Genomic DNA, 47,057 nt, shown 5'->3' with positions numbered 1-47,057 from the left:
TCGACAAGTATTAAAAAAAACGAAATCAAGCCATGGTTAAATGAATCTTGGTGTATTCCTCCCCAAAAAAATTCTGAGTTCGTTTGCTGTATGGAGGAGGTTTTAGATGTTTACACTCGTCCCTATGACTCGGATTACCCCGTAGTTTGTTTGGATGAAACCAGCAAACTATCCTCATGCCCAAAGGATTACTGTGGTGCAAGATAACTTGAATACTCATGTCAAAAGTGCTGTCTATGAAGCTTTCGAGCCAGAAGAAGCTAAACGCATTTTAGATAGATTAGATTTTCACTATACTCCTAAACATGGCAGTTGGCTGAATATCGCTGAAATTGAATTGTCAGTTTTATCGGGTCAATGTCTCGACCAACGAATTGCTGACCAAGAGAAGTTGAAGCTGGCAGTAGATGCCTGGGAAGCTGAACGGAACCGGGTAGAGCCCACTAGGGAGAACACTCCCATGGGAACAAAGCCAATTGAAATTACTCCCATGGGGACTACACCAATAGATACGATTCCCAGAGGAGCAATTCCGATTGCAAAAACTTGAGGCTTGTGGTGGTGAGAAGAGATTTTGGACATGGGACACTGAAGCTGATAACATTTGGCTCTTGATTCTGGCAAAGCGGCAAACCCTTGTCAAAAGACAGGCTGTCAAACTGAGTTTCCTCAGCTTTTCCCCGATCTACTTATCCTAGTTGTGAAGAAAGATGTCAGCTATGCTACAATTAGGCTTGACGTGCCAAACCCTTGATCTACCAAGGCTCAATACAGGCATCTACCCAAACGCGATCGCCTAAAAAGCCACCCAGTTAACCGTTAAGTTGACGCGAACGACTGATGTGTGTCCTTGACCAACGGCTCGGGTTGATTTATAGAAAAAACTAATCGTATCGAATAGAAATTCCAATCGTTAAAGCGAATCGCTAGGTCAAAGCTCCCTTAAACTTGACCTTAAGGAGATGTACGAATAACCGGGGAATCCGCATCTACAACTCTTGATCTCCAGAAACAATAGAAACAGAGATGAGGAGTTCCAATAATAAAGCCCCAGCTATAAAATGCTAAATTTCTTACCGCCAACCCCAAGCACCGGGAGTCAGGCTTCCGATCCTTTTTTCACGCTCTCGTTGGATATGCTGTGCGTGTTGGGGAAAGATGGTCGTTTTCAGCAACTTAATCCCCGATGGGAGGAAATACTAGGCTTTACTAATCAGGAACTGTTAGCGCAACCTTGGCTGGATTTGATTCATCCACACGATCAACGATTAACGATCGCGAAGCTAGAAACCCTTACCCATAATCCGACAGCATCAATCCGGTTTAGAAATCGCTGTCGTTGTGCGGATGGGTCTTACAAATCGCTATTGTGGAATGCTTCCATCCACCCCGAAAACCAATTGATTTACGCCGTGGTGCGTGATCAAACCAAATGTAAGCAATCCAAGGAAGCTTTACGAGAGAGTGAAGAGCGCTTCCGCTGTCTAGTGGAAAATGTTAAAGACTATGCCATTTATATGCTAGACCCAGAGGGACGGGTCATCAGTTGGAATCAAGGGGCTGAACGGATTAATGGGTATCGAGAAGACGAGATTCTCGGTGAATCCGTGTCTCGATTTTATTTACCCGAAGATGTTCAGGCAGGTAAACTAGAGCAAGCCCTAAAAATCGCGGCAGAAAACGGTCGGTTTGAGGACGAAAGTTACCGAGTTCGTCACGATGGATCAAAGTTTTGGGCAAATGCAGTGATTACAGCCCTGTACGACAAGAAAGGGCGATTGCGCGGATTTACGAAAGTCGTCCGCGATATCACTGAACGCAAACTGGCACAAGAAGCACTACAAAATGCTCATGATGACTTAGAAAGACGAGTTACCGAACGCACGGCTGAACTGGTACAGGTTAATCAGCGACTCAGACGGGAAATTAAGGAACGTAAGCAAGTCGAACATCAACTGCGGCGATCGCAAACCCAGTTGGAACAACAGACTCAGCAACTGCAAGACGCCCTGCAAAAGCTTAAACATACTCAAGCTCAACTCGTCCACTCGGAAAAAATGTCGAGTTTAGGGCAATTAGTGGCTGGGGTGGCTCACGAAATTAACAACCCGGTTAACTTTATCTATGGGAACCTGAATTACGCCGAGCAATACTTTCAGGATATATTAGAGTTACTCGAACTTTATCAGGAATCCAGTCCCCAACCCTCAGCCAAAGTTCAAGAGCATATCGAGCTAATCGATCTCAATTTTATTGCCACGGATCTGCCAAAATTACTGCATTCGATGAAAGTAGGGGCAGATCGGATCTATCACATCGTGCGATCGCTGCGGAACTTCTCCCATCTGGATCGTGCTGAGAAAACCTCGGTGGATATTCATGAAGGCATTAATAATACCCTGTTGATTCTGCAAAGCCGCATCAAAGGCAAAGCAAAGCAAAGCGCAATTACCGTTGTCAAAAACTATGGTGACTTACCCTTGATCGAGTGCTATGCAGGACAATTGAACCAAGTGTTCATGAATATTCTGTGTAACGCACTTGATGCCTTAGAAGAAGGGTTAGACAAAGGCGCATTGGGCGAGAGCACTTCATCCAAAAATCCCATGATTGAGGTTGGTACGCAGGTGATCAACGAAAACTGGATTGCTATTCGGATTGCCGATAATGGCATGGGTATTCCCGATTCCGTTAAGCAGCGACTGTTTGACCCCTTCTTTACGACCAAACCTGTTGGCAAGGGTACGGGATTAGGCTTATCTATTAGTTATCAGATCGTGGTGGAAAAGCATGGCGGACATCTCAAGTGCTTTTCGTCACCAGGTCAGGGAACAGAGTTTGTGATTGAAATCCCCATTGAACCTAATCTAGAGCAGTACTGTTGTTCAAAGGTCTATCAAAAGCAGGTAGATTCAAATGTTCGATCATCTCAATCGTCAATTTCTAATTCCTTAAATCGCATGGCATTCAATTAAGGGCATTATGAATTGTCAGGGAACAGTGAGCAATAACAAATGACAAATGACAAATTACAAATGACGATTTACTTAGATGAGCTTAAATTCTTTGAGTGCAGGCAAAAAGTTTCGGTTTTCATGACTAGGGCGCGTCAGTTTAATTAGGGCAAAGCGCTGGGTGGGAGTTAAAGCTTCCCACTGTTCAGGCATGAGGGAAACGCCAAATTCTTGGGCTTTCGTTTGCACATTCTCAGGAATTATTGTCGCATCCATCCAGGCTGGATTAGGATCGATAGGCAGTTCTGAGGCAGGTTTCCCGGTATAATTCGTCACTAATTTTTGTAAATACTGCTGATAGGCTTGGCTTTCTTGGGCTGTGGTTGTGGGCATTTCCACTAACGTCTGACGTTCTTGCTGGGTGAATTGATGCCAGTGGGCTAATTTAAGTTTGACGCCACAGGTGTCTAATTTCATTCGTACCTGCATAGGGATGCAGCGTAAGGAATCGACGAAATCTTGCTCAAATTGGAAGAAGTGAGTCATAGTTTAAATCACAATTATGTAAGGAAATGGTCACTGTTTAAGCTGACATGAGATGACATAAGACAAATTCAATGAGGTTTTTTTGCTGTAGTGTGGCGGATAATCCAGTAACTGATCGAGAGTGATAGAATAGCCAAGGCTAAACCAATAATTTCAATGCCCTCGGTTTTTTCAAGATTGAGAATGATAATTTTACGGGCAACGGCAATTAGGGAGGTGACGATAACAAGTTCAACTTGAACAACATGCTTCCGCAGATAAGCAGTAATATTTTCCAGAATTTCCAGAGCAATTAGAATATTTAAGAATAGCCCAAAAATTTCAAACAAGCTTTCATTAAAAAAACCGAATGGTTCAACCATCAGTTGTTTGGAGAGAACGATAACCAGATCGAACATTGCCACCAAGATGACGGCAATCATTACCACAGACAAAATCTTGGAGACAATGCCCTCAACCTTTTCAATCGCACCCAGAAATGTGTTGTCCCTACAAGAATTTTTGAATAGAAGGAGTAATTTTTTCAATCGTTGCATCTTTCTATAGGAGTCACCCTGCCACAACGATACTATCATTGATAGGATAGTACAAGCATGATTTTACTTACAGCGCTTTCCTCTGCTATGAGGTACATTGTCGATCCCCCTAAATCCCCGTGCAAAAAAAGCGAAGCATCCTCTGGTTTCCCCATGCAAAAAAAGCGAAGCATCCTTTGGCTTCCCCCTTTTGAAGGGGGACGGGAGGGGGATCTATAAGGGGGACGGAAGGGGGACTTTGATCTACTGTACTTTATTACAGCGCAAAGCGCTGTATCTCCTCAGAAAGGGGGGACTAGGAAAGTACAGTTGCTAGGCGAGACTTAGCGGCTAAACTCATACAGCAAGAGTATATTCCTCACCTTTTACCCTGAACAGATTTGTCTGTCATCTGTTCAGGATTCATGATTAAGGGAAAAACAACGTTTCAAGAAGAAAACTCTGGGGGACTCTCAATGACCAAAATATTTTTCAGCTAAAGTTCTTTCAATTTTGATTCTAAATCAAAGGGCTGTCCATAATCCCAAATTTTCATATCTAAACGGTGATTTGATATAGTGATTTCCAAGTCAACGGGAGTCGATTGAGATAAGCCTTTGTGGGCGTGACGAACAACATTGGTAAATGCCTCAACTAGAGCTATTTGACCTAATTGCCAAACCTGTTGAGGAATGGGTAAATACTGAAGCTGTCCATACCACTCTAAAATTTGCTCTACGGAATTTAGGTCGCTATTGACGGTAAGCCTCAGGTTTCGATAACGCGACTTCGTCCGGTTTCTGCGATAGGAATTGACCAACGTCAAAATCAGACGTTGACAGAAACAAACTAACCGAGCAAATAAATTCTTTTGGTGGCATTTCGGGAGTCTTTTAACAGGTTCTTGGTCATAGGCTTTGCTGATGAACAAACAATTTTTATGGTCTCGGGTGCGAATATACCTGATCTCATCGGCTATCTGGGAAATAATCTTGATGCCCATTCCGCCTTCAGGGAGTTGCTCTAGGGTATTTGGCATTTGCATTTGCATAAGAAAAGTCCCCTCATGGAAAGAAACTAATTTTTAGTATCCACGATTTTAAGGTCGTGCATTGTGATAGGTAGATTGACCGTAACGTGATAATTTCCGTTGGTCTGGGTAATTGATTGCACTCCCTAAATGTAACTTGAATCACACTAATACGGTTAATGCAATCAAATTCGTTACTTTATCTCTATGAAAAATTTTTAGTCCCATCGATGACTAAAACGATTATCCAGCCTAGCTTTTGGACTCAGGGCTGGAGGGTAGAAGTGACAGACCCATTTAAATTTCCCTTGACCGCCTTGCCTGTTTGGTTTAGAGGTGTTTGCAGGCGGTCGGTATGATGCAGCAGTAACTTCTAGGGGAAAGGTAGCGTAGTGACCTTTATATATTCTAAATGATCAATGCGATCGCGCCTAGTATAGCACTACGCATTAAGGTTAGGACAATACAATTGGGTGAAAAGGCAACAGGCAACAGGCAACAGGCAACAGGGGAATGTCCTAACGTATCCCCGTAGGGCTATAAGTCATTGGACTCAATTCAAGTTGACCATGAGGAAACAGGGAACAGTAAGAGTTTGAGGTATAGTTACAAAACTTAATAGTGTTGGGCTGATTTCCACCAACTTACTGAATTGGTCGGTTGCGACAAGGCGGGTAAGCTGGGGTAGAGATTTCTAAACTTTTCTTTGCCGAGCTACGGCGCATGGTATAGCATAACGGAGAATGCGCTAAGACAATAGAGAACAATGGAAAACCCTGCCTCCCTTCATGTGGCGGTCACTGATGAAGCATTGGCAACCTCCGAACCCAAGTCCCCCGGCAGTTCCAGCTTATTTATACCAAAACTCGACCGGAAAAAGCCCCTGAGTGCGGCTTGGATTCCCTTTATCTTCTTAAGCATGGCGCTGTTCATTGTTAGCCTAGCCAGTCCCGTTTTAGCGTTGCGGAAAGGAAATAGTGGCGCTGAGGTGACCAATCTTCAGAAAACACTGCAAGCTGAGGGGTACTTTAATGGATCAATTACCGGGTACTATGGACCCTTAACCGAAGCCGCTGTTATCCAGTTTCAACAAGCCCACGGACTTAGCCCGGATGGTATCGTGGGGGCGAATACCACCGCCACATTAGAGTCTGACTCCGCCGCAGCAACGGATGCGAGTCTTGATACACCTCTAGAGTTTGAGTCACCCATACCAGAACCGGAGAAACCCGCCGTATCTGCCCGACCCAATTTTATTCTCCAACGGGGCGATCGCAATTCTCAAGTCACCTCTCTCCAGCGCAATTTACAAGTGGCGGGCTATTTCACGGGACCGATTACCGGGTACTATGGTTCAACGACCCAAGACGCCGTGATTCAACTGCAAAAAGCCCAAGGATTAACCGTAGATGGGATTGCCGGACCCAAAACCCGTGCAGCATTGGAATCAAGTCCAGTTGCATCCGCCTCACAAACTGCCCCCTCAACGGAAGCGACAGAGGATAGAATGGGATTCGCCAATCCTGGTTTAGTTCTCAAGCGCGGAAGTCGCAATTCCGATGTCACAGCGCTACAGAGAACATTACAAGCACAGGGGTATTATGACGGTCCGATTACAGGGTATTACGGCAACTTAACCGAAACTGCCGTGATTCAATATCAAAAAGCTAAGGGATTAACCGTAGATGGGATGGTGGGGGCTAACACCAAAGCGGCATTAGAATTGCCCTCTGCTACGACAACAGAGTCCCCAATTGAGTCTTCGACTGAGGAGTTGAATCAATCTACATCAGAGGAAAATGCTGACGAGAATACCTTTCATCAGGACTCATTCATCCAACCTGAGGAAAATTACGACCCGATTCCTTTGAATCAAGATTCGTTCTCGACACCGACAGAAAATTCCGACAATAGTCCCTTTAACCAGAACAGCTTTATTGACGAAGACAGCGAAAAAAAAAAGAACGATGAACAACGTCAGTCCAGCCAGATGACGCTCAAGCACACCATTTCTGGCAAAATTTCCCCCAAATCTATTGTGCATTCCGGTCGGGGTCTATTTTTTGCCCAGAATATGATGTACAGCCATACGATTACGGTGTATGACCGCCAGTATAATTTGGTCAAAACCATTGCCGATGCTGTCAATTTGCAGAAATATGGGCATTCTAAGGGGAATGGAACCTATAAAGGATCTCCTGTAGAAGCTGCTTTTTCCGATAATGGAAAATATGCCTGGGTGTCCAATTACCAGATGTATGGTTCAGGATTTAATAATCCAGGAAGTGACAAATGCAATCCTTCCAAAAAAACAGACAATAGTTTTTTATATCGCATCAGTACCGATAGTTTAGCGATTGACCAAGTGATTGAAGTTGGGTCTGTGCCTAAATTTGTCGCCACTAGCCCCGATAATCGATTTGCCCTAGTCAGTAATTGGTGTAGTTGGGATTTAAGTGTTGTCGATATTCAGCAAAATCAGGAAGTGCGGCGGATTAAATTAGGTCGCTACCCCCGTGGGATTGCGGTTGATGCGGCGTCCCAAAAAGCGTATGTGGCGGTGATGGGGTCTTATGATATTGCAGTTGTCGATTTAAATGATTTTTCCCTGGACTGGATCAAAAATATTGGAAATTCGCCACGTCATTTAAGTATTGATCCAGGTGGTCAGTATCTCTACGCCACGTTAAATGGGGAAGGAACGGTGGCTAAAATTGATTTATTGACAGGTAAGGTTTTACGAAAAGTTGTCACTGGAAATGCCCCCCGCAGCATGGATATATCCGATGATGGTGAATTTCTGTATGTGGTGAATTATCACTCGAATACCATGAGTAAAGTGCGTACCCGTGATATGTCAATTCAGCAAACGGTGAATACGAATGCGAATCCGATTGGAGTTACGTATGATCCAGAAACGAATCAGGTTTGGGTGGCGTGTTATTCGGGGACAATTATGGTGTTTCAAGACTAAAGATGTTGGATAGTGTAAGTGAATCGGGGGGAACAATGTAGAGACATACCAGGGTGTCTCTGGAAGCTGGGGGAGATGAGGGCGGGTTTTGAACAAACGTTATCAATAGCGAAAAAAAGTCCCTAAACCCGCCCCTACAGATTCACGCGCCATGCCCTCGAGAATCGCGAAGGGTCAAAACTCTACCTTCCCCTAACCAGTGAGTAATTATCAACATGGAAATTTATCAGCGCCACTCGTGGACTTTGACAGTTGAGGAAGCGACGGCGATTCAGAACCAACTCAGTGGTGAAATTATTACCTCGGATCAGTTGGGTGAGGTAAAGTATGTCGCGGGTGTGGATGTTGGTTTTGAGGACAATTCTGCGGTTTCCCGCGCCGCCGTTGCGGTTTTGAGTTTTCCGGAATTGCAACTGATCGAACAAGCGATCGCGCGTCGCCCAACCAACTTTCCTTATATTCCAGGGTTTCTCTCGTTTCGGGAAGTTCCTGTGGTACTGGATGCCCTATCTCAGATTAAGATAACTCCAGATCTAATTTTGTGTGATGGTCAGGGAATTGCCCATCCCCGGCGCTTTGGTTTGGCTTGTCATTTAGGATTATTGATTACAGTTCCCACGATTGGGGTAGCGAAGTCGCGATTAATTGGTCAGCATGAGGAATTACCCCCAGAGAAAGGCAATTGGCAACCCTTGCGACATCGGGGAGAGGTAATTGGCGCAGTTGTGCGATCGCGGACTGGGGTGAAGCCTCTATATGTGTCTCCGGGTCATCGGATCAGCTTACCTACGGCGATCGATTATGTCCTGCGCTGCACTCCGAAATATCGATTACCGGAAACAACTCGTTGGGCTGATAAACTAGCCTCAAACCGGATCAGTTAACTCCATTTTGATCAGGACAAGATAGAGGAAAGACGATTGTCAGCTAGCTAACTTCTTCAAAAATATCTAGGCGTAGGCGCACAGGTTTCTCATAAGGATTCTCTGCCCAAATTTTTTGAATCGGTGTAGCGGGATCGACGTTAATTGTTTGTGGCTTTCCTGGGGTACAGTTATAAGTTTTCATACAATCACCACAGCGAATCGGCTTTTCTCCGCGCTGAACATAAATAATCAGTCGGGTTGCGGGTGAATCAAGCTGAATCGATTGTCGCGATCCCCCACCTAAAACATTGAGAAAGTACGATTTTAACGGTGACTTGCTCAGTTGCTGAACTTCAACGCCATTCTGAGCAAGTGTTGGCAAATTTTCAGCTTGAGCAGGAGAGAAGCAACAAATCGAGAATAATAACGTTAGGCTCAAAAGTATTATTTTCATTTGTTTAGTCCAAAAAAGCAACAATGGGCAAGCGCAAACAGGTTGCTGATCATTTATAAATATTAAGAGTATAGGTTTGCACGATCAATCATGAATATGTCAAACTGAAATGTACCTCGATGCATCCAATCAATTACACGATTGAGGAATTAATACATGGCAGATGACCAAGTTGAAGCCCTAATTGATCAAATCTTCCAGCTAGGAGACGGCTCTTGGGAAAGGGTGCTTCATGCCCTAGCCACTCGTCTGAGAACCCGTTCTGTTGCAATGCAGGCGATTGGTGATCCAGAAAGTTCTCGGTTACTAGCAGCCGCTAAGTTACTGGAATTGGCAACTGAAGCGGATGAAGTGGTTAGCTTAGGGACAATAGAAGAAGATATATCGGATCAATAAGTCATTTCAGGAAGTATAGCAGTAGATACATCGATTAGGACTTTCCGAACTGTTGTAGAGACGTTGCATGCAACGTCTCTACCATAAAATGTGTCCTAACCGCTATGGCGAGCGCGTCTGGTACATTTCAAACTATTATCCAGTATCAGTCACTCTCAATCAGCTTTTCATCAGCTTCAATTAAGGCTTCCTGGAGTAAGGGGGAGAGGTTTTCAGTTAAACGTCCAGCGCGGATAAATTCAGCGTAGGTATCCGCCTCAATATCAACCATTCGCTCTTGCAGTTGTTCCATATCCAAGTCTTGTAACTGAGGATGATGATGGAGCAATTTGTCAAGCTCAGTTTGAATATTTTCGAGTTGACCATCAACCAGTTTGATCTGATACTGACAAAACTCTGAATTCATTTCGTTTTTCGTCGTTGCTGACTCTAAATAACCTTTGACTCGATTGAGTGCCACACGACGGGCGATTGCCTCAGAATATTTCTGACGCACAGGTTGATCACCAATTAAATTCAGTTTCTCCAGGAGGAATTGGGTGGTTAATCCCTCAACTAAAAGTGTAAACAGTACCACACCAAACACCGTCCCAATAATATCTTGTCGTCCCTCCAAAGTCACCGGAACACTTAAAGCCAGGGCGATGGAAACCGAACCCCGTAATCCTCCCCACCACAACACCGTTTGTTGTCGCCAACCTATATCAGACTTGACAACTGCATTACTAATCGTGGCTAAACCGTAAATTGAAATTATCCGGGTGAAGAGAACGGCACCAATGGCAACGCCAATTAAGCCAAGGTTTTGTCCCAGGCGAGGAAAATCAATTTGGTCACCAATGAGGAGAAAGACAATTGAGTTGACAAAAAATGCCAGAAAATCCCAGAATTCGGAGACAATTAAGCGGGTGCGGGGGTTCATGCCAATTCGGGAACCAAAGTTGCCCAGCACTAACCCCACAGTAACCACGCCAATTACGCCAGAACCGCCAAGTTCTTCGGTAATTAGGTAAGTGCCATAAGCAGAAACTAACGTCAGGGATTGTTCAACCAGGGGTAAATCAAAGCGTTGGGTGAGAAAGGAAATACCAAATCCAATTAAGCAACCGACACCGATACCAATTCCGACAAAAGTAAAGAATTGGGCGACGGTGGTGGATAGGGAAAATTCCTGCGTACCGAGGGGAATACCCACCAATAAAAGAAAGGCGACGACGGCGACACCATCATTAAATAAGCTTTCCCCCTCCATCAGGGTTTTCAGGCGTTTATCCGCCCCCAATTCTCGAAATAGGGCAATAACGGATACGGGGTCAGTCGCCGCCAGACTCGCGCCGACTAATAGTGCGATCGCCAGGGGTAATTCGGTAAATTGGGTAATGGTAAAGGCTATTCCCAGCACCGAAATTACCACTCCCACCACCGCAAACAGAATCACCGGGATTAAATCCCGCCGCAAATCCCGCCAACGGATATTCCAGGCGGCTTCAAACAGGAGGGGAGGCAGGAAAATCTCTAGAATCAGTTCTGGGGATAGGTTGACTAGACGCACATCGACAAAGGCTAAACCCAAGCCGACAATAACCAGAAGTAAGGTATAGGGGATTTTACGGAACAACGGAAAAATCCGGGAAACGGTGGCGACGCTGAGAGACACCGACAGCACCAAGAGAAATTGTTCCAGATTCTGCTCAATGGCAGCTTCGCTGATAGCGGATTCTACGGACATGAATAGAACTCCAAGGATACTGGCACTTTTGATATAACAGTACAACCTAGCGCAAGCAACACTATCTAGCGTAGGACTCTTTCCTCTCACCTATGCAATTGTAAGCAAAATTGAGGGAAAGTCACCCAGTTGACCATTAGCCTGATTGCTCTATTCCAAGCACAGCCGAAGCATTATGTCAAGATAAAGATAGACTTTCCGTAGAACGCAGCTTGGTATGAGGCGTGATTAGGAGCGATCAAGTTTTTAAGGCTGTGGGTGAATCCATTAATGTAATTGTGCAATACCGATGGGAAATGTTCAAGCCTTGAAAAATAATGACATTATCACCATTCACTCTCTAGCTCAGGCGAGTTAGCTTTTGGGTTCACTGGGTACAAAAAAGGCTCACGCCTAACAAATCTAAGGATTCATCGACAAGTTCTTGATCAGAAATCGTCAGTGTATCAACACTAATAATTTCGATGTCGTCTATGTGAGTAAAGAGAAATGATTGTGTGGGACTGATGGTAATATCACCATCGGCAATCATACCAACTGTAGCATTAGGTGTGGCATTACCCGTAATAGAAGGAGTCTCACCGTTACTACCATGGCGGATAGTAATCTCACCATTATTATCCCCACCTGCGCTGGAAATGTTGGCATCTTCGCCGTTAGCGTCTGTGAAGGTGTCAGTGACATGGAAGAATTGACTTGCGGTAATATTTATGTTATTTCCTTTGTCATTGTTACATCCTTGAGCATTAATATTTCCGCCCCTACCACGACTAAGATTCTGAGCGTTAATTGGACTAACGATAATATTGCCGCCATTAGTCAAAGTAATGGCTCCAGCATTCTGCTCGGCACTTGAATTAATATCACCTGTGCTTATGTTGTTATTCGCAGAAAGAGCGATCGCACCATCATTAATACTCATAAAGCTAGTGTTAAGGGTTCCAGCACTGGTGTCAAGATTGCCATCTAGATTAATCCTGACACTTCCGACTATTCCTGTTGGGTGCATGTCAACTTTGTAGGTTGGGTTGAGGAACGAAACCCAACGTATCCGGTTAGCTGGAATATGGCGTGCAAATCTGACATGCTCCCTTCCTATTTCTGTCGATACCGATATTTTACTACCGTTGATTAACTGTAAGTTTTCTAAGCCTTGTAAACGAATATCTTGGCTTTCACTGGATAGGTTAGAGGCTGATAGCGGCGAGTTCTCACTTAGGCTTAACTGTTGAGTATTTATCGTTACTTCCCCAAGTTTACCGCCTTCAGTGGCTGCAACGGAGAGGCGACTGTTGTTGAGAGATACTGACTCAACCGAATTTTCTCCTGCATTAATCCTGACACGTCCGGCTGTTCCTGTTCGGGTGGATGCTGATATTTCACTCGAAGTTGTACTGTCTTTAGCGGGGTTGATTTTATCGGTTTGAATGTTACCCTCTGTGTTGAGAGTCATTTCTCTAGAACGAGTCCCTAAGCTTGAGCTAAGGATTTCTTTACGGCTAGTAAATTGGTTACGGTTGGAAAGTATAGTGATTTGACCTGGATTAACAGTATCCTTGGTGGTTAGAACTGGGTTTTTAGAAGTAGCTTTGTGGCTTTTTGGCTGATTTCTAACTACAGTGCTGCTCGATTTCTGAGGATTAGATGCTTTAAGCTTTTCCGGTTTTGATATAACTTCCGGGGATAAATCTGGAGAGTTGAGGGCAATTTTATCTTTCGGAATGGAAGTCGAGATATCAGGCGCTGACTTAGTGTTCTGGGAGCATTCCTCTGTAGGGCTATTTTCCTGACAGGAGGAGATATCTTTTGAGATTAAAGGCTGGGACGAAATTTGGTCACTTAAGCGGGAATCCTTTTGCTGGGAAGGTTTAGGGGTGACTGTTTTATGATTATTTATGTGGGCGATTTGTCTAGGTTCTGCCGAGGGATGGCTATTCTTTGATAAAGAATAATTTTTTATCCCGTCTTGCTTGGTGTTTTTATTCTGGCTAAAATCATTGACATGAGATTTTAAATCCCTTACAAGATTTGTTATCAAAGGCATTATTTCTAAAACTATTTTATTGTTATTGTCTGCTTTTTCGTCTACGGTTGATCTACTTTGGCAATTAGATGACCTAAACATATTATTCTCAATCTGACAGGATTGCCACAAATAGGGGGAGCTAATTAACCCCAATAAAAACAGTAGAATTTCTCGATTAAATTTACTGAACTTAAGCTGTCTAAAGGGATTGATCCAGGAGGGTAGGTAAAGCCTACTCCAGCTAGCACAATAGGGTTCCCAATTTTGATGGGTTGTCGTGTACTTACATAATAGTTTATCTACCCTATCGTAAATGCTCTGCGGCTCCTCTTCTTGACTTAAATATGAAATTTTACTTTTAGTTTTGCAGTTCACAGGAGAAAGCACTGCAACATTCTCTTGGGGATGAGGGGGCTGGGGGGTTAGGTGTGATATCGATTTTTCTAGATGGTGTGAAACGTCAAAAAAGTCATCGGGTTCATTGTTTATTGATTGTTCATAGCTATCCTGTTGATTGCTTTCCTCAAGGGGTATGTAGAAAACATCCTTAGAGGACGGCATTTCTGGTGTCTCTGGCTCAGTTGCTGAGTGGGTGGTAGGATTGACAGGGAATTCAGCCCCACAGGAAAACTGCTGCTTTTCTAAACAGGCTAAAATGGTTTGTGTGTTTTCTGGTCGATGCTCTGACAAGGGGGTCATTAAGCGATCGATAAAATTAGCTAAATCCTGGGAAATTTGGGGGGCATGATCCCGCCACGAAATGAGCTGATTTTCCGGTGAGGGTTCAAATTCGGTGGGATGTCTACCTGTGAGTAGATGAACCAGGGTTCGCCCTAGGGCAAAAAAATCGGATTGGGGAGTGGCTGAACCTTCGATTTGTTCGGGTGCGGAATAGCCTTCGGAAATGACGCGAGTCATATCCTGGGGTTCCAAGGTGTCGGGTTGAGTGGGTGTGACTTCTTTAACGGTGCCAAAGTCAATTAATACCAGTTGCTCATTGGGGCGGAGCATAATGTTGGAGGGTTTAATGTCTCGATGAAAAAGCCCGTTTTGATGAACGTTGTCTATAATTTCTATAAGTTGGTGCAGCCAATCGATGGCAGAGGCTTCGGAAATGCGTCCATTTTCGGTTAACCATTGTTGTAAGTTTTGTCCTGGAATATGTTCCATGACGAGGCAATGCAAGGACATAAAACTGGATTTAGGGGCAAGACTAAAGTAGCCATCTGGCTCAACTTTGGGAATTCCAGGATGTCTGAGCCACATCAAAATGCGGGCTTCTCGTTTGAAGAGACGAATCCAGTCGGGATGGTTGTATTGGAGGATTTTGATAACTTTTCGGGTTCCCCAATTTTCCGGGGATGAGTCCCAATCTTCGACTTCAAAGAGTTCGGTATTGGCTGTTTTTTTTAAGTCGCGTAGGGGTTTGATCAGGCGATAGCGATTGTTAATCAGTAAGGGGGTGCCGCAAGCTTGACAATAGTCTAGCTCATTTGGGTTTTGCCGCTGTTGGCAATTCGGGTTAATACAGTAGATGCGAGAATTCAGGGTTTCAGTCATCGGTTTTTAGGTGATTAGTTTTTGGTCACTACTCTCACCCTCTGTTTCATTTTACATTTAATGGCAGGATTTGATTTTGGGAAGGGTGGAAGATGCACGCATTAAGCTGTTGCTGTATTTAGAGTGAAGGAAGGTAACGGGCAACAGGCAACGGGGAATACACAATTTAAATCCTTATCAGCGTATTCTCCAAATTTAGAAGGCAGATGTTAATCGAGAAATGTGGCAGTTAGAGAGCGGAGATTATGGAAGGAATAGCCAATGTCTAGGGGGGACTGTTCAGCTAAGTGCCATACCAGTTTATCCAGTTGTTCTGCCATTTTTTGGCGAGGTATAGCCGGGGGCTTAATCTGAGTTTTAATCGTTTCTATCAGGGGGGAATTTTGCACCTCTGGGGGGGTGAATTCTGAGAAACTGAATGGGGTTAGGGCATAATTTTTGACGAAGTGGATTTTTTCCAGGTTTCGGGTGCTGATTAAGCCACGGATTTCTATGCAAACTTGATGAATGAAACGGTTGGCAACATATTCTTTGACCACTACGGGTAGGGTGAAAATTGGTTTTCCTGCTTTGATTACCTTTTCAACCAGTGAGCGTCGCACCAGAGAGTCCACGATCTCGAACAGTTGCTGGGTGGGAATTGGTTGCCAAAAATAGTCCTGGAGTTGGGATAGGGACAGGAATTTTTGTTCAATAGCTAACCAGTACAAGGCTTCTTGTTCTAACGGTGATAAGCGGTGAAACTGTTCCTCTAGAAGTGCCTGAATTTGACCAAAGACAAAGGTTTTGCGACTTAAGAACTCTGAAACTCGACCTTGAAATAAGTCTTGAATCGTTGTTGCGGCTATTTTTAGGTTTAAGGGATTTCCTTGGTAGTGGTCAACGAGTTGACTCCATTGGTGGGAATCGGATAACTCTTTGGCTTGAAAGATATATTGGGCTTCGGCTAGGGACAATCCCTGGAGTGTGAGGGTGCGAATGGGTAGATTTTTCCCCGCCAAACAGTTAATATCTTCGGGTTTTTCGGGAGAGATAATCACGACACTGCTTTGATGGTAGGAGTTTCCCAGGCGTCTGAGGATTTCTCCATAGCCTTGGTAGTCTTGGTGATAACGCCCAGCCAGTTGACCGGATTGGAAAATTGCCTCGGTGTTGTCGAGTACAAGGAGACAGCGATGGGTTTGCAAGATGTGAAACAGGAGTGAGACTTGACTGCGGAAATCTTCTGGGAAATCATCGGGGGATGGGGAACAGAGGAATTGGAGTAGGTGGGTTAAGAAGGTTTGTACGGATAGGGGCTTGTGTAGCGATCGCCAGATGACATACTCAAAGTGGTGTTGTATCCGTTGGGCGAGTTTGACGCCGAGACTGGTTTTGCCAATTCCGCCTATACCGAGTAGCGCCACGAGGCGACAGTTGTCGTTGACAATCCATTGCTGTAATGTTTCCAGTTCCTGGGTGTGTCCGTAAAAAATGGAGACATCGGGGGCTTCTCCCCAATCATGGTGATTCCGGGGGGTGGGGTTGGGGTCAATGGTTGGTTTTGGACAGGTACTATTGGCGCAATCAACCAGGATATGATTGAGTTCGCCCGGTTCAATACCTAATCCCTGGGCTAATCTTTTCACGGTTTCTGGTCCGGGTTGGGTGGTTTTGCCGTTGCGAATTTTGCTGATATTGCCCTTATCTATTCCGGTGCGGCGTGCGAGTTCGTTAGTCGAGGGCAGTTGTTCACCTAGTCGTTCCTTCAGGGCGTTTTGGATACACGCCGCCCGCTGGTTGGCAAATTTTCCTGACATAGTGGTCGTTTTTGAATGTAAAGGTTGGGGTTAATGTTTCACTTTAGACGTTTATATCCTAAATGGGTTGCTGGTGACCGTTGCAATTTAGCAACGGTTGCAAGTGCAACGGGTTGACGAATGACAACTTCCCAAGAGCTGTTGAGTGGGTTTATAACTAATTCATCGGCTCACGGGTCATCAGTTGTAATTATCCAAAGAAGGCAATATGGCATTATACAAAGTCGAAAATCAATGGGGAGGAAATTCCGCTCCTTGGAATCCTGGGGGCAACTGGGTGATTGGCAGTCGCTCTAATCAAAATGTCGTCGCTATCAACGTTAAGTCTGACGATGGTGGACAAACCTTGAACGGAACCATGACTTACTCTGGTGAAGGTTCGATTGGCTTTCGGGCTACCAGAACCAGTGGAAATAATTACACTGTCGAAAATCAATGGGGAGGAAATTCTGCTCCTTGGAATCCTGGGGGTAACTGGGTGATTGGCAGTCGCTCTAATCAAAATGTCGTCGCTATCAACGTTAAGTCTGACGATGGTGGACAAACCTTGAACGGAACTATGACTTACTCTGGTGAAGGTTCGATTGGCTTTAAGGGTACTATGGTTGAAGAGAGTGCTGATACAAAGGTAAATTCATACATCCGATTTCCAGAGACACATCCTTCCACATGGAAAGATCCAGGAAAAGTTCATTTTGACAAAATCAACCACTCTTTTGATACTCATGTATGGCATCACACAAAAGTTAACTGGTGCAACCGAACTACTCCCATCAAGAGGATTCACATTAATGAGGGAGAGCTATACATTGATGGACACCATATTGTGAATCCGCATTGGGGAAGAGATTTTGTCTCTTTTGCACAAGAAGTAGGCGGTAAGTTTCGATCGGGACATTTAAATTTTACGCCAGATGGTCATGCTTTTACTGGGCATATTTTTTTAGGAACGAATGGCAATGATGCACAACAACACCAAGTTGCTGGTGTTGTCCCACCAACTGTATATACGACAAAAGTAGCAAAGAGCGGTGAGACGAAACCTCCTAAAAAAGATGTACCCGACTGGTTTCCACAAAAAGCTCGTTCGTTTATTGATGATGATGGGGCTTATAAGGGATCGAATGTTAGTTCTTTTTCAGCTTCAGATTGGGAAGATGGTGTAACTATAACCATAGGGTATAAACTCGATGCGAATGCACATGGGACTAAGTTACCAACACCTTACTGGGAAATAGCTGGTGACAAAAGATTGGGAAAAAGAATTATTCCTTCTGTTTCTCCAAAAGGCAACTTAGTGCTGACAGAAACAATCCCCGTGATGGAAGCAAATTCAATAGTCAAACAATTTGGGGATCAGTTTCCTGTTGAACTTACCGTCGAAGTCACTCTATTTGCAGGACATTTTGTGGGTTATATCCGAAAGTGGGATAAAACAAAATTTGAAGTCAGTAAAGAAATTTTTGCCTTTGTAGGACAAGCAATTCCGAATCAAACAAAGATTTCTCTTCCTCATACCAGAAATACTTCCAACTTCCATGTGTTGGCAGGTTTACAAAGTGCTACCCCATCATCCTTGAGTATGGCAGAACTTGTGGGGTTAGTTGCAGAACATAATGCACTTCAAGAAACATCTTGGGCAATGATTCAAGATAATATGAAGTGGGCTCTTGACCAAAAAGGTGGCGATCAAAAACAATGGCTTACCAATTTTTTTAGTGAAAAATCTTCTAATTTTTCAAAAAGCAGGCAAGATTTAATTAAAAAAGATTTGAATTTTTACACCGACAAAATGGCAGTTTCAATTCTTGCCCACAGTTTCCAAAATATATCTGGAACGGGAGAGTTGAAACCTGAATATAAACTAACATCACAGCAAGATACCAATATTTTATTCTGGATGCGGGCTGGTCTTGGCACATCGAAGGGGTATAGTCGCCAAAACCAAGGTATCTTCTTACAGACTTATGCTGCATCTGTCCCAAGGATACAAGATTATATTGCCGACCAAAACTCACCTGGTGGAACAAATTGGGCACAAGAACTTTATAATCAACTTACAAATCCCGCCACGCTAAATCTGACTGCACAAAAAATTATATTTGGAAGTGGTAATAATTCTGCTGGTCTTACAGAAGTCAATCGACATTCAACACTTTTGCAAGTTTTACAACCGACTGGCGACCTGGCAAAAAAATACCACAATATCATAGTGCAAAGGATTCTTCAGGATCAATCATTGACTACCTGTATAGATTTATCAGATCCTAAAAAGATAGCACCTTGGTTAGAGGATGTGCTTAGGGGTTTTGCAGAGGCCTATGAGTCAGGGCGTCTGCAAATTAAAGATCCAGCCAATCAGGCTGCAATTGATGCAGCTAAAGTGGCTCTTGATGCAGATCTAGCAAAAGCCAAGGGTTTTGTTGAACTAGCAGCAGCAAGTGCGGATATCATTGCTGCTGCAAACGCTGGAGCCAAAGCAGCTGATTATTGGACAAATCTATTTAAGTCATCTCAGGGTCTTGCCAAAGTCTATCCTGGTGTTGCGCTTTTGTTTTACTTTGGAGCTTTTGTGGGTGGGATATACGGTACAAGTCAAGCTTTTGCACAGTTTGAACAAGAACCCTGGAATGAGAAAGCCGAACTGGTTACATCTTGGGTTGTTATTGGTTTAAAAATCCTTGAAAATGCTCCTACCATGATGAGAGTTGTATGGTCAGGAGGAAGAACGGTAGCAAGTGCTATTGGACGGGGTGGAAGAAATGCAATAACTGCTATCAGAAACTGGTCGAACACTGCACAGCAAGGGGGGGATTTAGGTTTACAGGAAGCAGATTATATTGCCATAGAAGACCTTTCTATGGCAAGTAGTAACTCTACAATTCTTGATGAAGGAATTGAATTGTTAGTGAGAAGAGATCCTACTTTTATGGAGAGAGGGACTCAAGCTCTTTCAGAAATAGCCGATGCCGCACTAGCAGCAATTAGAAATGCAGGATCACGTCTTAGCAATGCGATTGGAGAAGCCATAGAAGCTGTAGGAAATGCCTGGTCACGTTTTGTCAATTTTGCTGAGACGTCAATTTTACCGTTACTTAGCAAAGCTCTTACTGGAATTTTTGCTGTGGCTTCTGTGGCAATGGCAGTTTTTTCCACTGTCGAGTTTATTCAAGATATTGAAGATGGCAAAGGTACCGAAGAAACCATCCTTGATGGTGTTATGGCAGCATCGGCATGGGTTGGAGCCGCTGCAGCTGTATATATGGGGCTGGCGACCTTAGAAGTAGTTGCAGTGGTATCTTGGGTTCCCGTTGTCGGTGCTGTTGCAGCTGTCATCGGAATTGTAGCTGCTCTCTGGGCAGCATTCAGTCCAAAACCCACACCACCTACACCACAAGAGAGCTTTATGAAGAATTACGGGAAGAAAGCGGTAGCAGCGGACGGCTTCATCAAAGCTGCTCCAACCGGATGGACAAAAGATCAGCCAGTACCAAAGTACAACGTATATAACCCCCAACCCGCTATGACTTAATTACTTTCTGTTTTATCTCTCTGATAACACTGGGTTTATCAGAGAGATTTGGTCTTGTATTCATCAGGAGAATTTTTATGGCACTCAGCGTAGAGAACTTATTTGAACTTGCCGATCACGAAGTCAAGAGTAACGTAACAACAGGATTTACGAACATGCTCCAAAATGCAGGGAATGGCGTTCGCAATGTGTTTTTTCCGAATCCACCGTCAGCTATTTCTCCGAAAAATGTGGCTTTTGTGAACGATGTTGCTTGTGCATTTATCTGTTCAGCAATTTCCTATAGTAGTAGATACAATTTTGCCAATTGTGTCAATCGAGGGAGAGCAGATGATTTTTGGAAGAGAAGTTTGACTCAAGCCAATGCTAATTGTATAGCTGAAGGTAGTCATTTATATACTCACTATTTTCTTGATTATTGTAGGAAGGATGAAACTACTTTCAGGATGTATCAGGAAGATGGGGGTAGCAAATGGGCAAAAAGACTTCACGATGCTGTTGTTACTGCTCCGTTCATAAATGCCAAAATAGTCATAATTTTTGAAGAACCCAATTGGTTAGAAAATCTTAATCTCATCTTTTTCAAACTTCATCAACTAGATCCCAGCTATGTTCAGTCTACACTCGATAGATGGAAAGTAGCTTATCCTGACAAAGGCATTATTGCACAATGGGAAAAATTTCATTTTATTCCCTATCCTAATTTCACCCATCTTCCCAAGCAATTTATGGGTAATGTCAATAACGCTATTTCTAAAAAAACTCAAACGGGTAAAACATTTATACCCGCTTTTGGTGGTCCGGGAGCAGCAATGGCATCAGGATATATATACGACTATGCCTATGGAAAAGCTGTTGCAGATTGGCTTGCTGGACGACCGAATCAACTTGGTTTTAGAACATCAACAAATTATAAAAATACGGAGATAGAAGACCACAGCCCAGCAGCAGTCATAGGACGTTCCATCACACATGGGTGTTGCTTTGTAAAGGGCACTAAAATCAAGTTAGCAAATGGTGAGGAGAAGACTATAGAACACCTTGCTGAAGGTGATAATATATTAACCAAAGATGGGCAAATTGCTTTTTATTCCGATGAAAAGATCATAATTAAAATGCCCCATAACGGAGTAATTTACGGCATTGATGATGGTTTACAAAAAGGATTGCCTTTTTTTACAGGACACCATTTGTTTTGGGCAAGAGATATATCCGGTCAAGAAGGCTGGAAAGCAATTTTTCCAGACGATGCGAAAGAAAATAACCCAAGCCTTAAAGTCGGTAAACTACAGTCAGGTGATACTATTTTTCGGCTTAAATCATTCAATCTAGTAGAATATCAAGAAGTCCGAATCAAGGATTTTACAAAAGCTGTTATCCAAGAAGGTGATTTTATCTTTGGGCTTCATCTTTTGGATGGAGATAGAAGTTATCATGCAAATGGTTATATCGTTGGCAACAACTACCCGATCATTACACTCAAGCGAATTAGAGATGGATTTAAGAAACTCTCGGAAGTTGAACGAAAACATCTTGCTGATAGTCTACAAGATATCTTACCAACAGCGGAAATTGTGTTTGGTCGGAATGTTACCCGAACCCTTGATAAATATCTTAATCAACACATTTCTGAACCTCAATCTGTCTTACCGCAAGAGATCATCGAAACTGATAATTAGATAATTTAACTTAGAATTACTATCAAATTACTATTGGTATTTTGATTCTAAAAATTAAGATTTATTTAAATTAGTAAGCAGTGCAAAAGTGGAATCACCTACCGCCACGTTCGCCTATTACACCTACTGCACATCTTGAATGCTTAAGCCAGTAATCATGACATTTATTTATATAAAAAGATAGTACTTAACAGTTTGATAGGTATGGTTAGGGAGTGCGATCGCTCCCCCTTCCGATTTCGCCCCGACTCACGAGTGAACTTCTGATGTGCTGAGACCATAACCCCATTCAGCCCCCAGATACAACCTAACAGGAGAGAAAAAACTGTATGGGCAAGGGCATAAAGATTAGCTTACTCCTGGAACCTGCCTAATTCTATCCTTAAATCTGAGAGATTTAACAGCCATGTCTAAAACTATCCCAATCGATAAAACCCTAAACTCCGCCAAGACAACAACCTTAGCTCAATCCCAAAACACCACTCCTACCCCTAATTACCCATCAGCATTTGCTCAAGCACTCAAGGAAATTGGGCAAATCTCACCTCTAGACTTTGCCCAACGCTATCCCCATAACGCCCAATATCTACCTCAACTCACCTGGAACCCCACCACCGCCCAATTAGGGTCTGCTGAATAAGTCTTGTGGTGGCGAGAGGCAACAGGCAACAGGCAACAGGCAACAGTTTCAAACCTCTGGTGAGGTAAAATTCGGCACTTACGCAGGCGGAAATCCCAGGATTTTGAGGCTGGTAGTGCAAAAACCTTGCACTTGTTGGGGAGAAAAATGGCTTGAAATCCAAATCTTGTCTACCTTCCACACTCATGCAGCAAGCCCCAATTATGGGATCAATTCAATATAGACCCCGACGAACATAACTCAAACCAAAACCGAACCACCTGGCGTCTGGACGACTTTCGCTTGAATGACACCGAACGCGCTATTTTCCAGAAAAATGGCTTTGTAGTGAGTGAACGCCTAGGTGCCGAAAGTTTCGCGACTCTGTTCTATCGTATCTACAGTAACGACCTACCCGTTTTCGTGTCCACCGATGCATTACTTCATGCGTGGCACCGCTCTTTTGATGCTATGCTTGCTGAACTCGAAGAAGATTATCTAGCCGCATCCCTGGACGAAATCCTCACAGGAATGGCAGCCCAACTCTCCAAGGCTCAAAACCAGTATGGTCAGGGCATCCTACAATCTAGTCTACTCGATGCCGACTACTTTCTCGCCGTTGCCCGTTCTCTGCTGTCGGGGAATCCCGTTAAAACGTCCTTAAATCAGGATACTCGTGTCGCTGAAACCCTCAAAGCCATAGAAACGGAACAACGTCAGAAATTCAACCTCTTTGGACGTCAGCGGGTAATGGACTTTTCCCAATTTAAACCACGGGGACATTATGAAAATTCCCCGGCGCTCCAGAACTACTTTCGTGGGATGATGTGGTGTGGTCGAGTCGATCTCCGTATCGCGGGTAATCCTGGAGAAGCCTCACCCCGAGAACTCGGTGCAGCGATTGTACTTCACAACTTACTCAAACAAGCCAATAAATTTGAGCAATGGCAACAGTTTGACCAAATGCTACAAACATTTGTAGGCAAGACAGATTCGCTGACATTTGCACAATTAGACCAACTCTTAACCGATACCTTCATTCAATCTCCGGCAGATGTGAAAGATTTGTCAACATTAGAGCAACTCCAACTCGATATTTCAACTCGCCAACTTGGGGTTCAGAACATCCGCAGCCATGACTATGCATCCCCTCCGGAAGGCGAAAGCATACCCTTACCCCGTTCGTTCACACTTCTAGGTCAAAAATTTGTATTAGATAGCTGGGTAACAACCAAAATCGTCTTTGATGAAATCCTTTGGAATGGTGAGAACGTTCAGCGCCGCATCCCCACGAGTTTAGATGTAGCGTTTGCTGCATTGGGGAATAATCAGGTAGTGCCAGAATTAGTTACCCGGATGACGAATTCCCAAGGACACAAATTCAGAGATGGACTCAATTATCAGCATAACTTAGCAGCAGTTAAGACAGTGGTTGACGAACAGAATCCAGCCGTTTGGGAAGAAAGCATTTACATGAATTGGCTGGCTACATTGCGAGAACTCTCTGCACCCACCACAGACGAGAAATATCCCGAAGCCATGCGTACCCGTGCTTGGGCGATGAAAACACTCAACACTCAACTGGCATCGTGGACACAATTGCGTCACGATACCATTTTATATGCCAAACAATCATACTCCATCAGCGTCTCCTGTTACTACCCAGCAGGTTTTGTCGAACCCAGACCGACGTTTTGGTCTCGCTTTGAAACCATGGCGCGACGAGCCGCTAATTTGATTGAAGAAACCCCTTTTCCAAAGGATGGGCAATATCTACAGCAAAGACAATCATCATTCTTAACAAATTTCGCCCAGAAGTTAGGAATACTGAAGCAGATTTCCGAGAAAGAATTGGCACAGGAGGAACTAACGGAAGCGGAAACTCAATTCCTGAAAAATATTGTGGAAATTCATCGTGGTTATGCAGGAATAAAACGATACAATGGCTGGTATTCAAGTCTTTTTTATGAAGAACCGGAAGATTCGGATAAATGGGATGCAATTGTCGCCGATGTGCATACCAATGTCCCCGATCCAATGGTTGGTGATCCCGGAAGTGTGCTGCATCAAGGTGTCGGGAATGTGGATTTAATGATGATTGCGGTGGATAACGGTGAGGATAAAATGGTTTATGCTGAACCCACACTGAGTCATTATGAATTTGAAATGCCCGGAGTTTCCAGAAAATCAGATTCTGAGTGGCAAAGGGATATTAAGCAAGGTAATCTTCCACCTCGACCCGATTGGACAACCGATTATCTCGTACCTGTAGCCTCTCGATAACCCAGAAATTGTCTCTGCACTGCACAGACAATTAACCTGGACAACCGCGATCGCAATTTCAGCCTACTCATGCAACAGGTACATCTAAAACCAAGCATCAGTGGCTTACAGCAGTTTTCAAGTTATAGCAACCGCCAAGACGGTTAGGACACATCATTTATGTAGAGACGCGCCATGGCGCGTCTCTACAGACGATGATTGCTGCGGTTACCTTATGGGAATTGCAGATCCGCGTCTACAACCGCCCAGTTAACCGTTAAGTTAACTAGGGTTCTTCGGTTATTGCAGGCATTGGTTCTAAGGAATTGGATGATGGATTTGATGAAATATTCAGTTGATTCAGATATTGATCAACGGCATCAATTTTATCCAAATTGCCTTCTTCAATAAACAAATTCCTGGCTTCTAAAAGGAAAGAAACCGCCTCTTGTCCCCGTCCAACTTGCTGGAGGGCAATTCCCAGATTGTAAAACGCGAGTGATAGTTTGGGATTGAGTAGAATGGCTTGTTGATATTCGGAAATCGCGTCCTCATACTGCTGATTGCGATGCAGCGCTACGGCTAAATTGTAGTGTGCCAGCGAATCGTAAGGATCGAGTGATATAGCGCGTTCTAGGGACGCGATCGCTTGTTCATATTCGCCATTTTTAATCAGTGCGGCTCCCAATTGGCGGTAAGCATCCACATTGTCAGGATCTATCTGCGTCACCCAATCAAATCTGCGAATGGCTTCTTCCACATCCCCTTGTTGCAGAAAAATTAGCCCCAGTCGATAGTGAGCGGGTGCAAATCGGGAATTGATTTGGGTTGCTCTGAGAAAGGAATTTTTGGCTTCAGTAATCTGGTTTTGTTGAGCTAGTAGCAATCCTAGTTGATAATGGGCTTGCACGAATTGTGAATCATTGCGAAGGGCTTGCCGTAATGCAGCGATCGCCGAATCGACTTGGTTTTGTTTGGCTAAGAGTAATGCCAAATTATACTTGGCAACCGCTGAGTTGGGATTGAGGCGAACGGCTTCTGTGTATTCACTCAGCGCTGCTTCAGTGTCACCGACGGCTTCTAATGCCAAGCCTAGATTATAACGAGCGGCGGCTAAATTGGGATCAATCGCGATCGCTTGTTGATAGGCGCTAATCGCTTCCTCAATATTGCCTTGTTGGTATAACATCAAGCCCAGATTGTAATGCGCCTCTGCCATATTCGGATCAAGACCAATCGCCATGCGGTATTGTTCAGCCGCTGAGTCAATTTGACCTTGCTGAAATAGGGCATTTCCCAGTAAATACCGTGCCATGGGGATAAACGGATCTTCCTGGAGGGCTTTGCGAAAGGCTAACTCGGCGGCTTTGAAGTCGCTGCGGTTATAGCGCATGACACCTTGTTGAAAAAATGTCGCCGCTTCTAGGTCATTCGTGTATAGTCCCTCAACTAACTGCTTACTGTGCTGGCGCTTGGGTAGACTATTGGACAAGGCGGGACTAACCGACAGGAAACTGAGTGCGATCGCGGCGGCGGCAAGTCCAAAGCGGAGGTGGTAGTGTTTAGACATGGTAGAAGACGATTGGGAAATTAAATAAGGAATGTGGGCGGGGGAAAGAGTTTATAGCGTCCTATCTTAATAATGCCAATTTCACTCCCCGATTGGTTCGCCCTTTAAGCGCTAACCGCTTCTGGCAAAATCAGCATGGCATCACCAAAGGAGTAAAATCGATAATTATACGCGATCGCTTCAGCATACAACTTCAACAGTCGTTCTCTGCCAATCAATGCACTCACTAGCATCAACAACGTGGAACGGGGCAAGTGAAAGTTGGTAATCAACCCATCAACCACCTGCCACTGATAGCCGGGATAGATAAATAATTCGGTTTTACCACAATAGGGCTGGAATTCCCCGTTCGCCGCCGCCCCTTCTAACGCCCTCACCACAGTTGTGCCAACGGCAATCACCCGCCCCCCGGCGGCTTTGGTTTGCTGAATTTTTGCCACCGTTGCGGCGGATATCTCTAACCACTCCCCATGCATTTGATGATTCGTTACATCTTCTACCTCCACTGGGCGAAACGTACCAACACCAACATGCAAGGTAATCGACGCCTGCTCAATTCCGCTTATGTGACACTGTTCCAAGAGTTCAGGGGTGAAATGTAATCCGGCTGTCGGTGCGGCTACTGCACCAGGGATTTGGGCGTATACCGTTTGATACTGATCGGGTGTGGCTTGAGAGTGGGTGATGTAAGGCGGAAAAGGCACTTGACCATAGTTAGGTAACAGGGTGACTAGGGACTGCCCCTTGGGTAGGTCAAACTGCAATAGACGCCCACTGGTTGCATCATCTCTGGCGATAATTGTTGCCTTCAGGGGAGATCTATTTTTTAGATTATCCTGTCTTGGTGTTTCTGTATCGTCTGAAGATAGGGGAGTCTTCCCATGACTTGCCGGAACAATAGGTTGATCAGGTTCAAAGACTATCGTTGAACCCACTTTTAGCCGTCGTCCCGGTTTCACCAATGCCAACCAGCAGTTTTGTCCCCGTTCCTCCAGCAATAACACTTCCACAGGCGTACCCGTTACCTTGCGACCATAGAGTCGAGCCGGGATCACACGGGTATTATTCAAAACCAACAGGTCGCCGGAACGCAACCACTTAGGTAAATCTCGGAAAATGCAGTGTTGGTGTTGAGTTGGAGACTCAACCACGAGCAAACGAGAACTATCTCTAGGGGAAATGGGTGTTTGAGCAATCCGACCCTCTGGCAGATCATAGTTATAGCTGGAAAGCAATAGGTCATTTGTCATGGGTGGTTCTTCGGATCAAGTACAGCTTATGAGCAATTTTTGACAAATTGGGTAGGGAGGGAACGGATCAGGGTTTTAGCTCTACTCTATACCGCGACTTGCCTTGTGCCATCGGGTACTAATCCCCAAAGACACAAGGTCAAGACCTAAAACAACGGAATTGGGTATGATCCCCCAGTTAAGAGCGGGGGCTTTTCCCCTACCAATTCCTGATCCCCGTTGTCAGAATGAAGGTATAGCACTTCCTTGACTCCACCTCTAGCTGCCCTATGGATTACCTTTATTTTTTAGCCAATGCGAGTTTGACACTGCGAGTGGTTGAGTACCTCCACTCCATGATCCAGCTTCCCGTTCAATATACAACAGTGATTCATCAAATTGATGGCTGGGTCATTAAAGTTAAAATGAACCATCCCCTCACGCCTCAGCAACATGGAGATTTCCAAGCCTTCATGCGCGAATTGGGAATTCCGTTCCAACCCGACATGCGCTTGCAAATGGCGTTTTGGAGCCTCGATACCGGACAATCTCCCATCGATGTCATGCGTCGCTACCAAGTCGCTGTGGTATCTCATGGTCACCCTGACAAGACTGATATTGAAGCGTTTCGCCAACAGTTTACCATGGGACTAGGATACTGCCCAGAAACCTTAGCCTAAGCCTAAGGAGTTGCCCATTCATCAGCCTCCACTATCAGGGCAAGCCCAAACCATCATGCCTTTATCGGGGCAAATTTAGCCATTTCAGGGGAGTCTGAATCCAGGCGCATCTTATACCTTAACTATCACGAATAAAGCCGGAAGCCTACGCTCCCCTAGTGGTTAAGCGTAGGTTGTTTATAGCGAATAGGTGGAGAAATTTAAAGTTAACGGGGAGGATCGTCATTTGTCATTCGTCATTCGTCATTCGTCATTCGTCATTCGTCATTTGCTTCCCCATCTTCCCCTTGTGACGTTTGTCACTCATTAGCATTGCCTTGCGTCAGGTGTCTTCGATTTTCCAGTCACGCTTAACACCGATTTCAGTATAGCTTTAACTGCGATCACGTTCACCCTTTATTAAGATTTAGTTCAATTACTTTTTCCCCGAAATGACCGAAAATTGCAACGTTAATTTATCGGGGATATAACAGTATGCAGCTTGCTTATTTCTGTGTTGGCAGAGAACCCATAGAGCCTTGTGTCCATCATGTCTATAGCTATCGATTTAGCCCACATAGATCGATAAAAATGACGGCGGAGGAATTGCTACAACGGTATGCAGCCGGACAGCGGGATTTTCAAGGTGTCAATTTAAGTGAAGAAATTCTCAGTTGGGCAGATTTGACAGGAGCGAATTTAAGTGGGGCAAATTTGAGTGGGGTAATTCTGAATTGGGCTAATCTTAGTCAAGTTAAGTTGAGATGTGCTAACTTGAGTAATTCGGATTTAAATTGGGCGAATTTGGAACAGGCTGATTTACAGGGAGCCAATTTGAGTGGTGCAGAGGTGAGTGCCGCTAATCTGAAGGAAGCCGATTGGAGTGGGGCAATTATGCCTGATGGTACAATTTGGTATGAACAACATGGTAGTCAAGATTGCCGATTTCTATCCTGGTTGGTTAGATTCTTTAGGCAAGAAAACAAGTACGATTTCTGATTAGATTTTGTTCTACTGGACTGACACAGCTAAAATGGTGGGATAGGTTGTAGGTTGGGTTGACGACAGGAAACCCAACGGAATTTAGGGCTAAGGTTCTCTACTAGAAGCCGAATCTAATCCACCAAATAAAATGTGCCACGCCACTGCTGGATTGACACAGCTAAAATTGTGGATTAGATTTGACCATTGAATCGGGCGCAAGTCTTTGCGCCCCTACGGTTTCAGGTCTCCCATTCTAATTCATCAAATATAGCAACCGCCATAGCGGTTAGGACACATCATTTATGTAGAGACGCGCCATGGCGCGTCTCTACAATGGTGCTTGGTATAAGGTGTTTTGCCATTACTAACCATAATGTTTTTCTGAGTCTTCTTATTACCCCCTTACCCCATCCTCGGCTCACCACAAAACTTATTCAGCAGCCCCTAATTATTACTTCCCCCGTTCTCCATTTTTGCCAAACCATGTATCTTGCCATGCACTACCTACGCCTTGAATAACGCCCCGTAGAATTAAACCAATTCCTCGTCCTAAGACTTGCGTTAAAACATAAACTACGCCTTTACCAACCCAGCCGACTGTCCCCCGTAAACGTGGCGCGATCGCGTCCCGAAATTCATAGGCGATGGTGACGGCTAGCTGAGTACCCTGTAGTTGTTCTAATTCTTGGCGTCGAGGCGAATAAATGGCGACTTTTTTGATGCCAATTTCGCTCAAAACAAATAAATTATAGCGACTTTCAAAAATGGCTTTGGGTTCATCGATATATTGGTTACGCCGATATTTCCAGGATAAATTATTTCTAAATCGGGTAATTTCCCGTGAGGACATTAACCGTTTATCATAAAAATTATGTTTAATAATTTCAATATCAGAAAACTCATTTAACAAGGGTTGAATTACCCCATTAGCCACTTGAATAATTACATTCTGCAACAATAATTCGGCTCGCGCCAGGGCTTCGGGTGTATGGGCAGGATAGGATACATTATCAATCATCAAGGGTGCTTCAAAGAGGCGATTCCCTAATAACTCAATCACCAAAGGTATTTTATCCAAAATAGCCGTTTGCACTATATCCCGATCTTGCCGCAAAATGTCAACCATTTCGATAGTTTGATTGCCGATGACTAAGGTGGAGTATTGACCAAAAAAGTCGGTGAGAGAAACCTGCCATAAATCATGTAATAAGCGCGATCGCTTCTGGGTCAATTGCTCCATCGTCACCTGAGAAAAGCGCAAAGCATCCAGCATCTCCTCGAACTTGTAGAGGACGGTACGCAGTAATTCCCGGCGTCTCTCCACTTGCAGAATATCGATTTCCAAGGGAGTATTCGTCAGATTTGCCAAACTCGAATCGAGTTTGGTCAATGTCATCGCCTGGGGTGTAGACGGTTGAAACTGCAACGCCTCAGAGGAGGTTTTGGATAAGGCACTGGTGGGGGATGGGCGCAGACGATTTTGGGGAACAGGAGGACGAGATGATGAAGGATTTAAACGCGGTTGAAGTTCAGCAGGGCTATTACTATTATTAGAGGGAACCAGTCCGGAATCTGTCGGTAATAGCTGATTTACCAGCCAACGGGCTGTCAATAACTCTCGGCGGCGTCCCGTCCAAAATAGCCAATCTAGGCGGGATAAATTTCCTTGTTGAAGTTGTGCTGTTACCTGTTTTAACGCGGCTTCAATTTGTTGTAATCCTGACTGGCGTAATTGAGTATGCCAACGAGGAGGAGGTAATGAATTGGCAGGGGTAGGTAACATCTGCCAATAGGATTCACCCGCTTTGACTTGTCGAATGGCTTCCACAATTAAGTTGATGGCACATCCTTTAGCACAGTAGCCTTCTACTCCTAAGCGCTTGGCGGCGGTGAGTTGGCTAGGTTCAGATGGAGCGGTTAGCAATAAGATGGGTAGGTTTGGATAATCTATCTTAAGTTGCTGGCACAAGGATAGTCCGGTTAGAGGACTGCCGAGCGATCGCCCTAGTGCCAAGTCTAAGATAATTAAATTAACCTGTTCTTGGGAGAGTAAGGTGGTTAGGCGTTCCAGGGCTGCCGTTGCTGTATCAACCTCAGCCACGATATCTAAATCAGCAAAGGCTTCTAAGGCAGTGACTAAACCTAATCGGAAAATTGGGTCATCGTCAATAAGTAGGATTTGAGTGGATTGATTTGTCATTGGTCATTCGTTATTCGTCATTTGTCATTTGTTATTTGTCATTTGTCATTTGTCATTTGTCATTTGTCATTTGTCATTCGTTATTTGTCATTTATTGATTGCAAATTCTTCTCCCTCATCTTCCTCTGCTTCCAGACGTGCCATGGCACGTCTCTACATTGCTTCCCCAGCTCCCCCCTCTTCTACCCTCCATTCTGTTGGGATTTCCACAGATTAATCGCAGCTTGGGCTTGTTGGTAAAGCGCCCGTTCTGGGGGAATCTGGGCGGCGGTGGCGATCGCGGCGTCAAATCGTCCTTGGGCGGCTAGGGCGGCGGCGGCTTCGAGGATGGGACGATCTTGGGCGGTTTGGATTTGGGCAACCCATTGGGCGATCGCGCTTTGAGCTTCAGCATACAGCATTCGACCGGGACGAATTTGATTGGCGGTGGAAATGGCGGCGATTAAATCTCGACGTTGGGCGAAGGCGCGGGCTAAATCGAGGATGGGTTGATCTTCTAGGGTTTCGATTTGGCGATTCCATTGGGCGATCGCAGTTTGGGCTTCGGGGCGTAAAGGTTGACCTGGCTCAATTTTACGGGCTTGGGTGACGGCGGCGTTTAATTGATCAATGGTTCCCCCGACGGCTAGCTGTTGGGCAGTTCTGAGGGTATTGCGATCGTCGATATGTTGAATTTGTTTGCGCCACTGGGCTATGTTGGTCTGTGCTTGGATACGCTGGGGGCGATCGGGTGTAATTAGGGCAGCTTGTTCGATTGCCATCTGTAGCAGGGGGCGTTGTTCAAAGCTGGCAGTCATTTGGGCAAGGCGTAACTGGAGGCGATCTTGGAGTTGAGCCTCCCACTGAATGGCTTGGGCGGCGGCTGACTGTTGCACTGGACTGTTGGCATCGAGTTGGCGAACGGCGGTTAAGGCGTCAATGAAGGCGAGAATCGTGTTTTGTTGCACCAGTTTTCCAGCTTGCCCTAAGCGTAACCAATCTTGAGCTTCTTGATACAGGGAGGTGTTAATCGGAATTCCTTGGGCAACCTCAATCACCCCCTGATACTCTTGATTTTGAAAGCGAGTGGCAGCAATTTGGAGTAACGTGCGACTCCAATTCGACAGATCAGTCTGGGCTTGAGCTTTAATATAGCTGTTAGGATCAACCTTGGCTGCTAACGCGATCGCTTGTTCGATCTTGGTCAGTTGATTCGATTTGGCTAAATCTCGTGCCTCTTGCAGTTGTGTCCACGCCTGTTTTTCTGCCGCCAACTGTTGGGTCAGGGTATCATAGCGGGATACACTCCAGTATTGGTCATTCAGGCGTGACAGTTGGCTGATTAGTTTAGCCGCCTGTTGCCAGTTTTGTACTTTCAGGGCATCTTGAACCTGACTGACAATTGCCTGAGCCTGGATTCGGTCCTGTTTCCAGGTGGCGATTTGGGCTTGAGCTTCGGGATATAGGGGACTACTTACAGGGATTTGCATCGCCATTTTCAGGGCATCGGTATAGTTTCCCTGATTCAGGGTTTCCCGGGCAAGTTGCAGTACCATTTGAGACCATTCCTGCAGCAGTTGCTGTGCCTGGGGATAAAGGGAATGGTTGGGCGACCAATATTGCACGATCGCGATCGCTTTTAGCAGTTGCTCAAATTCTCCGGATTGGGCAGCCAGTTGAGCGCAGTATAATCGTTCGCTATCCGGGGATAAAGGAGAAATGCGTTGGCAATTTGCCGGAGGTGGCAATCGGGTGAGTAATAATGTACCACCAACAACCATGCTGCCGACAAGGGACACGATCATCAACCACAGCAATGACCATCGCCACAACTCCCGTTGGCGGCGTTGGCGGTCTGGGTTTGAGCGCCTGTCTCTGACAACTTTGGCATTTAAGTGTCCCGTTTCTGCTAAACTCGATGCCTTAGAGCCTCTTGCCAGTCGGATGACTAACTTATGTCCCCGAGGTTGGCGAGTAGGCAGGGAAGTATGGAGATGAAATCGGGGCAAGTCTCGTTTGGACACAGATAGAAAACAACTGATAATTCATTGTTCACCGTTTATTGTCCATCATTGTATTCCCAATCAACCGTAAATTTGGGTGATTCGCAATCCGTTCAATAGAGTCCACAATAAGATGAGGAATCGTTTTGGAGTAGTTAGGGTGGCATGAGGCTGAGCATTCGCCATTGGCTAGCAGAACGCCACATTGAACTTGCCCAACTGGGACAGGATAACGCTCAGTTGGCGGGCATTGCGTTTCGCATTGCCCAAGACATGGAGGTTAAGAGTCTGAATCCCTTTGCGATTAGTGTCTTGACCGAAGTGTTGGAGTTACCGTTAACTGTCGCTTGGCAAGTCGCGCCGATTTTGTCTCAGTTAACGGTAGGGTTGCTGCGGATTTTGAGTCGCAAGAAGCCCTTACGCCGGAGTGAAGGCACCTGGCTGAGTTTTCAGGTGGCGTATCTGAACGCATTACAAGGAATTTTAGAGCAAGAAGCTCAACTGCGAAGACCCTGGGTGAACCGCGCCCAAGTCCCGGCGTCACCGAATATTAATGAACCTCTGGTTGATCCCCAATTAATTGCCCTGCTGAAAACCCTGCGCCCCGGACGTCTCAGTGATTCCCAAGCCGAACAAGCCCTGTCATCTGTGGCAAATTCCTTTCTGGTGCAGCAGATGAATAATTTAGCGATCGCTTGGTTTGTGGCAAATGGGGCGGAGGAAACGGAAGCGAAGTTATTAACCCAACGGTTGAGTAATGGACTGGCGGGTCATTTACTCAAGGTGATTGCCGAAAATGCGCTACCCTTGGCGCAACTGCAAAAGTTTGTCCGCTTAGGTCATTTAAGTAACACCCTCAACACCCCTCCAGAAGAGGATGAGGAGGAAGAGTTTTCCACGCCCCAATTGACCCTGGATTTGGATCGAGAATATTATCGGGCGGAACTTTCCCGGTCTTTAAGCGAACCCTTATTTGCGGAACCCTTTTCCCTCAAGGAAATCTACGTGTCCTTGAATGGCAGACGCCTCCCTACCACCCTGGGACAAGAAAACCGGGAACGACGCCGCAAAAACGATCTTGACCCTGCCTATCTCGCTGCTGCTTCCTCGCCACCGACGGATTTAATGGCATGGGTGATGGCTCAACTGAATGATAAAAACAGTATTGCGGTGATTGAAGCCGATGGTGGCTGTGGTAAGACCAGTTTCTGTCAGATGTTAGCGGCACGGGTAGCGCAAGAGCTGTATCCTCAGTGGATGCCTGTGATTATTCGCCTGCGGGATGTTACGTTAGGTCAAACCTTGGAGCAAACCTTGGAGACAGCCTTCCCGGTGGGACGGTTCACAGATACAGACGGGTGGTTCTCTCGCAGTTCTCCTCCTTGTTTGCTGATTTTAGATGGTTTGAATGAATTGCCCCGTTCTCCCCAGACGGAGCGCCACTTGTGGACATTTATGGATCAGGTGATGCGATTCCATACCCAGAAAAACGGGTCAAATTCGCCTCGCCACAAAATTATTCTCACCAGTCGCCCGGTTACCTTGGATGGCGTGTTGGCGCGTAAATATCGCCATAGTAGTTTACCGCCGCTGCAAAGCCGACTCCAGCGCATCGCCATTGAACCGATGGCGAAGGAGGAATTCCGCAAGTGGTTTCTCCAGTGGGCGAAACTGCAATCCAAATCAATTGCCCAGTCGTATTTTAATTTCTTAAAACACGGTGGTATATTTCAGCCGCAATCTCCGAATCCTGATTTAGTGGCGCTGCTGACTCGTCCATTAATGCTATATTTGGTGGGAATTTTACATCGAGATGCCTTAATTGACGATCGCATCTTTAAAATGAGTCCGGCTGAGGTGAAGTTTGAAATCTATGACCGGATTTGTCGCTGGTTGCTGGGGGAACCGACGAGTGGGAGTGGACCGCCCTTGGAGTTAATTCGCGAAGGCTTTTCCCATGCAGGGCGTTCCCTAGAAGCGATCGCCAATCTCTTGGAAGGACGTTCCCCGCAAAAGTTACGCCGTCAAATGCAGGGGACAGCCCTGACGATTTTGCAGACGGGTCAGAATCAAGTGACACAAACGGTAATCCAGAATCGGTTCCAGAATCAAGAAACAACGGAGTCTTTTACCCAACCCCTACCCACGTTCTTTTTCCGCACCCAGCCCAGAGACAAAGCCGGAGACTGGGTGAAGTCCTCACTGCGCCAAGTCTATGCGTCCCAGAAGGCGGCATCAGCCCCCCTCTCCATTGAGTTTTCTCACCCCAGTTTAGGCGACTATTTAGCCGCCGAAGAAATTGCCCTGCAACTAAAGGCATTAACGCAAAAGCTGCCCAACCAGTATGGGGAAGTCTCGTTTGGGATTGACTCCTCTTCCCATGTGGCTGAACATCTTTATCAGTTGTTGGGGTATGGTTTATTGTCTCCTCAAATAGAAGAATTGGTAATTGAGAGACTACGACGGGAGCAACAGCGCAATGCGGACGCCTTTTCCTTCCCAGTATTATTTCAACGACTCTATCGCTTTTATCGCGCCTACTGTCGCGGACGGTGGTTTGATGAAGGGGTGGCTCATCGGGTTCACGAACAGTTGCGGGATTTGAACAATCCCTTGAATACGTTACAAATTGATGCCACCGTGGGATTAAATGTCTTTTTAGTCCTCTGTTCAGCCGCCGGAGAAGCCAATCTCCCCTTCTGGCCCTGTGGCAATCCAGAGATTCCCCAGGAATTTGATGCTGATCAATTGTTAAGTTTTATGGGTCGTACCGTTGCCCTATCTCCTACAACATTTTGGCAACGGGCGAGACGAAGTTTGGCTCAGATTCATTTACCCCAAGCTTGTTTAAATCGGGTAATGCTGGCAGAGGCGAATCTTGTCCATGCCGATTTATCAATGGCTGAGTTAAGTGGGATTAATTTGGCAGCAGCTAATCTACAACAGGCAAATTTAGCCTGGGCAAGTTTAGTCGGAGCAAATTTAGCGGATGCGGATCTCAAAGGGGCGCAGTTAGAAGGGGCGAATTTATTGGGAGCGGATCTGCGGGGTGCTAATTTAAAGTCAGCGAATTTAACCAATGCTTGTTTAGTCGATGCCCAGTTAGATGAACCAAATAAACAGTTTGCGGTTAAAAGTGGAGCGTTCTTTTCCTGGGACGAGTTTCAGTCCTATTACCAATCTTTGGTTGTCTCTCCCTTCGTAAAAACCATCGAAGAGGAGCATTTGTTTGAAGATGATCCGATGATTTTCATTGAGAGTGCCGAAGGGGAACTCATGTTACCAACAATTTACTCGCAAGGGAGCGATCGCTATGATGGTGAAACTGAACAGTTTGACCGTGAGCAGTTAAATGCCCAAGCTACAGTGTCGGAAACGGAGCAGTATGCTGGGGAGACAGCCCAAGTGGATGAGTGGGTAACTGAAGCCCCGGTGTCGGATACAGAGCAGTATAGTGGCGATACGCAGCAATTAGACGAAATGGGACACCACCCGTCTGATACAGAGCAGTATAGTGGCGATACACAGCAATTAGACGAAATGAGACAACACCCGTCTGTGTCGGATACAGAGCAGTATGCTGGGGAGACAGCCCAAGTGGATGAGTGGGAATTCTCCGAGTCGGAAACTGAAGAGGAACAGTTAGAAGCAGGTGCGGAACAAGAGACTGGCGTGTTTCATGAAGATACGATTATGTTGGATGAGGAGGATGATTATTAGTCATTTGTCATTTGTCATTTGTCATTTGTCATTTGTCATTTGTCATTTGTCATTTGTCATTTGTCAAGGTTTGAGGAACATTTACAGAACCTAACATCGTTTGGTTTATTTTCACCAACCTACTTATTGGCTGCCATCTGTTGAAAAAAATTTATTTTTTAAGGATATATAGCGCTACGCATACACGTTAGGACAAAATAAAAAAAATTAAATCGCTCAATCCCTTGTCAGGTAAGTGTTTTTCTTCACTATTGCCTATTGCCTATTGCATATTGCCTAGCGCGTAGCGCTATATTTTTGTCGCAGCTTATCCAAAAAACTCTGGAGCCTTAATTTAGCTAACCGTATTTTTGTTAAACGGGGAATACTACTCGGTTTATTTTGGCTTAAATCAAAAAAATTGTTGACATCCGCTAAAATTATTTTCAGGCGATAGATAATATTTTTATCCCGATATTCCGCCAAAAAATGTTCATCTAAAGGCTTGAGTGACGGATTTTCGATAACGTTGAGAATGCGTTTAATATCATACTCTTGAGAATATACCGCAATTTTATAGCAATTAAACCCCGGATCTAAATAATCCGATAATCCCCCATTCACACTCGAAAAAACCTGACAGCCACAAGCAAGGGCTTCCATTGGTTGCAGCCCAAAGCCTTCACTTACCCCATGTTGCGCCCAATACTCAGCCGAATCATACAAATAAACTTTAGCTCGATTGAAGAGTCCCACTAAATCCTCGACGTAGGAATCAATAACTTTAACGCGACAATGCTTCTGTAACTCTGGTATCAAGTCCTGAAGTAAATACTCAGACGATTTCCGCGCCTGAACTAACACATCAATATCCCGTTCTCGATTGAAGTTCTGGAATTCTTCCGAAATATGATTAGGTAAATAGTAAATTAAAGAATTAGGCGATCGCTGTCCCCAATATCCCATAGTATTGCGACTAACGGTAATAATAGGGATACGCGCCGGAAGTTGAAATCCATACCCAGCACTATGGGCATGGTAAATAACCGGATGTAACTTTAACTTTGCTACAAGTTTGGGACTATCAAATCCCCAACTGACCACAAAAATAACATTATTTAAATCCTGTTTTTTGAGCAAATCATCTAGGAACAGCGTATTCTTTTCCCGTTGACGATAGGTGACCACCTCCGCAGGGCAAACCTGCTTTGCCAGACTCAGGGTTTTCAACTCCGCCCAAAGACCGCCGCAAGCAAACTTGCCATAAGTTCCAGGGACTAAAAAGTAAAGGGTTCTCAAAACACCAACTGCCTCAGTGAGATCGTCTGTATAGTGTAATATACTAGAGTCCCCCAGCTCCCTCTGCTCCCTCTGCTTCATCGTCTCTACGAAGCTGCTCAAGTATTTTTGCCGCGCTTAGGATCGCCCTTAACTCAACCCCCTGTGTCAGAAAGTCCGAGAGTATGCTTTTGACCCTTGGTTTCGACGGCTTACGGATAGTGGCGAGCAGGTCGGAAAATATAAAACTTTACTCAATTTTTATATTCAGCGGGTTAGATTTCATCGTAACTCTACCCATTTTGCTGATGATTGATGGAAACTAGAGAAAGCAGATGCACCCTGCCTAAAAAAAGACCCTAAATGAATATGAAAGGGCAGATGCACCCCTGAAACCCTGACAGTCGCCCACATTCCGATTGACAGCACGTAATTACATCGAAATGTGGGCTTCACTTCTAGGGTAGAAATTTATAGGGGCAATTGTTGTGATCTAAATTTCCGCTACTGTGTGGTAAAAGCGGACTTTTTCGTGATAGCGATCACTAAAGCATCGGTCTAGTAATCCTAGTTACCGATAAAAAAAGTAATGCGTCAATTGTAGGGGCGGCGCTGGGGGAATGTCGCTATTCATGATATCGAGTCAAGGTGTTTCTTTTTTCTTCATAAAACTGACTAGCAACGAATCCGAGGGAATAAATGAGAGCTGCATTACTAGAAGCTCCCACGGCTGCACCAATGACTGGAAGAATTTCGACAAAACTCAAACCCCCTTTAAGAACTCCGGAACCCCCCACAGATAAGCCAAAAATTGCCAGAACTTCACCGCGTCGCGTTGGCTCTTTTAGCGAAAATCCATAAGCCGCTGCAATGCGATAAACCATCTGTGCTTGGAGTGCTGTAACCGCCGCTAGCTCAATCCCAAACAAAGCCAGGGCTAAAGGGGGGATAAAGTTGGTGATTAATCCCAGCCTACCTCCTTTGATTGCTGTATCCACCATAATCCGGTGAGCTAGCTGTTCGGATGTGTCAAACGGGTACTCCTGTCGCAGCTTGTCTACGTCTTTTTGAGCTTGCTCCAAATCCACTTGACCCAATGCAGCAACGAGTAAGCTAATCCCTGGGACTTTGGCAGCATACTTAGTCAACGGGTGTTCTGCAATAGGTGTCAAGATTTTGCCCACCGTTTCCGTTCCTGGTTCTACGAATCGCACAGCCGCAGGGCGAACAGCTTCTCCTACAGCCTTGCTTGTGCTGGTAATGGTATCAGCCGCCGATTGCGTGGCTTTAGTCGCCAACTGAGTGGCAAACGTGGCGACTTGAGTGGTTGTTGCGATCGCGTCACTGATGTGGTCTGTAAATGAACTATTTTTCCGCTGTGCTGTCATATTGCCGTTAATTTTTATACATTGTGGTGGTTGTCACTTCTACTCTAAAAGAACAAAGACTCAATATCATCTATCATTTGATAGTAAAACTCAGTCAATAAGTTTTTGTTATCACACTATTGACTTAACAAAAGAGGCTCAGTTAAGCTGCTAAGATCTAAAATCTCAAATGAGATGCGGTCTGAGTCGCATTATGATTCACTAAAATTAAACGTTAGTAGTGACTGAAGAGTCGTGAATAAACATCCCCTGTTTCGGTCAATCATCAAAATCCTAGGATTTTACCTAGCCCTGGGTTTGGGTGTTTCGACACTACCAGCTAACGCCCAGTTTCGAGAGGACTTTGAGCAAGACTTTCAACAACAATGTCAGCGAGCCAGACAAGCTCCTGGTGCCAATTTGAGTGAAAGAACTGAATACGACAGGCGTCTCGAACAAGCGTATGTTTTGCCGAGGCAAAATCGACCAAGTTTAGTCGGTTGTGATTTGCGATCGGCTGACCTCAGAGGAGCCAATTTAGGAGGCGTTGATCTCAGCGCTGCCAACTTCAGTCCTAAAACATCGGTGAATCGGGCAATTGTCACAGAAGTTCCCGCCAATCTCACAGGAGCCAATCTGAGCAATGCCAAGTTAGATTATGCTAACTTGACTCGTGCCATTTTAGCTAATGCTAATTTTCGCGGCGCTCGGTTGTACGATACCAATTTGAGTGGCGCTCAAATCGTTGGTGCTAGCTTAGATGGTACGTTTGCCTCTTATGTCATTTTATACGGGGCAAATTTGAGTGGCTCAACTCTGAGTTTGGGAAATTTTAGCTCGGCGAGAATGACAGGTGCTGATTTAAGCAATACAAATCTTTTTCGAGCCAATTTGACATTAGCAGACTTAACCAATGTCAATTTCAATGGGGCAAATCTCAGTGAAGCTGATTTAAGCGGCGCGAACTTGACAGGAGCAAAACTCATTGAAACGGATCTTCGGGGAGCAACAGGTGTCAATGTGCGGGGAGCGCAATTATGTCGAACCACGCTTCCTGATGGCACAGTAGCGGCTCCAAATTGCGTGGTGACGGATAATAATCCATCTGTTGAAGTACGTCCAGAATTGTTTTAGGCAATGAGGGAGATGGGGAAGATGGGGAAGATGAGGGAGTAAACGAATGACAAATGACGTAGCTTGCTTCTCAAGGGAGCGAGTATGACGAATGACGAATGACGAATGACGAATGACGAATGACAAATGACAAATGACCAATCAACCTACATTTAAGCCGAACTAGAGAAGCGTTCGGAAGTGGTTATCCCCTACCAACTCACGTCCTATTCATGTACAGACGCGCCATGGCGCGTCTCTACTGGCAGGTTCCCTCTGCCAATCCGCGTCTTCACGAAGTAAGGCGCGGTTCATGAACAATCTCGATTTGATACCGTACCATCTGCTAGCGTCGTCTGGCATAAAATAGCATCTCGCCAGTCAGCCCCGTCTAGGTTAGCCCCCTGTAAATTTGCGCCCTCTAAGTTTGCGCCTTTGAGATAAGCATTAGTGAGATTGGCATTCTCTAATAGAGCGTTGCTCAAATTGGCGCGGGTGAGAAAACTATCGATCAGGTTTGTATCTCTCAAGTCCGCATTACTAAGGTTGGTATCCACCAGAGAAGCCTCCATCAAGTCGGCATTCCTGAGAATAGCATTCACCAAGTCAGCACGGCTGAGTTCAACCCTACTTAATTGAGCCAATCGGAGATTAGCACCTCGCAGGTTGGCTCCTTTGAGTTTAGCGTCTTCTAGTTTTACCTCTCGTAAATCACACCCCATACAGCTATTGGTTTCTAGCAGTTGGCGTACTGTATCTGCATCTTTCAGGAGATGGGTTGCTGCTGTGGCTACAGCGTTGACGTTAACTGTAGCCACAGGTGAGAGTAGCATCAGGAAAATGGTAGTAATTAGACGCCCATCTTTCATGATTTATGGTTCATGGTTCATGGTTCACATCACCGCAAGGTAACAAACTCCTCAGAGGTCGAGGGATGAATACCAACGGTAGCATCAAAATCGGCTTTTTTCGCTCCCATTTTCACAGCGATCGCAACGCCCTGAATAATCTCCGCCGCTGATGCTCCAACCATGTGCGCTCCTAGCACTTTATCCGTGGTTTCGTCAACCACTAACTTCACCATAACCCGTTCCTCTCGACCAGTGAGAGTGTGGTACAAGGGGCGGAAACGGGCGCGATAGACTTTCACCGCATCGCCATGCTTTTCCCTGGCTTGGGCTTCGGTTAAGCCTACCGTTGCTGCTTCTGGGGTACTAAATACCGCCGAGGGGACATTTTCATAACTCATAACCCGAGATTTGCCGCCAAATTCTGTATCGGCAAAGGCACGCCCTTCGTTAATCGCAACGGGCGTCAAATTAATCCGATCTGTGCAATCCCCAACCGCATAGATATGAGGTTGAGAAGTACGGCTATACTCATCCACCGCGATCGCATCTTGACAGACATCGACTCCAGCCTTATCCAGCCCTAGATTCTGGAGATTCGGCTTGCGCCCTGTGGCGGCGAGAAAGATATCCCCGATTACGGTTTCCTCATGCTTACCGCAAACCGTAACCTTTAATCCATCTCCTGTCTTTTCAATCGCCGTCGGTACGCTACCCTCTAAAATCCGGACACCGTGTTGCTGCATTCCCTCCTGGATTTGAGTGCGAACATCGTCATCAAACCCCCGCAAAATCTTCTCTTTGCGGATAATTTGAGTCACTTCAGAACCCAAGCCATGCATAATACAAGCAAATTCTACACCGATGTAGCCACCGCCGAGAATCACCACTCGCTTAGGTTGCTCCTTGAGTAAGAACATATCATCGGAGATAATCGCATGTTCTATACCCGGAATATTTGGCGTAACCGGGTGTCCACCCACGGCAATCAAAATTTTATCCGCACTCACTCTATGTGACGCCGTACTGCTATTGGGAGACTCAAAAATCTCTAACGTATGAGGGTCAACAAACTTGGCATAACCCCGAAACAGTTGCACTTCGGAATTATCCAACATTCGCAGATAAACCCCATTGAGGCGTTCAAGTTCTTTTTGCACCGCCTCGATCATTTTATGCCAGTCGAGAGTGCTTTGTACAGGACTCCAGCCATACCCTTGGGCTTCTTCAAACACCTCCGGAAAATGAGAGGAATAAACCATCAGTTTTTTGGGAATACAGCCGCGATTCACACAGGTTCCTCCCAAGCGGCTGAATTCGGCTACTCCTACCTTTGCCCCATATTGTGCTGCTCGTCGTGCTGTGGCAATTCCGCCTGAACCGCCACCAATAACAAACAGATTAAAATCGTAACTCATAACTCGGTTAACTCCATTTGATCAGCATGTAACTACTTATCACTGTACGCGAAACGTCGTGTTAACTAATAGCATTTTGTATTGATTCCCCTAGCACTGAGTTGATATAAATACTCCTTGTTCTGATTCAACAAACCGTATGTTTGAGCTGACTTTCGCGTTGATTCTTGAGTTAAAACCCAAGGCAGTTGGGAAGGCTTAATCTTAAACACCAGCATCTATCAACAACGGCTGAATCGCCTCCCCAGTTAACCCCTGCTGAATGTAACGAGGTGCATCCGGATTATAGGGACTAGCGACGCGATCAATTTTGACAATTTCTGCTTCGGGTGGTAAGACAGGCACATCCGGATCGAAAGCTGTTGGACGCATCAACGAACTAGAAAACCCCTTGTAAATAGCAATCTGATCCTCTTCGCCAGCAATTTTAGCGGTAACGAGTAAGACTTCTTGAGGATACTTAATTGTGTATTGTTCTAAACGCTGTCCAATAGAAGTTCCTTGGTTCATGGTTGACTGGTGATTCGTCATTTGTCATTCGTCATTCGTCATTTGTCATTTGTTATTTGTTATTTGTCATTTGTTATTTATCATTTGTCATTCGTTTACTCCCTCATCTTCCTCATCTTCCCCATCTCCCCCATCTCCCTCATCTTCCCCAGCTTCCCCAGTTTCTGGCTACTGTTCCATCGCGATTCGTCCCTGTTTCCCTAAGCGAATTAAAACAAAATAGCTCAAGTACAGAACATAAATCAATAATCCAACAATGCCAATAAAACCCAAAAATTGAGGAGAAGACTCAGGATGGAAATATTGTTTAAAGAGAAAGGGAGGTTCTAGCCAAACTCTACAGGCAAACGTTTCCAAAGCGTCTGGAGTAAACGCGCATCCCAGAGCCGGAAGACTCCACAAGACACCAATCCCACAGTAAATTGTTATTGCCCAGCGCCAAGCCGTCAGCGTAAGTTTCAGCGGATTCGTCGGTTGATCCTCAATATCCTCATTCACATCTACCCAGAACCAGAGGGAGATGGGAATCAAAACTCGGGCAAGCCAACCCGATATAAAACCAATGGGCCACGAGGCAATCATGATATAAACCGTAATTGCCAGTAAACTAGACACGCGCCAGTAGATAATTAATAGGCGCACCATGGCATCAGCTTTTTTAACAAAAGCCCATATAATTAGGATCAGGGGAATCAACACCGTAAATAAAACGGCTAACCGATAGTCTGTCCAGACTAATGCTTGCAGAAGTTGATCGGGCATAGCTAATAGCCGACGAGTTCCTTTGATTTAACAGTATAGTGACACCGCGATCGGTTCACCTCCCAAATTGTACGGTAATCTTGCCATTTCCGCTTCGGGAATATTATCGATTTTAATTACTGGACGGGTGTTCTAGTGTCCTGAACAACGGTTCTCAGGAACAAAAAAAGCAGCCGGAATCACCCGAAGGAGTTCCAGCCACCCAACTGATTCACTGAATTCATCCACACAAAATCGGCACGTATAGCAGACGAAGAGTCCCTTATTCGTCGTAGACGCGGCACTCATCTGCATCAGGATTTTCTTCGCAATACTTCTCGAAGGAGGTTTTCTTTGTGCCTTTTTGCTTTTGGTGTGCTGCCTCAGCTTGTAACTCTTCGACAGAATCCCAAGCTACTGCACACTCTTGAGACTCTGCGCCTTCAGTGTTACAAACTGTTCTAGCTTGCTGACGCTCCCGATCGATTTGTTCTTGAATATCACTCATGGCTTTCCTTTTTTCCTGATTACTGCACTAATGTATTGTACAGAACGCCTATTTATTTGGTGTTGACCGCCCTGAAATATATCCAAGTCGGTACTTAGAGATCATTAAGATTCTATAGTTTAGCGTTTCGCAGAAGCCGATACGCTGTTTACAATTCTACACGATCTACTTGACTACCGGAAGTAGGGGCTGTTTAGCAGTATTTATCCCCCAAGCCTAGAAATATCGTAAAATCTCATTTCTTCTCCTCCCCTCCACCTTGGCTTCCCTGCGTTCTGACCCCAGTCCCTTGGGAGTTAGCCGAATTGGAGTTATCATAAGGCTTTGCACCTGTAGCCAACCCGAAAAAACCCTAGCCAGGGAAAACCTCAGTAAAAGTCATGGCAAATTTGATGAAGTGGGTAAATGCCTTATCAACTCGTCCATCCTTGGAAACAGCGATCGCGGAGGTGGTAGAGCGTCTGGAACAATCGTTGTCGATGCCTGCGGATTTGGGTCTGGTGTTCATCTCTTCAGCTTATGCCAGCGAGTATTCCCGATTAATGCCCCTGCTACAAGAACGGTTATCTGTACCTGTGATCATTGGTTGTGGGGGAGGTGGCGTGATTGGGATGAATGCCCAAGGTCAACCTCAAGAAATTGAAGCAGAACCCGCTCTGTCAATTAGTTTAGCAAGTATGCCAGAGGTTTCAGTTCGGGCGTTTCATATTCCTGGGAGTGATTTGCCCGACTTGGATAGTTCTCCTAATGCTTGGGTGGACTTAATTGGGGTTTCCCCCCAAGAGCAACCTCATTTCATCTTATTAGCCGATCCCTTTTCCTCGAAAATCAATGATCTGTTACAAGGGCTAGATTTTGCCTATCCGGGTTCGGTTAAGGTGGGAGGTTTAGCCAGTGCCAGTGCCATGGGAGTTCAGAGTGGGTTATTTTATCGTGATTCGGAACGATACTCTGGAGGTACGCTCCATCGAGAAGGTACAATTGGCGTGGCGTTAAGTGGGAATGTGGTACTAGACCCAATTGTCGCCCAAGGCTGTCGTCCCATTGGTCAACCCTATCAGATCACCAAGGGTGAACGAAATATCGTACTGGAACTGACGGATAGTAATGGGATGAGCTTCAGTGAGGTTGAATCCCAGCCGCCGCTAGCTGTGCTGCGTGACGTAATTCAAAACTTGAGTGAGAGCGATCGCGAATTGGCGCAACATTCCCTATTTATTGGTATTGCCCGTGATGAATTTAAGCAAAATCTGGGTCAAGGGGATTTCCTTATTCGTAATCTGTTAGGCGTTGATCCCAGACTGGGTGCGATCGCGATCGGCGATCGGGTGCGCCCTGGTCAACGGATTCAGTTCCATTTACGAGACGCCCGCACCTCTGAAGAAGACTTACAATTACTTTTACAGAATTATCAAAACCAAGTCAATCCTACCCCAGAAATGGCGGGAGCCTTAATGTTTTCCTGTTTAGGGCGGGGTCAAGGATTGTATGGCAAACCCGATTTTGATTCCCAACTCTTGTGTCGCTATATCAATAATATTTCCGTTGGCGGTTTCTTCTGTAATGGCGAAATTGGACCCGTAGGCGGGAGTACATTTTTACACGGCTACACGTCAGTATTTGGCATTTGTCGGCAACCCTAATTAGTCATTAAGCCGTGGTTCAACAATGGAAGAGGTATCCAAAGAAATAGAATTATTCGGGAACGTAGGATTAATTGTAACGAACCATCTACAGGTTAGTAGTGGCGTGACCCACCTAAAATAGGGTCTGCTGAATAAGTCGGAGAAACACAACTGATCGATTAAGTAGTTATATAAGACGACAGTAACAATGAGCGTTTATTGTCAACAATTCGGTCAATGATAAGGTTTAATCTGAAGTTCCCCTTTGACAAATCGCTACACTGTATGCCTATCCAGACTTAGGGCGATTTCACTTTCGGCTTCACTGGGTACATATTAGGCTGACACCCAACAAATCTAAAGCCTTCCTTTGTACCGGAGTCGG

The 47,057-nt window shown here is 45.2% G+C and carries 30 protein-coding genes and 2 pseudogenes; 14 read left to right on the top strand and 18 right to left on the bottom strand.

The features are described 5' to 3' along the window. Both RID53_RS24465 and RID53_RS24460 read left to right on the top strand, forming a co-directional pair. Positions 1-433: pseudogene (locus RID53_RS24465) on the top strand (transposase); the annotation flags it as partial. A gap of 628 nt (positions 434-1,061) precedes the next feature. Next, positions 1,062-2,975, top strand: coding sequence for a PAS domain-containing sensor histidine kinase (locus RID53_RS24460; protein WP_446390580.1), 1,914 nt, complete (start codon positions 1,062-1,064; stop codon positions 2,973-2,975). A gap of 72 nt (positions 2,976-3,047) precedes the next feature. On the opposite strand, the gene RID53_RS24455 is transcribed toward RID53_RS24460, so the two are convergent. From RID53_RS24455 to RID53_RS24445, 3 genes are all read right to left on the bottom strand, one after another. Continuing rightward, complete coding sequence (locus tag RID53_RS24455) at positions 3,048-3,500, bottom strand: nitrate reductase associated protein (RefSeq protein WP_446390579.1); 453 nt, start codon at positions 3,498-3,500, stop codon at positions 3,048-3,050. A gap of 68 nt (positions 3,501-3,568) precedes the next feature. Next, positions 3,569-4,036, bottom strand: coding sequence for a phosphate-starvation-inducible PsiE family protein (locus tag RID53_RS24450; protein WP_446390578.1), 468 nt, complete (start codon positions 4,034-4,036; stop codon positions 3,569-3,571). 475 nt (positions 4,037-4,511) lie between these two features. After that, positions 4,512-5,060 carry an ATP-binding protein gene (locus tag RID53_RS24445; protein ID WP_446390577.1) on the bottom strand — a complete coding sequence of 183 codons (549 nt, stop codon included), beginning with the start codon at positions 5,058-5,060 and terminating at the stop codon, positions 4,512-4,514. 751 nt (positions 5,061-5,811) lie between these two features. On the opposite strand from RID53_RS24445, the gene RID53_RS24440 reads away from it, so the two are divergent. Continuing rightward, positions 5,812-8,019 (top strand): peptidoglycan-binding protein, encoded by a 2,208-nt coding sequence (locus RID53_RS24440; protein ID WP_446390576.1) that lies wholly within the window; start codon positions 5,812-5,814, stop codon positions 8,017-8,019. A gap of 215 nt (positions 8,020-8,234) precedes the next feature. Beyond that, positions 8,235-8,903: a deoxyribonuclease V gene (nfi, locus tag RID53_RS24435; RefSeq protein ID WP_446390575.1), complete on the top strand. Its 669-nt coding sequence runs from the start codon at positions 8,235-8,237 to the stop codon at positions 8,901-8,903. A gap of 43 nt (positions 8,904-8,946) precedes the next feature. Here the strand turns inward: nfi and RID53_RS24430 are convergent, their stop codons facing one another. After that, the gene (locus RID53_RS24430; RefSeq protein ID WP_446390574.1) at positions 8,947-9,339 is read right to left on the bottom strand and encodes a hypothetical protein; all 393 of its coding nucleotides are present in this window, start codon (positions 9,337-9,339) and stop codon (positions 8,947-8,949) included. Between the two features lie 156 nt (positions 9,340-9,495). On the opposite strand from RID53_RS24430, the gene RID53_RS24425 reads away from it, so the two are divergent. Further along, complete coding sequence (locus tag RID53_RS24425; RefSeq protein WP_446390573.1) at positions 9,496-9,735, top strand: hypothetical protein; 240 nt, start codon at positions 9,496-9,498, stop codon at positions 9,733-9,735. A gap of 145 nt (positions 9,736-9,880) precedes the next feature. Here RID53_RS24425 and RID53_RS24420 read toward each other — a convergent pair whose 3' ends face one another. From RID53_RS24420 to RID53_RS24410, 3 genes are all read right to left on the bottom strand, one after another. Next, positions 9,881-11,464, bottom strand: coding sequence for a cation:proton antiporter (locus tag RID53_RS24420; RefSeq protein WP_446390572.1), 1,584 nt, complete (start codon positions 11,462-11,464; stop codon positions 9,881-9,883). A gap of 367 nt (positions 11,465-11,831) precedes the next feature. Beyond that, entirely contained in the window at positions 11,832-15,050 is a 3,219-nt protein-coding gene (locus RID53_RS24415; RefSeq protein ID WP_446390571.1) for a protein kinase domain-containing protein, read from the bottom strand. A gap of 209 nt (positions 15,051-15,259) precedes the next feature. Continuing rightward, entirely contained in the window at positions 15,260-16,849 is a 1,590-nt protein-coding gene (locus tag RID53_RS24410; protein ID WP_446390570.1) for an NB-ARC domain-containing protein, read from the bottom strand. 208 nt (positions 16,850-17,057) lie between these two features. Here RID53_RS24410 and RID53_RS24405 point away from each other — a divergent pair. The 4 genes and pseudogenes from RID53_RS24405 to RID53_RS24390 form a co-directional block, all read left to right on the top strand. Continuing rightward, positions 17,058-17,459 (top strand): annotated as a pseudogene (locus RID53_RS24405) (lectin OAA family protein); the annotation flags it as partial. A gap of 2,999 nt (positions 17,460-20,458) precedes the next feature. Further along, complete coding sequence (locus RID53_RS24400; protein WP_446390569.1) at positions 20,459-22,060, top strand: hypothetical protein; 1,602 nt, start codon at positions 20,459-20,461, stop codon at positions 22,058-22,060. A 406-nt stretch (positions 22,061-22,466) separates the two neighbouring features. Beyond that, positions 22,467-22,700 carry a hypothetical protein gene (locus RID53_RS24395; protein WP_446390568.1) on the top strand — a complete coding sequence of 78 codons (234 nt, stop codon included), beginning with the start codon at positions 22,467-22,469 and terminating at the stop codon, positions 22,698-22,700. A 282-nt stretch (positions 22,701-22,982) separates the two neighbouring features. Beyond that, positions 22,983-24,962 carry a DUF3160 domain-containing protein gene (locus tag RID53_RS24390; protein WP_446390567.1) on the top strand — a complete coding sequence of 660 codons (1,980 nt, stop codon included), beginning with the start codon at positions 22,983-22,985 and terminating at the stop codon, positions 24,960-24,962. A 265-nt stretch (positions 24,963-25,227) separates the two neighbouring features. Here the strand turns inward: RID53_RS24390 and RID53_RS24385 are convergent, their stop codons facing one another. Both RID53_RS24385 and queA read right to left on the bottom strand, forming a co-directional pair. Further along, the gene (locus RID53_RS24385; protein WP_446390566.1) at positions 25,228-26,511 is read right to left on the bottom strand and encodes a tetratricopeptide repeat protein; all 1,284 of its coding nucleotides are present in this window, start codon (positions 26,509-26,511) and stop codon (positions 25,228-25,230) included. A gap of 104 nt (positions 26,512-26,615) precedes the next feature. Then, entirely contained in the window at positions 26,616-27,761 is a 1,146-nt protein-coding gene (gene queA, locus RID53_RS24380; RefSeq protein ID WP_446390565.1) for a tRNA preQ1(34) S-adenosylmethionine ribosyltransferase-isomerase QueA, read from the bottom strand. Positions 27,762-28,030: 269 nt separating this feature from the next. Here queA and RID53_RS24375 point away from each other — a divergent pair, with 269 nt between their 5' ends. Together RID53_RS24375 and RID53_RS24370 are read left to right on the top strand one after the other, a co-directional pair. Beyond that, positions 28,031-28,420, top strand: a complete 390-nt coding sequence (locus tag RID53_RS24375; protein WP_044206533.1) for a hypothetical protein — start codon at positions 28,031-28,033, stop codon at positions 28,418-28,420. A gap of 570 nt (positions 28,421-28,990) precedes the next feature. Then, complete coding sequence (locus RID53_RS24370) at positions 28,991-29,398, top strand: pentapeptide repeat-containing protein (RefSeq protein ID WP_446390564.1); 408 nt, start codon at positions 28,991-28,993, stop codon at positions 29,396-29,398. 436 nt (positions 29,399-29,834) lie between these two features. On the opposite strand, the gene RID53_RS24365 is transcribed toward RID53_RS24370, so the two are convergent. After that, positions 29,835-31,583 (bottom strand): DUF3685 domain-containing protein, encoded by a 1,749-nt coding sequence (locus RID53_RS24365; RefSeq protein ID WP_446390563.1) that lies wholly within the window; start codon positions 31,581-31,583, stop codon positions 29,835-29,837. 182 nt (positions 31,584-31,765) lie between these two features. Beyond that, complete coding sequence (locus RID53_RS24360) at positions 31,766-33,586, bottom strand: hypothetical protein (protein ID WP_446390562.1); 1,821 nt, start codon at positions 33,584-33,586, stop codon at positions 31,766-31,768. Positions 33,587-33,730: 144 nt separating this feature from the next. Between RID53_RS24360 and RID53_RS24355 the strand changes: the two genes are divergently transcribed. Beyond that, on the top strand, positions 33,731-37,285 hold the full coding sequence (locus RID53_RS24355) for an NACHT domain-containing protein (protein ID WP_446390561.1): 3,555 nt from the start codon (positions 33,731-33,733) through the stop codon (positions 37,283-37,285). Between the two features lie 276 nt (positions 37,286-37,561). Here RID53_RS24355 and RID53_RS24350 read toward each other — a convergent pair whose 3' ends face one another. Both RID53_RS24350 and RID53_RS24345 read right to left on the bottom strand, forming a co-directional pair. Next, positions 37,562-38,563, bottom strand: coding sequence for a glycosyltransferase (locus RID53_RS24350; RefSeq protein ID WP_446390560.1), 1,002 nt, complete (start codon positions 38,561-38,563; stop codon positions 37,562-37,564). Between the two features lie 605 nt (positions 38,564-39,168). Next, a complete protein-coding gene (locus RID53_RS24345) occupies positions 39,169-39,930 on the bottom strand; it encodes a hypothetical protein (RefSeq protein WP_446390559.1) in 762 nt (253 codons plus the stop codon). A gap of 234 nt (positions 39,931-40,164) precedes the next feature. Here RID53_RS24345 and RID53_RS24340 point away from each other — a divergent pair, with 234 nt between their 5' ends. Further along, positions 40,165-41,043, top strand: coding sequence for a pentapeptide repeat-containing protein (locus RID53_RS24340; protein WP_446390558.1), 879 nt, complete (start codon positions 40,165-40,167; stop codon positions 41,041-41,043). Positions 41,044-41,333: 290 nt separating this feature from the next. On the opposite strand, the gene RID53_RS24335 is transcribed toward RID53_RS24340, so the two are convergent. From RID53_RS24335 to RID53_RS24315, 5 genes are all read right to left on the bottom strand, one after another. Then, complete coding sequence (locus tag RID53_RS24335; protein ID WP_446390557.1) at positions 41,334-41,891, bottom strand: pentapeptide repeat-containing protein; 558 nt, start codon at positions 41,889-41,891, stop codon at positions 41,334-41,336. A 29-nt stretch (positions 41,892-41,920) separates the two neighbouring features. Continuing rightward, positions 41,921-43,288 (bottom strand): glutathione-disulfide reductase, encoded by a 1,368-nt coding sequence (gene gor / locus RID53_RS24330; RefSeq protein ID WP_446390556.1) that lies wholly within the window; start codon positions 43,286-43,288, stop codon positions 41,921-41,923. A gap of 204 nt (positions 43,289-43,492) precedes the next feature. Next, complete coding sequence (locus RID53_RS24325) at positions 43,493-43,819, bottom strand: DUF7734 family protein (protein ID WP_446390555.1); 327 nt, start codon at positions 43,817-43,819, stop codon at positions 43,493-43,495. A gap of 147 nt (positions 43,820-43,966) precedes the next feature. Beyond that, positions 43,967-44,560, bottom strand: a complete 594-nt coding sequence (locus RID53_RS24320) for a DUF3177 family protein (protein WP_446390554.1) — start codon at positions 44,558-44,560, stop codon at positions 43,967-43,969. Between the two features lie 262 nt (positions 44,561-44,822). Further along, complete coding sequence (locus RID53_RS24315) at positions 44,823-45,047, bottom strand: CP12 domain-containing protein (RefSeq protein WP_446390553.1); 225 nt, start codon at positions 45,045-45,047, stop codon at positions 44,823-44,825. 380 nt (positions 45,048-45,427) lie between these two features. Here RID53_RS24315 and RID53_RS24310 point away from each other — a divergent pair, with 380 nt between their 5' ends. After that, complete coding sequence (locus RID53_RS24310) at positions 45,428-46,690, top strand: FIST signal transduction protein (protein ID WP_446390552.1); 1,263 nt, start codon at positions 45,428-45,430, stop codon at positions 46,688-46,690. Positions 46,691-47,057 lie beyond the last annotated feature (367 nt).

This window comes from Coleofasciculus sp. B1-GNL1-01 (assembly GCF_040220235.1).
Lineage (GTDB): Bacteria > Cyanobacteriota > Cyanobacteriia > Cyanobacteriales > Coleofasciculaceae > Coleofasciculus.
The sequence above is the reverse complement of the archived record's forward strand: the minus strand, read 5'-3'. Positions and strand labels throughout refer to the sequence as shown.

Coding starts and splice junctions, on each gene's coding strand:
- RID53_RS24460 (WP_446390580.1), top strand. CDS start 1,062: ATGCTAAATTTCTTACCGCCAACCCCAAGCACCGGGAGTCAGGCTTCC.
- RID53_RS24455 (WP_446390579.1), bottom strand. CDS start 3,500: ATGACTCACTTCTTCCAATTTGAGCAAGATTTCGTCGATTCCTTACGC.
- RID53_RS24450 (WP_446390578.1), bottom strand. CDS start 4,036: ATGCAACGATTGAAAAAATTACTCCTTCTATTCAAAAATTCTTGTAGG.
- RID53_RS24445 (WP_446390577.1), bottom strand. CDS start 5,060: ATGCAAATGCCAAATACCCTAGAGCAACTCCCTGAAGGCGGAATGGGC.
- RID53_RS24440 (WP_446390576.1), top strand. CDS start 5,812: ATGGAAAACCCTGCCTCCCTTCATGTGGCGGTCACTGATGAAGCATTG.
- nfi (WP_446390575.1), top strand. CDS start 8,235: ATGGAAATTTATCAGCGCCACTCGTGGACTTTGACAGTTGAGGAAGCG.
- RID53_RS24430 (WP_446390574.1), bottom strand. CDS start 9,339: ATGAAAATAATACTTTTGAGCCTAACGTTATTATTCTCGATTTGTTGC.
- RID53_RS24425 (WP_446390573.1), top strand. CDS start 9,496: ATGGCAGATGACCAAGTTGAAGCCCTAATTGATCAAATCTTCCAGCTA.
- RID53_RS24420 (WP_446390572.1), bottom strand. CDS start 11,464: ATGTCCGTAGAATCCGCTATCAGCGAAGCTGCCATTGAGCAGAATCTG.
- RID53_RS24415 (WP_446390571.1), bottom strand. CDS start 15,050: ATGACTGAAACCCTGAATTCTCGCATCTACTGTATTAACCCGAATTGC.
- RID53_RS24410 (WP_446390570.1), bottom strand. CDS start 16,849: ATGTCAGGAAAATTTGCCAACCAGCGGGCGGCGTGTATCCAAAACGCC.
- RID53_RS24400 (WP_446390569.1), top strand. CDS start 20,459: ATGGCACTCAGCGTAGAGAACTTATTTGAACTTGCCGATCACGAAGTC.
- RID53_RS24395 (WP_446390568.1), top strand. CDS start 22,467: ATGTCTAAAACTATCCCAATCGATAAAACCCTAAACTCCGCCAAGACA.
- RID53_RS24385 (WP_446390566.1), bottom strand. CDS start 26,511: ATGTCTAAACACTACCACCTCCGCTTTGGACTTGCCGCCGCCGCGATC.
- queA (WP_446390565.1), bottom strand. CDS start 27,761: ATGACAAATGACCTATTGCTTTCCAGCTATAACTATGATCTGCCAGAG.
- RID53_RS24375 (WP_044206533.1), top strand. CDS start 28,031: ATGGATTACCTTTATTTTTTAGCCAATGCGAGTTTGACACTGCGAGTG.
- RID53_RS24370 (WP_446390564.1), top strand. CDS start 28,991: ATGACGGCGGAGGAATTGCTACAACGGTATGCAGCCGGACAGCGGGAT.
- RID53_RS24365 (WP_446390563.1), bottom strand. CDS start 31,583: ATGACAAATCAATCCACTCAAATCCTACTTATTGACGATGACCCAATT.
- RID53_RS24355 (WP_446390561.1), top strand. CDS start 33,731: ATGAGGCTGAGCATTCGCCATTGGCTAGCAGAACGCCACATTGAACTT.
- RID53_RS24345 (WP_446390559.1), bottom strand. CDS start 39,930: ATGACAGCACAGCGGAAAAATAGTTCATTTACAGACCACATCAGTGAC.
- RID53_RS24335 (WP_446390557.1), bottom strand. CDS start 41,891: ATGAAAGATGGGCGTCTAATTACTACCATTTTCCTGATGCTACTCTCA.
- gor (WP_446390556.1), bottom strand. CDS start 43,288: ATGAGTTACGATTTTAATCTGTTTGTTATTGGTGGCGGTTCAGGCGGA.
- RID53_RS24325 (WP_446390555.1), bottom strand. CDS start 43,819: ATGACGAATCACCAGTCAACCATGAACCAAGGAACTTCTATTGGACAG.
- RID53_RS24320 (WP_446390554.1), bottom strand. CDS start 44,560: ATGCCCGATCAACTTCTGCAAGCATTAGTCTGGACAGACTATCGGTTA.
- RID53_RS24315 (WP_446390553.1), bottom strand. CDS start 45,047: ATGAGTGATATTCAAGAACAAATCGATCGGGAGCGTCAGCAAGCTAGA.
- RID53_RS24310 (WP_446390552.1), top strand. CDS start 45,428: ATGGCAAATTTGATGAAGTGGGTAAATGCCTTATCAACTCGTCCATCC.